Annotated in this window: 57 protein-coding genes and 1 pseudogene (1 of these 58 cut by a window edge); 36 read left to right on the top strand and 22 right to left on the bottom strand. The window is 61.2% G+C overall.

From position 1 onward, the window contains the following. Nucleotides 1–867 carry the 5' portion of an SIS domain-containing protein gene (locus tag AB4048_RS14610; RefSeq protein ID WP_442202687.1) on the bottom strand. Its footprint begins 147 nt before the window's first position, so only the first 867 of its 1014 coding nucleotides appear in the window; it begins with the start codon at nt 865–867; its stop codon lies off the left edge, out of view. Between the two features lie 225 nt (nt 868–1092). Between AB4048_RS14610 and AB4048_RS14605 the strand changes: the two genes are divergently transcribed. The 6 genes from AB4048_RS14605 to AB4048_RS14580 all read left to right on the top strand — a co-directional run bounded on the left by AB4048_RS14605 (nt 1093) and on the right by AB4048_RS14580 (nt 7435). Further along, nucleotides 1093–1854 carry a GntR family transcriptional regulator gene (locus AB4048_RS14605; protein ID WP_442202686.1) on the top strand — a complete coding sequence of 254 codons (762 nt, stop codon included), beginning with the start codon at nt 1093–1095 and terminating at the stop codon, nt 1852–1854. Nucleotides 1855–2005: 151 nt separating this feature from the next. After that, nucleotides 2006–3163, top strand: a complete 1158-nt coding sequence (locus AB4048_RS14600) for a Gfo/Idh/MocA family protein (RefSeq protein ID WP_442202685.1) — start codon at nt 2006–2008, stop codon at nt 3161–3163. A 14-nt stretch (nt 3164–3177) separates the two neighbouring features. Next, nucleotides 3178–4062 carry a carbohydrate ABC transporter permease gene (locus AB4048_RS14595; protein WP_442202684.1) on the top strand — a complete coding sequence of 295 codons (885 nt, stop codon included), beginning with the start codon at nt 3178–3180 and terminating at the stop codon, nt 4060–4062. After that, complete coding sequence (locus AB4048_RS14590) at nt 4059–4916, top strand: carbohydrate ABC transporter permease (RefSeq protein ID WP_442202683.1); 858 nt, start codon at nt 4059–4061, stop codon at nt 4914–4916. The genes AB4048_RS14595 and AB4048_RS14590 overlap by 4 nt, the downstream gene beginning before the upstream one ends. A 28-nt stretch (nt 4917–4944) precedes the next feature. Further along, entirely contained in the window at nt 4945–6177 is a 1233-nt protein-coding gene (locus tag AB4048_RS14585) for an ABC transporter substrate-binding protein (RefSeq protein WP_442202682.1), read from the top strand. Between the two features lie 121 nt (nt 6178–6298). Then, nucleotides 6299–7435: an ABC transporter ATP-binding protein gene (locus AB4048_RS14580; protein ID WP_442202681.1), complete on the top strand. Its 1137-nt coding sequence runs from the start codon at nt 6299–6301 to the stop codon at nt 7433–7435. A gap of 37 nt (nt 7436–7472) precedes the next feature. Here the strand turns inward: AB4048_RS14580 and AB4048_RS14575 are convergent, their stop codons facing one another. From AB4048_RS14575 to AB4048_RS14565, 3 genes are read right to left on the bottom strand one after another with little or no spacing between them, the layout of a single operon-like run. Next, the gene (locus AB4048_RS14575) at nt 7473–8576 is read right to left on the bottom strand and encodes a D-TA family PLP-dependent enzyme (RefSeq protein WP_442202680.1); all 1104 of its coding nucleotides are present in this window, start codon (nt 8574–8576) and stop codon (nt 7473–7475) included. A 5-nt stretch (nt 8577–8581) separates the two neighbouring features. Beyond that, entirely contained in the window at nt 8582–10054 is a 1473-nt protein-coding gene (locus AB4048_RS14570) for a M81 family metallopeptidase (protein WP_442202679.1), read from the bottom strand. A gap of 23 nt (nt 10055–10077) precedes the next feature. After that, nucleotides 10078–10563: a hypothetical protein gene (locus AB4048_RS14565; RefSeq protein WP_442202678.1), complete on the bottom strand. Its 486-nt coding sequence runs from the start codon at nt 10561–10563 to the stop codon at nt 10078–10080. 110 nt (nt 10564–10673) lie between these two features. Here AB4048_RS14565 and AB4048_RS14560 point away from each other — a divergent pair, with 110 nt between their 5' ends. From AB4048_RS14560 to AB4048_RS14535, 6 genes are all read left to right on the top strand, one after another. Then, a complete protein-coding gene (locus tag AB4048_RS14560; RefSeq protein WP_442202677.1) occupies nt 10674–11063 on the top strand; it encodes a RidA family protein in 390 nt (129 codons plus the stop codon). Between the two features lie 59 nt (nt 11064–11122). Next, entirely contained in the window at nt 11123–11986 is an 864-nt protein-coding gene (locus AB4048_RS14555) for a MurR/RpiR family transcriptional regulator (protein ID WP_442202676.1), read from the top strand. 27 nt (nt 11987–12013) lie between these two features. Beyond that, nucleotides 12014–12790, top strand: a complete 777-nt coding sequence (locus tag AB4048_RS14550) for an SDR family oxidoreductase (protein ID WP_442202675.1) — start codon at nt 12014–12016, stop codon at nt 12788–12790. A gap of 22 nt (nt 12791–12812) precedes the next feature. Further along, a complete protein-coding gene (locus AB4048_RS14545) occupies nt 12813–14732 on the top strand; it encodes a beta-N-acetylhexosaminidase (protein ID WP_442202674.1) in 1920 nt (639 codons plus the stop codon). A 9-nt stretch (nt 14733–14741) separates the two neighbouring features. After that, a complete protein-coding gene (locus tag AB4048_RS14540) occupies nt 14742–16178 on the top strand; it encodes a M81 family metallopeptidase (protein WP_442202673.1) in 1437 nt (478 codons plus the stop codon). Nucleotides 16179–16258: 80 nt separating this feature from the next. Further along, on the top strand, nt 16259–17473 hold the full coding sequence (locus AB4048_RS14535) for an MFS transporter (protein WP_442202672.1): 1215 nt from the start codon (nt 16259–16261) through the stop codon (nt 17471–17473). A 214-nt stretch (nt 17474–17687) separates the two neighbouring features. Here the strand turns inward: AB4048_RS14535 and AB4048_RS14530 are convergent, their stop codons facing one another. The 3 genes from AB4048_RS14530 to AB4048_RS14520 form a co-directional block, all read right to left on the bottom strand. Next, nucleotides 17688–18095, bottom strand: coding sequence for an ArsR/SmtB family transcription factor (locus tag AB4048_RS14530; RefSeq protein WP_442202671.1), 408 nt, complete (start codon nt 18093–18095; stop codon nt 17688–17690). Between the two features lie 146 nt (nt 18096–18241). Next, the gene (locus tag AB4048_RS14525; RefSeq protein ID WP_442202670.1) at nt 18242–18472 is read right to left on the bottom strand and encodes a hypothetical protein; all 231 of its coding nucleotides are present in this window, start codon (nt 18470–18472) and stop codon (nt 18242–18244) included. Between the two features lie 134 nt (nt 18473–18606). After that, nucleotides 18607–19068, bottom strand: coding sequence for an Lrp/AsnC family transcriptional regulator (locus tag AB4048_RS14520; protein ID WP_442202764.1), 462 nt, complete (start codon nt 19066–19068; stop codon nt 18607–18609). A gap of 130 nt (nt 19069–19198) precedes the next feature. On the opposite strand from AB4048_RS14520, the gene alr reads away from it, so the two are divergent. The 5 genes from alr to AB4048_RS14495 all read left to right on the top strand — a co-directional run bounded on the left by alr (nt 19199) and on the right by AB4048_RS14495 (nt 23986). Then, on the top strand, nt 19199–20317 hold the full coding sequence (gene alr, locus AB4048_RS14515) for an alanine racemase (RefSeq protein ID WP_442202669.1): 1119 nt from the start codon (nt 19199–19201) through the stop codon (nt 20315–20317). 31 nt (nt 20318–20348) lie between these two features. Next, the gene (locus AB4048_RS14510; RefSeq protein WP_442202668.1) at nt 20349–21602 is read left to right on the top strand and encodes a D-amino acid dehydrogenase; all 1254 of its coding nucleotides are present in this window, start codon (nt 20349–20351) and stop codon (nt 21600–21602) included. A gap of 283 nt (nt 21603–21885) precedes the next feature. Then, nucleotides 21886–22995, top strand: coding sequence for a branched-chain amino acid ABC transporter substrate-binding protein (locus AB4048_RS14505; RefSeq protein WP_442202667.1), 1110 nt, complete (start codon nt 21886–21888; stop codon nt 22993–22995). 179 nt (nt 22996–23174) lie between these two features. After that, entirely contained in the window at nt 23175–23465 is a 291-nt protein-coding gene (locus AB4048_RS14500) for a type II toxin-antitoxin system TacA family antitoxin (RefSeq protein ID WP_442202666.1), read from the top strand. Beyond that, nucleotides 23462–23986 (top strand): GNAT family N-acetyltransferase, encoded by a 525-nt coding sequence (locus AB4048_RS14495; RefSeq protein ID WP_442202665.1) that lies wholly within the window; start codon nt 23462–23464, stop codon nt 23984–23986. The genes AB4048_RS14500 and AB4048_RS14495 overlap by 4 nt, the downstream gene beginning before the upstream one ends. Here the strand turns inward: AB4048_RS14495 and AB4048_RS14490 are convergent, their stop codons facing one another. Together AB4048_RS14490 and AB4048_RS14485 are read right to left on the bottom strand one after the other, a co-directional pair. Next, nucleotides 23987–25159, bottom strand: coding sequence for an aminotransferase (locus tag AB4048_RS14490; RefSeq protein ID WP_442202664.1), 1173 nt, complete (start codon nt 25157–25159; stop codon nt 23987–23989). 26 nt (nt 25160–25185) lie between these two features. Beyond that, nucleotides 25186–26205 carry a LysR substrate-binding domain-containing protein gene (locus AB4048_RS14485; RefSeq protein WP_442202663.1) on the bottom strand — a complete coding sequence of 340 codons (1020 nt, stop codon included), beginning with the start codon at nt 26203–26205 and terminating at the stop codon, nt 25186–25188. 170 nt (nt 26206–26375) lie between these two features. Between AB4048_RS14485 and speB the strand changes: the two genes are divergently transcribed. From speB to AB4048_RS14440, 9 genes are all read left to right on the top strand, one after another. Beyond that, nucleotides 26376–27437: an agmatinase gene (gene speB / locus AB4048_RS14480; RefSeq protein ID WP_442202763.1), complete on the top strand. Its 1062-nt coding sequence runs from the start codon at nt 26376–26378 to the stop codon at nt 27435–27437. Nucleotides 27438–27480: 43 nt separating this feature from the next. Then, nucleotides 27481–28290, top strand: a complete 810-nt coding sequence (locus AB4048_RS14475; protein WP_442202662.1) for a transporter substrate-binding domain-containing protein — start codon at nt 27481–27483, stop codon at nt 28288–28290. Nucleotides 28291–28293: 3 nt separating this feature from the next. Continuing rightward, complete coding sequence (locus tag AB4048_RS14470) at nt 28294–28962, top strand: amino acid ABC transporter permease (RefSeq protein WP_442202661.1); 669 nt, start codon at nt 28294–28296, stop codon at nt 28960–28962. Continuing rightward, complete coding sequence (locus AB4048_RS14465; protein ID WP_442202660.1) at nt 28959–29606, top strand: amino acid ABC transporter permease; 648 nt, start codon at nt 28959–28961, stop codon at nt 29604–29606. The genes AB4048_RS14470 and AB4048_RS14465 overlap by 4 nt, the downstream gene beginning before the upstream one ends. Nucleotides 29607–29683: 77 nt before the next feature. Then, nucleotides 29684–30772 carry an ABC transporter substrate-binding protein gene (locus AB4048_RS14460; RefSeq protein ID WP_442202659.1) on the top strand — a complete coding sequence of 363 codons (1089 nt, stop codon included), beginning with the start codon at nt 29684–29686 and terminating at the stop codon, nt 30770–30772. A 137-nt stretch (nt 30773–30909) separates the two neighbouring features. Continuing rightward, entirely contained in the window at nt 30910–31947 is a 1038-nt protein-coding gene (locus tag AB4048_RS14455) for an ABC transporter ATP-binding protein (protein WP_442202658.1), read from the top strand. After that, nucleotides 31944–32798 carry an ABC transporter permease gene (locus tag AB4048_RS14450; protein ID WP_442202657.1) on the top strand — a complete coding sequence of 285 codons (855 nt, stop codon included), beginning with the start codon at nt 31944–31946 and terminating at the stop codon, nt 32796–32798. Before AB4048_RS14455 ends, AB4048_RS14450 begins: the two co-directional genes overlap by 4 nt. Continuing rightward, a complete protein-coding gene (locus tag AB4048_RS14445; RefSeq protein WP_442202656.1) occupies nt 32795–33595 on the top strand; it encodes an ABC transporter permease in 801 nt (266 codons plus the stop codon). The genes AB4048_RS14450 and AB4048_RS14445 overlap by 4 nt, the downstream gene beginning before the upstream one ends. A gap of 8 nt (nt 33596–33603) precedes the next feature. Further along, complete coding sequence (locus AB4048_RS14440; protein ID WP_442202655.1) at nt 33604–34389, top strand: carbon-nitrogen hydrolase family protein; 786 nt, start codon at nt 33604–33606, stop codon at nt 34387–34389. 69 nt (nt 34390–34458) lie between these two features. Here AB4048_RS14440 and AB4048_RS14435 read toward each other — a convergent pair whose 3' ends face one another. The 3 genes from AB4048_RS14435 to AB4048_RS14425 form a co-directional block, all read right to left on the bottom strand. Then, nucleotides 34459–36084, bottom strand: coding sequence for an ABC transporter substrate-binding protein (locus AB4048_RS14435; RefSeq protein ID WP_442202654.1), 1626 nt, complete (start codon nt 36082–36084; stop codon nt 34459–34461). Between the two features lie 77 nt (nt 36085–36161). Then, nucleotides 36162–36986 (bottom strand): creatininase family protein, encoded by an 825-nt coding sequence (locus AB4048_RS14430; RefSeq protein ID WP_442202653.1) that lies wholly within the window; start codon nt 36984–36986, stop codon nt 36162–36164. Between the two features lie 15 nt (nt 36987–37001). Further along, nucleotides 37002–38183 carry an alanine racemase gene (locus tag AB4048_RS14425; RefSeq protein WP_442202652.1) on the bottom strand — a complete coding sequence of 394 codons (1182 nt, stop codon included), beginning with the start codon at nt 38181–38183 and terminating at the stop codon, nt 37002–37004. A gap of 194 nt (nt 38184–38377) precedes the next feature. On the opposite strand from AB4048_RS14425, the gene AB4048_RS14420 reads away from it, so the two are divergent. After that, complete coding sequence (locus AB4048_RS14420; protein WP_442202651.1) at nt 38378–39031, top strand: helix-turn-helix domain-containing protein; 654 nt, start codon at nt 38378–38380, stop codon at nt 39029–39031. A 37-nt stretch (nt 39032–39068) separates the two neighbouring features. On the opposite strand, the gene AB4048_RS14415 is transcribed toward AB4048_RS14420, so the two are convergent. From AB4048_RS14415 to AB4048_RS14405, 3 genes are all read right to left on the bottom strand, one after another. After that, on the bottom strand, nt 39069–39767 hold the full coding sequence (locus AB4048_RS14415; RefSeq protein WP_442202650.1) for a GNAT family N-acetyltransferase: 699 nt from the start codon (nt 39765–39767) through the stop codon (nt 39069–39071). Then, nucleotides 39764–40894: an o-succinylbenzoate synthase gene (menC, locus tag AB4048_RS14410; RefSeq protein ID WP_442202649.1), complete on the bottom strand. Its 1131-nt coding sequence runs from the start codon at nt 40892–40894 to the stop codon at nt 39764–39766. Before menC ends, AB4048_RS14415 begins: the two co-directional genes overlap by 4 nt. Nucleotides 40895–41152: 258 nt before the next feature. Next, complete coding sequence (locus AB4048_RS14405; protein WP_442202648.1) at nt 41153–42142, bottom strand: potassium channel beta subunit family protein; 990 nt, start codon at nt 42140–42142, stop codon at nt 41153–41155. A 145-nt stretch (nt 42143–42287) separates the two neighbouring features. Here AB4048_RS14405 and AB4048_RS14400 point away from each other — a divergent pair. Then, nucleotides 42288–42410, top strand: a pseudogene (locus AB4048_RS14400) (IS30 family transposase); the annotation flags it as partial. Nucleotides 42411–42446: 36 nt separating this feature from the next. Here the strand turns inward: AB4048_RS14400 and AB4048_RS14395 are convergent. After that, nucleotides 42447–42650, bottom strand: coding sequence for a hypothetical protein (locus tag AB4048_RS14395; RefSeq protein WP_442202769.1), 204 nt, complete (start codon nt 42648–42650; stop codon nt 42447–42449). Nucleotides 42651–42801: 151 nt separating this feature from the next. Further along, nucleotides 42802–43998 (bottom strand): MFS transporter, encoded by a 1197-nt coding sequence (locus AB4048_RS14390; protein ID WP_442202647.1) that lies wholly within the window; start codon nt 43996–43998, stop codon nt 42802–42804. Nucleotides 43999–44120: 122 nt separating this feature from the next. Here AB4048_RS14390 and AB4048_RS14385 point away from each other — a divergent pair, with 122 nt between their 5' ends. Then, nucleotides 44121–44951, top strand: coding sequence for an AraC family transcriptional regulator (locus tag AB4048_RS14385; protein ID WP_442202646.1), 831 nt, complete (start codon nt 44121–44123; stop codon nt 44949–44951). 14 nt (nt 44952–44965) lie between these two features. Here AB4048_RS14385 and repC read toward each other — a convergent pair whose 3' ends face one another. The 3 genes from repC to repA all read right to left on the bottom strand — a co-directional run bounded on the left by repC (nt 44966) and on the right by repA (nt 48529). Then, entirely contained in the window at nt 44966–46180 is a 1215-nt protein-coding gene (gene repC / locus AB4048_RS14380; protein ID WP_442202645.1) for a plasmid replication protein RepC, read from the bottom strand. 154 nt (nt 46181–46334) lie between these two features. Continuing rightward, entirely contained in the window at nt 46335–47333 is a 999-nt protein-coding gene (repB, locus tag AB4048_RS14375) for a plasmid partitioning protein RepB (RefSeq protein WP_442202644.1), read from the bottom strand. After that, nucleotides 47330–48529 (bottom strand): plasmid partitioning protein RepA, encoded by a 1200-nt coding sequence (gene repA, locus AB4048_RS14370; RefSeq protein ID WP_442202643.1) that lies wholly within the window; start codon nt 48527–48529, stop codon nt 47330–47332. Before repA ends, repB begins: the two co-directional genes overlap by 4 nt. Nucleotides 48530–48728: 199 nt before the next feature. Between repA and cobF the strand changes: the two genes are divergently transcribed. The 5 genes from cobF (at nt 48729) to AB4048_RS14345 (ending at nt 53088) form a co-directional block, all read left to right on the top strand. Next, entirely contained in the window at nt 48729–49499 is a 771-nt protein-coding gene (gene cobF / locus AB4048_RS14365; protein WP_442202642.1) for a precorrin-6A synthase (deacetylating), read from the top strand. Between the two features lie 82 nt (nt 49500–49581). Beyond that, nucleotides 49582–50958 carry a precorrin-3B synthase gene (gene cobG, locus AB4048_RS14360; RefSeq protein WP_442202641.1) on the top strand — a complete coding sequence of 459 codons (1377 nt, stop codon included), beginning with the start codon at nt 49582–49584 and terminating at the stop codon, nt 50956–50958. 2 nt (nt 50959–50960) lie between these two features. Continuing rightward, a complete protein-coding gene (locus AB4048_RS14355) occupies nt 50961–51593 on the top strand; it encodes a precorrin-8X methylmutase (RefSeq protein WP_442202640.1) in 633 nt (210 codons plus the stop codon). After that, nucleotides 51590–52327: a precorrin-2 C(20)-methyltransferase gene (locus AB4048_RS14350; protein WP_442202639.1), complete on the top strand. Its 738-nt coding sequence runs from the start codon at nt 51590–51592 to the stop codon at nt 52325–52327. Before AB4048_RS14355 ends, AB4048_RS14350 begins: the two co-directional genes overlap by 4 nt. Next, nucleotides 52324–53088 (top strand): precorrin-3B C(17)-methyltransferase, encoded by a 765-nt coding sequence (locus AB4048_RS14345; protein WP_442202638.1) that lies wholly within the window; start codon nt 52324–52326, stop codon nt 53086–53088. The genes AB4048_RS14350 and AB4048_RS14345 overlap by 4 nt, the downstream gene beginning before the upstream one ends. Here the strand turns inward: AB4048_RS14345 and AB4048_RS14340 are convergent. Continuing rightward, the gene (locus tag AB4048_RS14340) at nt 53052–53822 is read right to left on the bottom strand and encodes a cobalt-precorrin-6A reductase (RefSeq protein WP_442202637.1); all 771 of its coding nucleotides are present in this window, start codon (nt 53820–53822) and stop codon (nt 53052–53054) included. The two genes, AB4048_RS14345 and AB4048_RS14340, sit on opposite strands and share 37 nt — an antisense overlap. Between AB4048_RS14340 and cbiE the strand changes: the two genes are divergently transcribed. After that, complete coding sequence (gene cbiE / locus AB4048_RS14335; RefSeq protein WP_442202636.1) at nt 53806–55074, top strand: precorrin-6y C5,15-methyltransferase (decarboxylating) subunit CbiE; 1269 nt, start codon at nt 53806–53808, stop codon at nt 55072–55074. The two genes, AB4048_RS14340 and cbiE, sit on opposite strands and share 17 nt — an antisense overlap. Next, nucleotides 55071–55829 carry a precorrin-4 C(11)-methyltransferase gene (gene cobM / locus AB4048_RS14330; protein WP_442202635.1) on the top strand — a complete coding sequence of 253 codons (759 nt, stop codon included), beginning with the start codon at nt 55071–55073 and terminating at the stop codon, nt 55827–55829. Before cbiE ends, cobM begins: the two co-directional genes overlap by 4 nt. 33 nt (nt 55830–55862) lie before the next feature. Here the strand turns inward: cobM and AB4048_RS14325 are convergent, their stop codons facing one another. Further along, nucleotides 55863–56504 carry a glycosyltransferase gene (locus AB4048_RS14325; protein ID WP_442202634.1) on the bottom strand — a complete coding sequence of 214 codons (642 nt, stop codon included), beginning with the start codon at nt 56502–56504 and terminating at the stop codon, nt 55863–55865. Nucleotides 56505–56878: the final 374 nt, after the last annotated feature.

The following is a 56878-nucleotide window of genomic DNA, read 5'->3' as shown; positions in this document are numbered from 1 at the left end:
GAATTCCGCCGTATCCAACACCGTCAGCTTGCTCGTGTAGTTCGGGACGAAATTCTGAACGCGTTCGGCGAGCGGACGGCAATCGTCCTCTCCCTTGAAGAGGATGACGCTGACATCCTTTTCGACAAGCTCCAGCGTGCCATGGAAGAAGTCGGACGCATGCACCGGACGGGTGCGGATCCACTGCATCTCTTCCAGAATGCACATGCCGTAGTAGAAGGCTTCGGGCCAGACGTTTCCGGCGCCGGTGATGATGTGATAGCCGGAGCCGGCGAATGCCTTCGCATAGGTTTCGGCTTTGCCTTCGAAATTCCGCTTCACGTCGAGAAGCAGCGCCGGCAGTTTCGAAAGTTCCGCCGCGAGTTGATCATAGTTCGCGATCTCGCCCCGATGCTTCATGATCGAAAGCGCGATGAGGAGCGATTGCAGATAGAAGGACTCACAGGACGTATCGTCCTCGGCGAAATTGACGAAGACATGGTCGCCGCCCTTGCCGAGCGGCGTTTCCTCGTGACCGACAAGCGTCAGGACCGTCGCCCCGATCTCCGTCAGCTTTGCGAGCAGCGCGACGCTTTCCTTCGTGGTGCCCGACAGCGACGGCATGACCACGATCGATTTCGCCGTGAGATTGGCCGAGCCGGAAATGACGAGTTCGGCCGTCAGATCGAGGAAAGCCGGAAAGCGCGACTTGCGCTGCAACAGCTGTGTCGCCGGCTGCATGAGGATCCCCGCGCCGCCCGTACCCAGGAAGAAGATGTTTTCCGCGCCTGCCTTAAGGCAGGTGCCGATCACTTCGTCGAGACGCTTGGCCAGCGCCAAGGCGCCGGACTGGATACGCAGGAATCGTTGCTCATCAAAATTCAGCATGGAACTCTCTCGGTTGGCGACGCCACGCGGACGTCTATTCTGAATTCGAATTGCCCTCAAAGCAATGTTGTAAGACAACTGACATCTCACGTGGCTGCTGTCAAGTGATCTTGCGTGGGTGAAATTGGAGGCCCGCGTCCATTAGAACATAGTTGCGGTAGGAAACTGGCAAGTGCTGCTGGCCGACTCTTGACCGGACAAAATTTGTCAGACAAGACAGAAGTGATGACAACACGATCGAGAGAGACAGGCGACTTGGACGACTCTATTCGCGACACGCGCACGATAGTCATCCAGCTCCGCGACCGCATCGCCGACCTCATCCAGAGTGAGGGCCTGAAGCCCGGCGAAAAGCTCCCGACGGAAGCCCAGCTGACGGAGCGCTTCAACGTCTCTCGGCCGGCGCTCCGCGAGGCGCTGAAACTCCTTGAGCAGGAGAGCGCCATCTATGTGGAGCATGGGCGCGGGCGTTTCGTGTCCGCAATCTCCGCCGTCCAGGTCGACCGCCCGATCACGGTGTTCGAAAGCGTCACCGACATGACGCGCGCCTACGGCTACAAGACCGTCAACAAGGTGCTTTCAATCTCGGAAGAGGCGCCGGACGCGGCCACCGCCAAGCACCTGCAGCTTGCGGAATCGGATCGCGTCATCCGCATTGAACGGCTCCGGCTCGAAAACGACGAGCCAATCATGTATTGCGTGGACTACGTGCCGCGCAGCATTATCCCGACACGCCTCTACGATATCGATTGGAGCGGCTCGCTGCTGTCACTGCTCGACCAACATAAACAGCGTCCCAGAATGTCTTCCGCATCGGTGAGCGCCGTCATGCTTCCCGAGCAGGTCCTCGAGCGGAACGATCTGAGGGATTTCGGCCCCGCGCTCCTTATCACCGAAACTTGCTTCAACGTATCCGGCGTGCCAGTTATCTATGCGATCGACTACCATCGCGGCAGCCATTTTTCCTTCAGCCTCGTACGCAAATAGTAGGGTTTCATTACCCTTTGCTTACATGGTATGGCCACCCCATCCATGAAAATGAATTTCACATTCTCAATTTTTCCGGCGAATCCTGTTGACGATCCTGAAATTATGCCCCAACCTGCGAAAATAAATTACGCAGCGGGAACAGTTCAGCATGAAAGTCGGGATAATCGGGCTCGGATTCCGCCTCGGATATCTGGCCTATGTTTTCAAGGCGATAGACGAGAATTTCGAGGTCGTTGGTTACGTCGACCCGGCCCCCGCAGGTCTTCCCGGAATGCAGAAAGACGGCATCTCCGCCGGCAAGGCCTATGCCACGCCCGAGGAGCTGATCGCCAACGAAAAGTTCGACCTGTTGATGATCGGTTCGCCGAACCACATGCATCTCGACCACATCCGGTTGGGCCTTGAGGCTGGCCTGAAGGTTTTCTGTGAAAAACCCATCGTCTCGACCATCGAGCAAAGCCTCGAGCTTGCGCGCCTGATGGCGAAGTTCGGCCACGAACGGCTGATGGTCGGGCTGGTGCTGCGCTATTCGCCGCTCTACCGCGATCTGAGCGCTACTGTTGCATCCGGCAAGCTCGGCAACGTCGTCTCGATCGAAGCGTCCGAACACATCGAGCCCTATCACGGCGCCTTCTTCATGCGCGACTGGCGCCGCTACGAGCGCTATTCAGGCAGTTTCATGTTGGAGAAATGCTGCCACGACCTCGATCTCTACAACGGCCTCGTCGGCGCCCGTCCGGAGCGCGTGGCAAGCTTCGGCGGACGCAAGACCTTCATTCCGGCTAACGATCCCGCACGCGAAGGCATCAACGACCTGGAACTCTTCCACCGCAAGCCGAGCGGCTGGATGGGGTCGGACAAGGTTTTCGACAGCGACGGCGACATAATMGACTATCAGGTGGCCATCGTCGAATATGCCAACGGCGTCGGCATGAATTTCCACACCAATCTCAACGTGCCCGATCAGTTCCGGCGCTTCTGCGTCATGGGGTCGCGCGGCATGGCAGAGGGTGATTTCATCCGCGGCTATCTCGATGTCCATGAGGTGCTGACCGGCAAGAAGGTGATCGAAAACAAGTACGCGGCGACCGCCCTTTCCCAGCATTACGGCGCCGACGAGCAAATGGCCGCCGATCTTATCGCGCATGTGCGAACGGGGGAGACACTGCCGGTATCGACCGTAGACGCGCTGGAAGCCGGCATCCTTGCGCTTTCCATGGACGAGGCGCGCATGAAGCGAAGTGTTGTCGATCTCCGGCCTGTTTGGGACGCATTCGACCAAGCTTTGTACGCCAAGGCATCTTGAAGGGAGCGGCAAGGATGAGTGTTCAACGCAGCACTGTCATCTTCGCCTGGATCCTGCTTCTTCCAGCCGTTCTCTATGTGCTCGTGATCGTCGCATACCCGCTGGTCGACACCTTCATTCTCTCCTTTACCGACGCCTCCCTGAAGAAGACGACGAACTGGGTCGGCTGGATAAACTACGGCAAGATCTTCAATGAGCGGTTCGCCGAAGTGATCGTGCGGACCTTCGTGTGGACCTTCTTTTCGGTGTCCATCAAGATGATCATCGGCACGTTCGGCGCCACCATGCTGAATGCCGCAGTTCCCGGTCGCGCTCTTTTCCGCCTTTTCACCATGCCGCCATGGATCGTGCCGATGGCAATCGGCATCTTCATGTGGGGGTGGATGTACAACGGCCAGTTCGGCATGATCTCCGGCGTCTTGCAGAATTTCGGTTTGGTGAGCGGCCCGGTCGCCTTCCTTGCCTATGGTGGCACGGCATTCTGGGCGACTATATTCACCGACGTCTGGATCGGCGTGCCGCTCGTGACGCTCTACCTGCTCGCCGCCATGCAGGCGATCCCGCAGGATCTCTATGAGGCTGCCTGGACGGACGGGGCCGGCCGTCTTTACCGGTTCCGCCGCATCACCCTGCCGCTGATCGTGCCCGCCGTCATCACCATATCGATGCTGTCGCTGATCGCGACGTTCAACTCCTTCGACATCATCTGGATTCTCACCCAGGGCGGTCCCAACGGCCAGACGACCACGATGATCATCGATACTTACCAGGTCGCCATAGCTTCAAAGAAATACGGTGAGGGTGCGGCGCGAGCCGTGCTGATCTGCATTTTCCTGTCGATCTTCTCACTCTGCTATTTCCGGATCACCAGCCGCCTTGCCGCAGGAGACAAGCGATGAGCAAGCAGATGATGATCAACCGCTACAAGTGGTATGAGATTATCGGTATCTATCTTGGCATCTTCGTCTTTTTGAGCTTCGTGCTGTCTCCGTTCGTCGAAGGCTTCCTGGTGTCCTTGAAGCCGCTCAGCCAGCTGTTTTCCTCGCCCTATCGCTTTATTCCCGAAAACTGGTCCTTCGCTGCCTATCGCACGATGTGGGAAAGCGTGCCCGGCTTCGGCTGGTACATCTTCAACTCGTTCTTCATCTCGACGGTCATCACCGCAATCGTCGTCGTTCTGGTGGTGCCGGCTTCCTATGCCTTCGCGAGATTCGAGTTCAGGGGCGCGGGCCTGCTGCTTGGCGCCTTCCTTGCGGTGAACATGTTCTCGGGTGCCGTCCTTCTCATTCCGCTCTTCCGCCTGATGCGCACGATGGGCGTGCTCAATACCTATATGGCGATGATCATCCCGGGCGTCGCCTTTCTCATTCCTTCGGCGATCTGGCTGCTGCGCACCTATATGATGCGCATCCCGAAAGAATTGGACGAAGCCGCATTCGTCGACGGCGCCAGCCACTTCTATACCCTCCGGCGCGTGATCCTCCCGATCGCCATGCCCGGCATCATCGTCGTTGCGATCACCACCTTCATCGGCGCCTATTCGCAACAATTCATCTTCGCGCTCACCTTCAACTCAAAGACCGAATACATGCCGCTCCCGGTTGGGCTCTTTGCCTATTTCGGACGGCAGGAGGTCGTCTGGAACGAGCTCATGGCCGCAAGCTTCGTCGGCATTGCGCCGGCAATGGTCGTGATCTTCTTCCTGCAACGCTATCTCGTCAGCGGGCTGACTGCTGGCGCGGTGAAACAATAACAACCACCAGAGGAACGGGAGTACTTCAGTGAGCATCACGATCAAAACCGGGCTTGTCGCACTCGCCCTGCTCAGCTCTACGGGGCTGACCGCCATCACGGCCCACGCCGCCGACAAGGAAATCAGCTGGATCTACTGCGGCGACTCGATCGACCCGATCCATCAGAAATATATCAAGGTCTGGGAAGAAAAGAACGCCGGCTGGAAGGTCTCGCCGGAACTCGTTCCCTGGGCGCAGTGCCAGGATAAGGCGACGACGCTCGCCGCCGCCGGCACGCCCGTCAGCATGGCCTATGTCGGTTCGCGTACGCTGAAAGAATTCGCCGAGAACGATCTGATCGTGCCGGTCCCGATGAACGACGACGAGAAGAAGGCCTACTACCCCAATATCGTGGACACCGTCACCTCGGGTGGGACGCAGTGGGGCGTACCGATCGCGTTTTCGACCAAGGCGCTCTATTGGAACAAGGACCTCTTCAAGCAGGCTGGCCTTGACCCTGAAAAGCCGCCGCAGACCTGGGAAGAAGAGATCGCCGACGCCAAGATCATCAAGGAAAAGACCGGCGTTCCAGGCTTCGGCTTGTCGGCCAAGACCTTCGACAACACCATGCATCAGTTCATGCACTGGGTTTACACGAATAACGGCAAGGTCATCGATGCCGACGGCAAGATCACGCTCGACAGCCCCGAGGTGCTGGCAGCGCTGAAGGCCTACAAGGATATCGCCGCCTTCGCCGAAGAAGGCCCGACTGCCTATGAGCAGAACGAGGTTCGCGCGATCTTCCTCGACGGCAAGGTTGCGATGATCCAGGCCGGCTCCGGTGCTGCCGATCGCCTTAAGAAGACCAAGATCAACTGGGGCATCGCGCCGCTGCCGCTCGGTCCTTCCGCCAAGGGCCAAGGCACCCTGCTCATCACCGACAGCCTTGTGATCTTCAAGGGAACCGGCGTCGAAGACAAGGCGACCGAGTTCGCCAGGTACATCACCTCGCCGGAGATCCAGCCGGAATACGAACTACAGGGCGGCGCCGGCCTGACCCCGCTGCGTCCTTCGGCGAAGGTCGACGAGTTCGTGAAGAACGACCCTTCGTGGAAGCCGCTGATCGACGGTATCAATTATGGTGGGCCAGAACCGCTGTTCAAGGACTACAAGGGCTTCCAGAACGTGATGATCGACATGATCCAATCGGTCGTTACCGGCAAGGCCGAGGCTGAAGCCGCCCTCAAAAAGGCTGCTGCCGACCTCGAGCAGTACAAGTAAGCTGGAAGCACCGGCCGCCGTATTATTCGGCGGCCGGTCTTCGCACCGGTATGACAGCCGCTACACTGGTGCGTTCTTAAGATCAGGCCGGGGCCGCCGCGTCCAGTTGGGAGACGATGTTTTGGGACAGTTGACCCTTTCCGAGGTTCGGAAATCCTATGGCACCTTCGAGGTCATCAAGGGCGTGATCCTTGATGTGCGCGAAGGCGAGTTCGTGGTTTTCGTGGGCCCCTCCGGCTGCGGCAAGTCGACCCTTCTTCGCATGATTGCCGGCCTTGACGAGACGACGAGCGGCGACATCGTCATCGATGGCAAGCGGGTGAACGACCTGCCGCCCGTCAAGCGCGGCATTGCCATGGTCTTCCAGTCCTATGCGCTTTATCCGCATATGACGGTGTTCGAAAACATCGCCTTTCCGCTGCGGGTGGAGGGACTGGCTGAAGACAAGCTCAAGGCCAAGGTCGAAAACGCTGCCCGCATACTGCATCTCGATCAGCGGCTGCAGCAGAAACCCGGCATGCTCTCCGGCGGACAGCGGCAGCGCGTCGCGATCGGCCGCGCCATCGTGCGCGAGCCAAGGATCTTTCTTTTCGACGAGCCGCTTTCGAACCTCGACGCAGCACTTCGCGCCGACATGCGCATCGAACTCGCCAAGCTGCACCGCCAGCTGAAGGCGACGATGATCTATGTTACCCACGACCAGGTCGAGGCCATGACGATGGCCGACCGCATCGTCGTTCTCGATGTCGGCAGCATTTCCCAGACCGGCACGCCGCTCGAGCTCTATCACAAGCCGGCAAACATGTTCGTGGCTGGCTTCATCGGCAATCCGAAGATGAATTTTCTGCCTGTCACCTGCAAAGGCGCGAGCGACGGCGGCGTCGAGGTCGATTACAAGGGGAAGTCTTTGTTGCTGCCCGTCGCCCCGCATCGCGTCACGGCCGGGCAGCCGCTAACGCTCGGGATCCGGCCTGAGCATCTGCAGGTCGATGGCGGTGATATCGTTATTTCCGTCACGCCCACGGTGATCGAACGGCTCGGCGCCCAGACTGTCGCCTATGCGTCGCTAGATGGCGAAGGCGAGAACTTCTGCGCCACGTTGCCCGGCAGCGCTCTCGTCCGGACCGACAAGCCGCTCGCCGCTGGCATTCGCGCGGCAGACTGCCATCTGTTCGATGCGGATGGCGTTGCCTTCGAACGGCGCGTGGAACTGACCGAAATCGAGGTGAATGCCTTAAAGCCCAAAACCGCGGTCTAACGGCTGCGTGTTTCGCGGACGGATTAAATGCCGGCTTCTACCAAACGAGCCCGCGCGCCGATACCTCTTCGACGCGCGTCACGACGCCGTTTCGATGAAAGACCATGGTGTCGAACAGGTTGGACACGACGCAGGTGTGGTTCGGGATGATGCGGATCTTTTCGCCGATCTCGGGGCGGGCGCCCACACAGTTCGACAGATCGACGGCGCCGTGCTCCTCGGAAAGCTTGGTGATCACCGCGTCCGGGTATTCGACGATCTTGCCGTAGTCCGAAAAGCCGAGCAGATCGGCCGTCAACGCTTTCGAGCCGGCGTCTACGACGGCGCGATCGGGCGTCGGGAGGGAGACCACGGTCGCCAATATGTGCATGGCGCAATCGGCCTGCGTGCAATGCCCGTCACGCATCATCGAGCGGTCGTTGTAAATGTAGGTTCCGGCGCGGTGCTCGGTCGCCGATAACACGAGATGCGCTTCGTAAAGGCTCGGCGTACCGCCGTTGCTGACAGTCGCACAGCTAATCCCATCCTTTTCGAGAAGAGCGATGGTCTCCGCAAAATAGGCTTGCACAGCCGCAGCACTCCACGACTTCGGATAGGTCATCAGGCCACCGAAAACGAGGCCCTGCTTGGCGGCGATGTGCCTCGCCAGCGCTGCCGCCTCCTCGGGGCTCTGCACGCCGCAGCGGCCGCCGCCCGTATCGCATTCGACAAGCACCGTAAGCGGCTTTGCCAAGGCAAAGCGCACCGACAGGCCGTCGACAGTAGCGACACTGTCGGCAACGACCTTCAGCATCGAAATGCGCTCGTGGAGCGCGGCGAGCCGGTCCAGCTTCTCCGCGCCCAGAATGTTGAAGGTGATCAGGATGTCTTCGAACCCGGCAGCGGCGAAAACTTCCGCCTCGGTGATCTTCTGGCAGTTGATACCCTTGGCGCCGGCAGCGACCTGCGCGCTGGCGAGCGCCACGATCTTGTGGGTCTTGATGTGAGGGCGGAACGCAAGGCCATGCTCGTCGCAATAGGCCTGCCCACGCGCGATGTTGGCCGCCATCACGTCCTCGTCGATCAGCGGCCGCGGCGTGGATAGATCGACCACGCGGTCGCCGGGCTTCGCCACGACCGCAAAGGACGAATGTTCGCTCATGCGCTTTATGCTCCCGTTTCATTCCCGTGCGGATTTTCGACCATCGGCCAGATGTCGCGCCGCGCCCGCCGATACGACGTCTTGGCGGGATTGTTAGGATAGGGCGTGCCCGCCGAGCAATAGAGAATTTGCGACGCGATCTTCGAGAAGGAGGCGTAGAAATGATTGGTCGACTTGATCACCAGGATCTTTTTCGAGGTCGGGTCGATCCCCATCACCGAAAAGAGGCTCGGGTCGAAACTCTGTGCGCGCGTCGAATTGAGGATGATGTCGATGCCGGCCAACCGGATATGTGCGGCATCGCCGAACGGCGCCAGGCTCTCGCCGAAACGCATCTCCGCATCACGCACGATCCGCACGACCTCCACAATACCGTCGACCGGATTGCCGGTGTCAGGCGCGGATTTCGCGCCGAACCGCAGGGGGATTCTCGCCCCCTCGCCGGCGGCCATGCAGATCTGCACCGCCATCGGGTCCCAGATCGTGCCGATCGCCGTCTCCGTCGCGCCGTTTGCCAAAAGCTCCTCGAGAATGACCGTCGCGTCGCCGGCGGTCCCGCCACCGGGGTTGTCCCAGAGATCGGCGATCACCACCGGCCATGAGGCGGCGGCCAGCGCTTCCGAGACGGCCTGCTTTTCGTCAATCTGCGGCATGATGAAGGTGCCGCGTTTGGAAAAGAGCTCGAGGCCGAGCTCGCGGGCGAGCACGTCGCCCTTCTCCTTGCGGTCGTTGGTCACCACCAGCATCTTCGTGCCCATTTCCGGCACGTCTCCCGCCATGAAGCCGTGGACCACCGACAGAGAGAGGATATCGGCGTCTTCCGCCTCCATGCGCATAAGCTTGTCGACGAAGGAGCGCATCGGGTCCTTCGAGGTCGGATAGACATCGATCATTCGGCAGTCGAAGACGGACATCACCGGCTTGACCCTGCCTTCGAGCGTATCGACGACGATGCGCCACAGATCCTCGGCGCGATCGACGAAATCGGTGTGCGGGAATTCCTTGAAATAGACGAAGACGTCGGCAGCCGCGAGGCGCTTTGCGGTCAGATGGCTGTGCGGATCAAGCTCGGCGGCAACGAGTACGTTCGGTCCGACGATCTCGCGCACCCGCGACAGCAGATCGCCCTCGGTATCCTCATAGCCGTCCGCTACCATTGCGCCATGCAGGCCAAGCACGACGGCGTCGACCGGCAGTGCCGCCTTAAGCTGGCCGAGGACCTCGTCGCGCAAGGTTTCATAGGTGATGCGGTTTACGAGCCCGGCCGGATCCGCCCAGGTCGCCGTCCCTTCGATCAGTTCCCAGCCCTTTTCCACGGCAATCCCGCGACCGACCGTGATGGGGGCGGTGCAGAGCGTTGGCGTGGCGGGATGTTCGCCAGGCGGCGCGTAGAGCGAAGCCTCGAAGGCGCGCCGGTCTATGCAGATCGGTGAGAAGGTGTTCGTCTCTGTCGCGAGCGCCGCCGTGAAAATTCGCAATGCCGTTCCTTTTTAGCGCCCGCTTAGCCCATCGGATTCGGCAGATAGCCGGTGAAGCCGCAAATCTTCCACCACCCTTCATGGAGCCGGCAATAATAGAGCGTCTGCCAGCGCATCACGTCGGTACTTCCGTCGGCCTTTTTCAGCGAGCCGTCGAACTTCTTGCGCACCAGCGCCATCTCGCCTTCGATCTCGATATCCTCAAGCGTCGTCGTGGTGAAAATCGCGGTGCGTGGGTCCTCGGCAAAGGACAGCTTTGCGAATTCTCGCGCCTGGCGCAGCCACTCGTCGCGATAGGCGCCAAGGGTCGGGAAGGCGAGCCGCCATTTGTCCGGGCTTACGTCACGCCGGGCATCGATCCCGAGAAAGCCATCCTCGACAAAATCACCCGCCACCAGCGACCAGTCGGCGGCAAGAAATGCATCGATATCGCGCGGGACCAGCATCTCCCAGATGGCGTGGCGCGCCGCTTCCGACACCTTGAACGGATTCTTGAAAGGATCGCGCATCTTCCCCGCCTATTGAAATTCTTTTCATAATAGTCGTTTTTCGCTGGTCAAATTCCGCTTTCTATGGTCATTTGTCAACTTGCCAAGAAAATAATTTGCAAGGATCGACGATGCCTATCAAGCGTTACGGTACGGCGCAAACCGGTGCGGGGGGCAAGCGGTTGCCTTTCGCGCGTGCCGTCGAGGCCGACGGCTGGCTCCATGTATCCGGCCAGGTCGCCATGGAAAACGGCGAAATCATCGATGGCAATATCGTTGCGCAGACCCACAAGGCGATCGACAATCTTGTCGCTATCCTGAAGGAGGCGAACTACGGCGTCGAGCACGTGGTGCGCGTCGGCGTTTGGCTCGACGACCCCCGTGACTTCTGGACCTTCAACAAGATCTATGAAGAGTATTTCGGCGAGCATCCGCCGGCCCGCGCCTGCGTCCAGTCCTCGATGATGGTGGATTGCAAGGTTGAGATCGACTGCATCGCCTACAAACCGAAAGACGTCTGACGCAGCCGTCACGACGCCGGGACAGCGATGACTGTCCGGCTTAAGCCGAAGGAGGGGCGATGGACGTTTTTTCGAGCCTGCAGCAGGAGACCGGGCGACTTTCGCAATCGGAAAGACGCATTGCCGAGATCGTGCTCAATGATTTCGAGTTCGCCGTCAACGCTTCGATCATCGAACTCGCCGGCCGCGCCGACGTTTCGCCGCCGACCGTCACCCGCTTTTGCCGGCGCCTCGGCTGCGAAAGCTTTTCCGACTTCAAGGTCCAGCTGGCGCGCACCGCCTATGTCGGCGTCCGCTATCTGAAACCAGAGCCGAAAAGCAGCGAGCCGACCGAGGTCGCCCAGGACATCATCGCCAAGGCGCAAAACGCTCTTTTCCTCCTGCACCGCTCGCTCGATGTCGATATCATCGGCAAGGCGGCGCAGCAGCTTGCGAATGCCGAGATGATCTATGCCTTCGGCTCGGGCGGAAATTCCTCGATGATCGCCAACGAACTGCAGAACCGGCTCTTCCGCCTCGGCCTGAGGGTGACGGCGAGCTCCGACCACGGCATGCAGCTGATGATGGCGGCGGCGGCAAAACCTTCCGACGTGCTGATCGGCTCCTCTTTCTCCGGCCGCAACACCGAACTCGTGCGCGCCTTTTCGCTTGCGCGCGAAGCAAAGGTGCCGACCATCGCGTTGACGCAGGGCGACAGCCCGGTCGCGAGGGCGGCCGATATCACCATTCCGGTCGACCTGCAGGAGGGCAGCAACATCTATCGCCCGACCTCGACCCGCATTGCCTACCTGGCGCTGGTCGACATCATAGCGAGCCTCGTCGCCTATCGGATCCAGCCGCAGGCAACCGTCACGCTCCGCCGCATCAAGCAACAGCTTGTCGCCCATCGCGACGGCGACGATCGCCAACTTCTCGGGGATTGACCCGATGCCAGCCAACGAGGAATGCGCATGACTCCATCCATCGCGATCGTCACCGGCGCGGCCGGCGACATCGGCCGGGCCATCGCCCGAAGGCTTGGCGGTGACCACGACGTCATTCTGCTCGCCGACATCGATGGCGCCGGCGCCGAAAGGGCCGCTCGCGATCTCGGTCCGGGCGACCGTTTCGTCACCTTTGCCTGCGACGTGACGAACGAGCAGAGCGTGGCGGCAATGGCCGAAACCGCCGCGGCGCGCGGCGCGGTGCGCACGCTCGTCAACAATGCAGGTGCAGCACTTGCCGTCAGCCTCCACGACACCACGCCGGAGATCTGGCGCAAGGACAACGCGCTCAATCTGGAAGCGGCCTTCCTCTGCTTCCGCGCCGTCGAGGACATGCTGAAGACAACGAAGGGCTCGGTCGTCAACATCGCCTCGGTCAACGCGATGAACGTCTTCGGCCACCCCGCCTACAGCGCCGCCAAAGCCGGGCTGTTGCATCTTACCAAGCTGGTCGCTGTCGAGTATGGCAAGTACGGCATCCGATCCAATGCGGTTGCCCCCGGCACGGTGCGCACGCAAGCCTGGGAGGCACGCGCGGCTGCAAATCCCAACGTCTTCGAAGAGGCGCGCCGCTGGTATCCGCTGCAACGGGTCGTCGATCCTGATGATGTCGCCAATGCGGTACAGTTTCTCTCAAGCCCGCTTGCCGCGGCGATCACCGGCATCTGCCTGCCGGTCGATTGCGGCCTGACGGCGGGCCAAGCGGAACTCGCCCGCACCTTTTCCCAATCGCCTCACTACTGAACGCCTTCGACGAGGAACAAGCATGCAGCCGACGCCCTATCGCCTGGAAAGCACATGGAACCCCAACGGCGGGCCGAACGGCCGGTTCACCTTCACGCTCGTCAATCTCAACGACGCGCCGCTTTCCGGTTTCAGTCTCGTCTATACGTCCCTCACCCGGGTCATCGACCCGAAAGCGTGCGAGAACGCAGTCTTCCTGCGACGCAACGCCAACTTTCACGAATTCGCCCCGCCGAATGGGCTATCGCTGGCGCCGGGGGCAAGTTGGACGTTCACCGTCAGCGGTCTCCATAGAACGGCACAACATCGCACGGACGGCGCCAAATCCGCTTATCTGACGCTGGCCGACGGAAGGCAAGTTCCCGTCGCCGTATCCGACCTGTTATTGGACGGCCGCGCGAGCGAGCCGCCGCCCGTTCTTCTGCCGGAAGGCAAGCTCGAGCTGCCGTTTGCGCTGCAGCCTTGGCCGGCAGAAATCGAAGCGGTGCCCGGCGATGATTTTCCAGTCGTGCTCTACCCTGTCGCAGGAACCGATCGCGACTGCCTGCGGTCGGTCTCGGAGGTCCTGGCGCTCCATTACCGCCTCTTTGAAGCCGGCCACGCTCCCTTCAATCTTGCGCCGTCGCCGCAGGGTCGAGCGCTGCGTTTCGTCGTGGAGCAGACCCTTGCACCGGAAGCCTATGGCTTGCGGTTTTCCGATCGCACGGTTGAGTTATCCTATTCCGGTGCTGCGGGACGGCAATATGGCCTGACCACGCTCGCCCAGCTGCTACACGGCGCGCGCAGCGAACCTAAAAAATTCCGCTTTCCAGTGTCCGGAAGCATCGAGGACCAGCCGCGCTATGGTTGGCGCGGATGCCACCTCGACGTTTCGCGGCAGTTCTATCCAGTCGCTGACGTCAAGCGGCTGATCGACATTCTCGCCTGGTACAAGCTGAACATCTTCCACTGGCACCTAAGCGACGACGAGGCCTGGCGCTTGGAAATCAAGGCCTATCCGGCGTTGACGACGACGGGCGTGCTGCGCGGACCCGACGAGCCGATGCTGCCGCAACTCGGAAACGGCGCCGATCCCGTCGGCGGGTTCTATTCGCAGGAAGACGTGCACGACATCGTCGCCCACGCGCTCGCTTTGAACGTCGAGGTCGTACCCGAGATCGACATTCCGGGCCATAGCACCGCAGCACTGACGGCACTTCCGGACTTGAGCGACGGTCAGGAAGCGCCTGAGAGCTATCACTCCGTGCAGGGCTATCCGAACAACGCGCTCAATCCCGCGATCCCTGCGACTTACACTTTCCTCGAGACCGTCTTCGACGAGATGGTGACGCTGTTTCCCTCGCAATATATTCACGTCGGCGGCGACGAGGTGGCGAACGGGTCGTGGCTCGCCTCGCCGCTCGCCCGCAAGCTCATGGAGAAGGAAGGCATTTCCGGCACGTTCGCGCTGCAGTCCTATTTCCTGAAGCGCGTGAAGGACATGCTGACGGCGCGCGGGCGCAAGCTCGCCGGCTGGAACGAGGTCGCCCATGGTGGCGGCGTTTCGGCCGAAGGCACTTTGCTGATGGCCTGGGAAAATCCGAAGGTCGGCATCGAGCTTGCCCGCGAAGGCTACGAGGTGGTGATGACGCCCGGCCAGGCCTACTACCTCGATATGGTACAGGCGGAGGCGTGGCAGGAGCCGGGTGCGAGCTGGGCTGGCACGGTGCCACCGGCGCACACCTACGGCTACGAGGCGGAAGGCGACTTTCCCGAAGAGCTGCGTGGCCGGATGAAGGGCGTGCAGGCCTGCATCTGGTCGGAGCATTTTCTGTCGCGCGGCTATTTCAACCGCCTGGTCTTCCCGCGCCTGCCCGCGATCGCGGAAGCCGCGTGGACACCGAAGGCTGCGAAGGACTGGCACCGCTTCGCCGCGATCGTTCCCTTGAGCCCAAGATTGTAGGGGAAGCCCATGCGTATCGCCGTCGGTGGCCTTCACACCGAGTGCAGCACCTACTCGCCGGTGCTGATGAACCGCGAGGATTTTCGTGTCCTAGAGGGCGCGGACCTTCTCGCGGCCGAATACTTCAGCTTTATCGGCGACAGCGGGATTGACCACATCCCTCTCCTCCACGCCCGCGCCGTCCCGGGCGGCCCAGTTTCGCTGGCGGCCTACGAGGCGTTCAAGGCCGAATTTCTGGCACTGCTGAAAGCCGCTTTGCCGATCGACGGGCTCTATCTCGCCATGCACGGGGCCGTGAAAGTCGAAGGCATGGACGACGCCGAGGGCGACTGGATCGCGGCGGCCCGCGAGATCGTTGGTCCGGACTGCCCGATTGCCGCAAGCTACGATCTGCACGGCAACGTCAGCCAGAAAATCATCGACCAACTCGACATATTCGCCGCCTACAGAACCGCGCCGCACATCGATGTGCGGGAAACCATGGTGCGCGCCTGGTCCATGCTCGTCGATTGCTTGAGGAGTGGAAAGCGCCCTGGCATCGCCTGGGCGCGCATTCCCGTGCTGTTGCCCGGCGAATGCACCTCTACGGAGGACGAGCCGGCAAAGGGCCTCTACGGCCAGCTCTTAGACTTCGACAAGCGATCAGGTATTCTCGACGCCAACCTTATGGTTGGCTACGTTTGGGCGGACGAGCCGCGCGCAACCGCCTGCGCCGTCGTTACCGGCAGCGACAGGGCAGCAGCGGCAATGGCCGCCGAAGAGATCGCGGCTGGCTATTGGGCGGCCCGCCGGCAGTTTACCTTTGGCTCCGTCACCGGCCCGCTCGCCGACATGCTTGATATCGCGGAGAGGTCGAATACCGCGCCCGTCATCCTCGCCGATTCCGCAGACAACCCGACGGGCGGTGGGGTCGGCGACCGCGCCGATGTTCTGAACGCGCTCCTGGGGCGAAATATTGAGGGCGCGCTGGTCGCTGGAATTACCGACCGCCCTGCGGTCGAGGCCTGTTTTGCTTCAGGGGTGGGCAGCCGCCTCAAGGTTCGGATAGGCGCCAGTCTCGATCCCGCAAGCGTGCCGGCCGTACTGGAGGCGGAAGTCCTTCGCCTCGACGATCCGGGCGCGGCGGCCGATCGGCAAGCCGTCGTGCGCGGCGCCGGGATCACCATCGTGCTTGCTGCCCGGCGTCGCCCCTATCACAACATCGCGGATTTTGCGCAGCTCGGCCTCGATCCTAAGACGGTACGGCTGCTCGTCGTGAAATCCGGTTATCTCTCGCCCGAACTCGCGCCGATCGCCAACCCGAACTTGATGGCGCTGACTGAGGGCGTGGTCAATCAAGATATCGAGCACCTTGCGAGCAACCACCGGAGCCGCCCGGTCTTTCCCTTCGATCGTGACTTCGACTTCCGACCACAAGCTCGCTTTTCCAAGCGCTGGAGCGGCTAAAATCGTCCGGTCGTTTTGCGCTTGCGATCGCCGGCTCTGGCGGCTAGTTGCGGCTGTTCTCCCTCTGATTTTGCAATCTCATGTCCCTTTCTCTGCCAGCCGTCTTTCGCCATCCGACGATCCGCGTCAGCACGCTCGCGATTTTCCTCTACGGATTCGCGGGAGCGGCGACGTCGCCCTATCAGTCGGTGATCGGCATCCGGGAGCTGGGGCTCAGCAACTCGACCTATTCGGCACTCATGCTTGCCGCAGCCGCCGTGAATGTCATTGTCAGCCTATCCGTCGGCAATCTCGCCGATCGCCTTGGCAACTATCGCAGCATGCTGCTCGGTGTCTCGGCGTTCGGGCTCGCGGGCTACGGTCTCGTCTATGCTATCCCGGCGCCAGCTATCTTCGTCACAAGCGCGCTGCTGTTGCTGCCGGTCTTCAATGCGATCAACCCGCTCCTCTTTGCCAACGTTCGCGCGACAACCAACCGCATGGGTGGACAGGATGTCCCCGCGATCAACTCAGGCGTGAGAGCCGCCATTTCCCTTGCCTGGGTACTGGTGCCCGGCATCGTCGCCTTTATCCTGTCGCAGGCTGACAGCATGCTGCCGGCATATCTGATTGCCGCGATCGCCTGCGGCATCTGCCTTGCTATCCTCGTATTCTTCCTTCCCCGCCAGGCTGGCGCCGGGCATACTGCGCCAGAACGGCTGACGCACTTGGCAGCCTTCGCCGAAGTCCTTTCGCCACGGATCTTTATCCGCGTGCTGGCGGTGTCGCTCATCACCTCGACGCTGCACGTCAACGGCGCCGTGCTGCCGCTGATCATGACTGGCGCGGCCAAGGGAAAAGTTACTGACATCGGCGTTATCGTCGGCATCGTCGCCTTTTTGGAGATCGTTTTCATCTTCGGCTGGGGTGCAGCACAGAGGCGGCTCGACCACGTGACCGCGCTTGTCGTTGGCACCGCGATTTACGTGGTCTATCTCGCTCTCCTCGGCTTTTCCTCCCTGCCATGGCATGTCTATGCGCTGACCATTCCTAGCGGAATCGGCGCGGCAGCCCTGATCAGCATCCCGATTACCTACCTGCAGGATCTGATCGCTAAGAGGCCGGGCCTTGGGAGCGCGCTGATTTCGGTGAACATGTTCCTGGGTGGCGGTATCAGCGCACTGCTCTTTGCCATCGGCACCTGGGCGAGCGGATATTCCGGCACGGCGATCCTGGGCGCCGGCGCGGGGACGGTCGGTCTCTTGTTGCTGCTGATCCTGGAAAGGCGCGCGACCAACCTTCGGGGTCGTCTATAGACCCCGCCCGCATCTCCATCGGATTCAAGGTGGAGACGGAGCGGTCGAGGGAATCGCAAAACGCGAAAGTGAGGAGGACGGCCGCATACGCAATACCTTTTGCGACCGAAGGCAATGTGCCCGAGGAGGGTGAATATTCGGTAAAGGAAATATTCAAGCTCGCGACCGCTTCTCCTTTTCCTCAAGGCCGGTATGCCCATCCACGTCGCGAAGATCAGGAGCGTACGCGCGCGTTGCTCTGCCAGGGCATCGCGAAGGAAGGTGCCACGGCACCCGGCCGAGCAGTCGAGACACGTGATTGCAGTGCCGATGCATCCTCGGCCAAGTTGGTATCCGCGAAAGCCGTGCCTACTGCGTTGAGCACTGCCCGGACGCAGGGTTTGTTTCCGGAATAGTAGATGGTTTGCGCCTCGCGCCGTGTGTTCACCAACTCATGCAGGCGCAGTTTTGCGAGATGCTGGGATAGCGCCGATTGATTGAGGCCAAGTCGGCTGGCCAAGGCTCCGACCGTCCATTCCTGCTGAAAAAGATGCCGCAAGATTTCCAGTCGGGTGGGATTGCCCATGACCGACAACAGGTCCGCCTTGCGCTTCAAGAGCGGATCATTCAACGTGATACTCACGACCTTACCTCAGATTTTCTCAAAGTGATAAATTACAATCTATCCGCACATTTAGGCGATGTGGGATATTTTTCAAAAATACGCATCGTTGTGCCGATGGGCAGCCCTTTGCTGCCGCAACTGCTCAGTCTTGCTGGAAGTTCCGGCTATAGGGCCGGCACATATTTCCAGAAGACACCTTCCAATCGTTCGGGATAATACTTGAATTCGCAGTCGAAGCGCCGGCCGTAGGCCACGGCGCGATCGAGCGCTGCTTTGCTGACCGGGCTCATACCGGTCATCGGCGCGAACCAGTCTTCCAGCAGATCTTCGGGCACATAGGCCCCGATCCGCAACGGCAGATTGATCAGTACGTCGTCCATTTCCTTTGGAGGCATTGCGGGTCGCCCCTTTTCTCGTCCGGACGTTGCAACGTGGCACCGCCCGTGTCTGGTGACGTTCAATGCGAGCATTCAGCCACCATCTTCCCGCCGCTTCAAGATAAATTTCTGAATCGGGCCGCACACGCCATCTAGCGGCGCTTGGGTCGGGTCGCGAGAACGTTGCGGATCGAAAAGCTCGAATGAATTCTGAGTACGCCCGGCAATGTCGAAAGAATGTCCTTGTGAATACGCTCGAAATCGCCTGCCGTCTCGACCTCGACCCTGAGCAGATAGTCCGAACCGCCCGTCATCAGATAGCACTCGCGAATTTCGGGATACTTGCGGACCGCTGCCTCGAAGCGATCGAGGTGCTCTTCGGTCTGCCGCTCCAGGGTGATGTTGATGATGACGGCGATGCCGCCCTCGCCTGACGCACCCCCGATCACGGCCGTATAGCCCTGGATGGTCCCCGCCTCCTCCAACAGATGAATGCGCCGCAGGCAGGCCGAAGGCGACAGACCGACGTCCGCTGCCAATTTGGTATTGCTCATGCGGGCATTGATACGCAGGAGACGGATGATATTGCGGTCTATGGCATCCACTATCAAAATCTCGATTATTTCAAAATCTGCACAATAATTCGAAAAGTAACGCTTTCTTCGAATAATCGGAAGCGAATTGATCGGATTTTCACGTATTATTTCACTAGATTGCGCGCGTCGTCGTGAGGAGAACGGGACCATGGACTACGGCGTAATCGATCAAATTGCGCGCGACAGCGCGCCGGGCTGCCTGTCGATCGATCTTGAGGCTTTGCGCGACAATTATCTGTCGCTTCAGCAACTGATGGCGCCGGCGAAAACAGCGGCGGTCGTGAAGGCGGACGCCTACGGCCTCGGCGCGGCGCGGATTGCTCCGATCCTCTATGATGCCGGCTGTCGCGACTTCTTCGTCGCGCAGTTCGGCGAGGCCTTGAAGCTCAGGCCCATCCTTCAAAAGGACGCCCGTATTTTCGTGCTGAACGGGCTGCAGCCAGGCAGCAAAGCTACCTGCGCCGCAAGCGGGATCGTTCCGGTCCTCAACTCGCTGGAGCAGGTGGCGAACTGGCGCAGAGTGGCGGAGCTTAAAAGCACGAACCTGCCGGCCGTGTTGCAATTCGACACCGGCATGTCGCGTCTCGGTCTGTCGCCACAAGAACGCGGCGAGCTTGCTGCCGATCCCACGCTTCTTGACCGGATCGAGCCTCTCTTCGTGATGAGCCACCTCGCTTCCGCCGACGAACCGCAGAGCGTTCAGAATACCGATCAGCAGGCGGCAATGCGGGACGTTGCCGCGCAATTTCCAGGCCTCGACATCTGCTTTGCCAATTCCGGCGGCATTTTTCTCGGGCCCGACTATCGCGGTGCGCTGGCGCGCCCGGGTATCGCGCTCTACGGCGGAGCGCCGATCGCAGGTGAGACGAACCCGATGCGGCCCGTTGTCGGCCTGCAAGTCCGCGTCGTGCAGACGCGCACCGTTTCCGCCGGCGCCAAGGTCGGCTACAGTGCGACCCACGTCACCGCCCATGAAACGCGGCTGGCGACGATCGCATGCGGCTATGCCGACGGCCTGCCACGGCAGTTGAGTAGCCGCGGTGCGGTCTTTTTTCAGGGCGTACGTCTGCCGATCGTCGGGCGCGTATCGATGGACAGCATCACCGTCGATATCTCGGCGCTTCCACCAGGCGCGATCAGGCTGGGCAGCCTCGTCGAGATCATCGGCCCGCACCAGAGCCTGGAGCAGCTGGCGGCCGACGCCCAAACGATCGCCTACGAAATTCTGACCAGCCTTGGTCACCGCTACCACCGCGAATACCGCTGACGGCCTCACCCCACTTAACAGGAATATCGGCATGAAAGTCACAATCCTCGGCGCCGGCGTCATCGGCGTGACCTCCGCCTACTATCTCGCCAAAGCTGGGCACGAGGTGACCGTGATCGATCGGCAGAAGGGGCCGGCCCTCGAAACCAGTTTTGCCAACGCCGGCGAAATTTCGCCCGGCTACGCCTCACCTTGGGCGGCGCCGGGTATTCCGCAGAAGGCGATCAAGTGGCTGTTCATGAAACACGCGCCGCTGATCATCCGGCCAATGCTCGACGCCGCCACCTGGCGTTGGGTCGCGGCGATGCTTTCCAATTGCACCTCGGCGCGCTACGCGATCAACAAAGGCCGCATGGTGCGACTTGCCGAATATAGCCGCGACTGTCTGATCGAGCTCCGCCAAGAGACGGGAATCGAATATGATCATCGCACCCAGGGCACGCTGCAGCTCTTCCGCACCCAGAAGCAGCTGGACGGTATCGGCAAGGATATCGAAGTTCTTGCCGCCGACGGCGTTCCGTTTGAAGTGCTCGATCCGGCCGGCTGCATAGGAGCCGAACCCGGCCTTGCGGCCGTCCGAGAAAAGATCGTCGGCGGTCTGCGTCTGCCGAACGACGAGACGGGCGATTGCTTCAAATTCACCAACGAGCTTCACCAGCGCGCTGCAGCGCTTGGCGTGCAATTCCGCTTCGGCGTCGATATCCGTGCGCTGCGTCGCCAAGGCGACCGCGTCGTCGCCGTCGAAACGGGCGAAGGTGATGTCGAAGGCGACGTATTCATCGCAGCTCTCGGCAGCTACACCCCCGCGCTTCTGCGGCCGCTCGGCTTGCGGCTGCCGGTCTATCCCGTCAAGGGCTATTCGATCACCGTCCCGATCGTCGATGAAAGCCGTGCACCCGTTTCCACGATCATGGACGAGAGTTACAAGGTTGCCATCACCCGCCTCGGCGACAGAATCCGCGTCGGCGGCATGGCGGAAATCGCCGGCTTCAGCAAGGACCTGCCGCCCACCCGTCGCGCCACGCTCGAACATTCCGTGGAGGATCTATTTGGTGGTGCTGGCGATCAGAAACGCGCGACCTTCTGGAGCGGGCTCAGGCCAATGACGCCAGACGGCACGCCGGTGATCGGAACAACCCGATATGGCAACCTCTACCTCAATTGCGGGCACGGCACGCTCGGTTGGACAATGGCCTGCGGGTCGGCCCGGGTGCTTGCGGATCGCATCAGCGGCCGCAAACCGGAGATCGTCGACGAGGATCTTTCCATCCGCCGCTACGGCTGAGGCTCGTCGTTTTTCTGCGTACTCCGACGCGTGCCGTCGGGCGAAAAATCCCTCAATATTTGCCGCTCTGGCAGTGCGCGTGTTATTTTCTTGCGAAACCGACGCGGTTTTTCTAGAGAAACCGCCGGCAAGAGGGGTTTTCTGAGTCAAAAATGATTCAGCTCTCAGCCGGCCCCATCGCCCGCGCTGCCCTGGATGACGCCCCTGCGGGCGGCTTGGTATGTCCCAATGCGGCGTTTGAGGCCTAAGACAAGGGCTCATCGAGCTCCCAAGGAGAGAAAAAATGCGTTTTAAGACATTGATGGGCGCGAGCCTTTTGGCGTCGCTTGCGTTTGCGCCGCTCGCGCAGGCCGAGGATCTGGTGATCGGGTTGATTGCCCCGCTGACCGGGCCCGTCGCCGCCTATGGCGATCAGGTAAAGAACGGCGCCCAGACTGCGGTCGACGAAATCAACAAGAAGGGCGGGATTGCCGGCAAGAATGTCGTCCTCAAGCTCGCTGACGACGCCGGCGAACCCAAGCAGGGTGTTTCGGCCGCGAACCAACTGGTCGGCGCCGGCGTGCGTTTCGTCGTCGGCCCCGTGACGTCAGGCGTCGCCATTCCGGTTTCGGACGTGCTCGCTGAAAACGGCGTGCTGATGGTAACGCCGACGGCAACCGCACCGGATCTGACCAAGCGCGGCCTGACGAACGTGCTGCGCACCTGCGGCCGCGACGACCAGCAGGCCGAAGTCGCCGGCAATTTCGTCTTGAAGCATTTCAAGGATAAGCGCATTGCCGTTATCCATGACAAGGGCGCGTACGGTAAGGGCCTGGCGGACGCCTTCAAGGCAACGCTGAACGCTGGCGGCATCACGGAGGTGCTCTACGAGGCGCTGACGCCCGGCGAAAAAGACTTCAGTGCGCTTACTTCGCGCCTGAAGGCCGAGAAGGCCGACATCATCTACTTCGGCGGCTACCACCCGGAAGGCGGCCTGCTGGCCCGTCAGCTGCATGACATTTCGCTCAACGCCACCATCATCGGCGGCGATGGCCTCTCCAACAGCGAGTTCTGGACGATCGGCACCGAAGCGGCCGCCGGCACCATGTTCACGAACGCCTCCGATGCGCTGAAGAGCTCCTACTCCAAGGCCGCGGTCGCAGCCCTCCAGGCGCGCAACATCCCGCCTGAAGCATTCACGCTGAACGCCTTCGCCGCCGTCGAAGTTCTCAAGGCCGGTATCGAAAAGGTGGGCAGCGCCGAAGACTCCGCCGCCGTCGCCGCCGCCCTGAAGAGCGGCGGGCCGATCCAGACCAGCATCGGCAAGCTGACCTACGGCGAAACCGGCGACCTCACCTCGCCGAGCTTCTCCATGTTCAAGTGGGAAAACGGCAAGATCGTCCCGGTCGAATAAACAGCGTCCGAAGCAATCGATCCTGCCGCCGGCGCGCAACCGCTCGCCGGCGGCAGTCGTTTTGGATGATCCGTAGGGCCGGGTTGAAAATGGCTAGCTCGCCGGTAATCCTCTATACGCTTTGAAAACACACGCATGGACGGCAACCGGAAATTCGTGTACGGTTTTAAAGAGTACAGATGGAGGCAACCGTGCCCAGAGTGGCAGTCGAAGATAACGAACGCCTGAACCTGCGCATCGCGGCGGCGGCAAAAGCCAAGCTGGTGCGTGCGGCCGCGCTTCGCAATACCGACCTCACCAATTTCGTGACGCAGTCCTCGTTGCGCGAAGCGGAAGCCGTGATCAAAGAGGCCGAGGCTATCAAGGTATCGGAGCGCGACTACCTGCGCATCCTTGACCTGCTTGAAAACCCGCCCGCGCCAAACGAGAAATTGTTGGCTGCCGCACTCGCGTTGCCGAAGTCTAAATGATCTCGTGGCATGAGGAGGCGATTGGAAAACAGCATGATCGCAAATCCTTTGATTGCGGCGATCCTGAACTAAACGATTTTCTGCAGCGCTATGCCCGTCAAAGCCATGACCTCGGCGGCTCGAAAACCTTCCTCGCGATAGACGACGCCGATGGGCAATCGATCCTTGGTTTCTACAGCCTTGCTCCCACATCGATCGAGCCGGAGAAGGTGCCGGCAGCAATCCGGCAAGGACTGGGCCGCCATGAGGTGCCGGGCTTTCGACTGACTCGGTTGGCGGTGGTCCTCGCTCTGCAGGGGCAGGGATTAGGCGGCCAGTTCGTCCTCGCCGCCGGTAGGCGCTGTCTACGCGCTGCAATGGAAGTTGGCGGGGTAGTCATGGCGATCGACGCCAAGAACGACCGCGTGGCCGAATGGTACAAGACGCTAGGCGCGCATCAGTTAATCGACTCGCCACACTCCCTCGTGCTTCCGCTCGCGACGATCGCGGCGGCGCTCGAAGCAGTCGGGCAGACGCTTTAGTTACAGCAAGCTCAGTCGCGAAAGGCGATCGCTCAAGAGCCCGATGGTGGCCGCGTCGGCATTGGCGAAAGCGAAGCGAAGGTAGCGTTCCTGGCCTTCGCCGAAATAGATACCGGGAAGGCAGAGGACGCCCGCCTCGCGCACCAACGCCTCCGCTACCTCGCTGGAAGTCCGCGCTTCGAAGGGATGGCGGATGAAGGCGAAATAGGCGCCGACCGCGCCCACTTCCCAGGCGGGAATTCCAGCCATCGTGGCTTTCAGCGCCTCTGCTCGCCGCCCGATCTCCCTTCGGTTTTCCTCACGCCATTCGGCAAGGCGCGGCAACGCCTCGGCAACGGCTGCCTGCGCGGCGCGCGGCGCGCAGATCTGCAGATTGTCCATGATCTTCGCCACCTGTGTGACCGTCTCGGCACCGGCAGTGATCGCGCCCAGGCGGTGGCCCGGAATGCAGAAGGATTTCGAGAAGCTGTAGAGGCCGATCAGCGTTTCTTCCCAGCGGGGCTTTGTCAGCAGGTCATGCGGCCGACCGGCACCGGCGGGGAGAAAATCGCGATAGGTTTCGTCGAGGATCAACCAGATGCCGCGTGCCTGGCAGAGATCGAAGATGTCGGAGATCAGGGCTGGCGGATACACGGCGCCGGTCGGGTTGTTCGGCGAGACGATCGCGAGCGCGCGAACGTCGGGCGTGATTGCGGCCTCGAGAACACTGATCTTAGGCAAGAAGCCGTTTTTCGGGTCGCAGGGCGCGAAACGGCTGCGGATGCCGAGCATCGCCAGCGTCGTTTCCTGATTGAAATAGAAGGGGTTGGTCATCAGCTCGGCGTCGCCTGATCCGGCCACCGCCATGGCCGCGCAGACGAAGGCCTGGTTGCAGCCGGCTGTGATATGGACGTTATCCAATCCGACCGTTGCGCCATAAACGTCCGAGACATGGTCGGCGTAGACCTGTCGAAGTACCGTTTCCCCCTCGATCGGCCCGTAGCCCGTGTAAGCGGTCGAGCTCGCATATTTGCCGAGCAAACCCATCATGTCGGGGTGTGGCGGATAGCCGGGCACGGCCTGGGAAAGATCGATCAACGGCCCGTGCTGGTCGCGGTAGTCCTTCGCCCAGGCGAGGACAGCCGGAATGGGCGGAGGCACGAGCTTTTCGACGAGAGGGTTGAAGACGGGCATCTTTCAGTTCCTGTTTGCGTTCACGTTCAAATCTTGGATTTGCGCCTCGGCGCCGGCAATGCTCGCTTCGCACCAGTCGAAACGGGCTGATAACCGCCCTGTGCGGTCCGGCCCGGCCGCGCCCTCAGCAGTGTGTGAGCGGAGGTTCGCGGTTCCGGCAGGCTTTCCGCTTCGAGCGAAGCGAATAGCCAATCGATAAAGACCTTGGCAATGGGGGCGGCACGCACTTCGTGGCGGCAGGCGACATAAAATGCGTCGTTGGCAGGCACCGCCAAATCGAAGGGAACGACAAGCTCCCCCTTGGCGATGAGATTGCCGGCTGTGATCGTGTCTCCAAGAGCGACGCCCTGCCCGTGAAGTGCCGCTTCGATCGAAAGGCGCGCATCGCTCATGAAATGTTGACGGCTGCATCCGAGATCGAGCGCGTCGGCAGCGGCAAACCACGTGTTCCACTCGCGCCCGTCGTCACCGTGATATAGAACGTGGTCGGCAAGATCGCGCACCGAACGCAGCGGGCGGCTGTTCAACAGGGTCGGACTTGCGACCGGGAAGAGGCGCAGCGTGCTCCAGCGCCTTCCCCAGACGTCGGGCCAATCGCCATTGCCGTAGAGGAAGCAAATATCGACGTCCTGCGACTGCAGGTTCGCCGGATCGTTGGAGGCGATCAGGGTCAGACGGATGTCGGGATATTGCTGCGTGAAACGGTCAAGGCGCGGGATCAGCCAAAAGGACAGGAGCGCCGGAACACAGGCCACTGCAAGCTCGCCGCTTGTCGCCGGGCGCTTCATCAAGGCGGTTGCAGCCGCGATCTCGCCGAAGGCTCGAGTGACTGCCGGCAAAAAGAGCGCGCCCTGCGCTGTCAACTTCAGCCGTTTTCCGCCGCGCTCGAAGAGCGCCGTATTAAGCGATTCCTCCAGCGCCTTGATCTGATGGCTGATGGCGCCATGTGTGACGTTGAGTTCGCGCGCGGCCGCCGAAACCGAACCGCGCCGCGCTGTCGCCTCGAAAGCGCGCAATGGATTGAGGGGCGGCAGCCGGTTTGACATGGGTTCCCTGCGATAGGTGAGTTTTTCTCACGTCGTTTGCTACAACAACGTCAATTGCTTTTCCAGTCCACTTGTAACGATAATACGCCAACAAGGGCGAAGACCCAGGGAACAGCATGAGATCGGCCTATGGCGTAGAAGTGCCTCCGGCCGGCTATTGGCGAGGCACTATGGCAATCGATCCAGCAAAACTGCAGGAACTGCGCAGCAAATACGGCGCGAGCCACGGCGGCGAGTTGTTCGACCCCGAATTCCGCAAGGTGGCGGACAAGATTTTCTCGAAGGAGGGCACGCGCCTGGCCCCCTATGCCGGCGTCCCGACCTTTCTCAGTGCGCCGTATCGACCGGTCGATGCTGCCGATCCGGATCTCAGCAATCTTGATGTCGCCATCATCGGCGTGCCGATGGATCTCGGCGTCACCAATCGCCCCGGCTCGCGCTTCGGGCCGCGCGCCCTGCGTGCGATCGAACGCATCGGCCCCTACAATCACGCACTCGGCTGCGCTCCGGTTTTCGATCTGAGAGTCGCCGATATCGGTGACGTGCCTTTCCAGAGCCGTTACCGGCTGGAACTCAGCCATGAGGACATCGAAAAACGCGCCCGCCAGATCGTTGATGCCGGCGTCATCCCGTTGTCGGTCGGCGGCGACCACTCGATCACTCACCCGATCCTGAAGGCTGTCGGCGGTAAAGCGCCAGTCGGCATGATCCATATCGATGCGCATTGCGACACCGGCGGCGCCTTCGATCATACCAAATTCCATCACGGCGGACCGTTCCGAAACGCCGTCCTCGACGGCGTGCTCGATCCGACGCGGACCGTGCAGATCGGCATACGCGGCTCGGCGGAATATCTCTGGGAATTCTCCTACGAGTCCGGCATGACTGTGATCCATGCCGAGGAAGTGACCGGTCTGGGTATGCCGGCGATCATCGAGAAGGCCAGGACGATCGTCGGCGACGGCCCGACCTACCTGTCCTTCGACATCGACAGCGTGGATCCGAGCTTCGCCCCCGGCACCGGCACACCCGAGATCGGCGGGCTGACGACCCGCGAGGTCCTGGAATTGCTCCGCGGACTGAAGGGCATCAACCTCGTCGGCGGCGACGTCGTCGAAGTCGCCCCGCAATATGACGCAACGACCAATACGGCTCATGCCGGCGCCCAGGTTCTGTTCGAGATATTGAGCCTCATGGTGTTCAGCCCATTTGCAAACCGCAAGAAAAGCTAAGACATTTCAGTAACCACCGCAGATAACAACAAGAGGAAATAAGATGAAAGCCTACTCGAAACTGAAACAGTCGCTTGCGGCTTCGCTGATAGTCGGCGGCACCATCTTCGGACTGGCGGCCAATATTGCCCATGCCGACGCGCTCGACGACATCGCCAAGGCCGGCGTTTTGAACGTCGGCGTGTTTGCCGACTTCCCGCCGTTTTCCTCGGCCAGCAGCGATATGAGCCTCAAAGGCTATGACATCGACGTGGCGCAATACATCGCCGACGCGCTGAAGGTGAAGCTGGTTCCAGTCCCGGTAACCGGGCAGAACCGCATCGCAAACCTGACAGAGCACCGCGTCGACATGCTCGTAAGCGTCGGCTACAGCAAAGAACGCGCGGAAGTGATCGATTTCGCCGCCGCCTACGCGCCGTACTACATCGCCGTGATCGGGCCGGCCGCGTTGGAGATCAAGAACAGCGACGACCTGGCCGGCAAGAGCATCGCCGTCAATCGCGGTACGCTCGAGGACACATCGCTGACCAAGGCGGCGCCGGCGTCGGCCGACATCAAGCGCTTCGACAACTACAATTCCGTGATCCAGGCTTTCATCTCCGGTCAGACGCAGCTGATGGTCGTCGGAAACGATGTCGGCGCCCAGGTGCTTGCGCGGCAGGAAGCCCTGAAGCCGGAGCAGAAATTCGAGCTGATGACGTCGCCGTCGCATATCGGTCTCAACAAGAACGAACCGCGACTGAAGCAGGCGATCAATGATGCCGTCGCCAAGATGCTGGGGGACGGCAAGCTGGACGAAAGCTCGAAGACCTGGCTGAAGACACCGCTCGATCCCAAGAACCTCAAGGATTGATCGGTGGGCTACACGCTCGACTTCGGGTGGCTGCGCGATGCCATGGGCGCGCTCGCCAGCGGAGCGGCCTTGACCCTGCTGCTGATTGCGGCGTCGGCGACAGCCGGCGTCGTGCTCAGTATCCTCGGCGCCGCCGGACGCCGCAGCCGACATGCGCTCGTCCGTCGGTCGATCGAAGCCTACGTCGAGCTCATCCGCAACACGCCGTTCCTGGTGCAGCTGTTCTTCATCTTCTTCGGGCTGCCCAGTCTCGGCATCCGATTGGATCCGGTGCTCGCGGCCATTCTCGCCATGACCCTGAATATGACAGCCTACACCACGGAGATTATCGGCGCGGGCCTCGACGCCGTGCCTAAGGGACAGAGCGAAGCGGCGCTGGCGCTTGGTCTTCATACGCGACAGGTCTTTATCAAGATCGTGCTGCCGCAGGCGCTGAAGGTAATCTTTCCGGCACTGACCGGCCAGTTCGTCATCATGATGCTGGAATCCGCCGTCGTGTCGCAGATTGCCGTTCGGGAACTGACCTACCAAGCCGATATGCTGCAAGCACGGACATTTCGCGCGTTTGAAACCTATTTTGTCGTAACAATGATCTATCTCGGCCTCAGCATCGGCCTGCGAAAGCTGCTCGTGGCGACCGGAAACCGTGTCCTTCCGGGAGGGGTCTCATGATCGAGTTCACCTTCTGGGATATCGTGCGCAATCTGCTGCTGGCCGCGCGATGGACCGTGCTTCTGTCAATCGTCGCCTTCACCGGGGGTACCATCGCGGGCTTGGGAATTCTTTTCTTAAGGATCTCGAAGCGACGCGTCCTTCGCAGAGCCGCGGAATATTACATCGCTCTCTTTCAGGGGACGCCGCTGCTGATGCAGCTGTTCCTGCTGTTCTACGGGCTGCCGCTGGTCGGCTTCCGCATCGACGGTTGGCTCGCGGCAACCATTGGCCTGACCCTATATGCGAGCGCCTATCTCTCCGATATCTGGCGCGGCGGTGTCGAGGCCCTGCCGCTTGGGCAATGGGATGCCGCCCGCAGCCTCGGGCTGCATTATCTGGCGCAGCTGCGGCTGATCATTCTGCCGCAGACATTTGCTATCACCCGCGCCCCGACCGTTGGATTTCTTGTCCAATTGATCAAAAGCACGGCGCTGACATCCATCATCGGCTTTGAAGAGCTCGTCAGAACCTCGAACGCGATCAACAATGCGACGTTCGAGCCTTTCAAGGTCTATGGCATGGTTGCGCTGATCTATTTTGCCTTATGCTTTCCGCTGACGCGGTACGCAAAGGCGCTGGAATTGAAGGCCGCCAAGCACTAAGCAAGGTCTGAAGTCTTTGGAAATCAAGGGAACGAGCCGACGCAGAGACCGCGCCGGCAAATAGAGGGAGAAATGCAATGAGTAAGTTACTGAACCATCCCGTCAGCCGTCGCGCAGCACTCGGCGCCGGCCTTGCCGGCGTGTCCATGCTGGCCATGCCGTCCATCCTGCGTGCCGAAGACAAGTCGCTGAAAGTCGGCGTCTATGGCGGCTACTTCAAGAAGTCATTCGACCAGCATATCTTCCCTGAATTCACCAAGGCGACCGGCATTGCCATCGAATCCGTCGCAGAACCGACGGGCGAAGCCTGGCTGGTGCAGCTCGAGCAGGCCGCGAAGGCCGGCCAGGCACCGGCCGACCTTTCGATGATGTCGCAGGTCGCCATGCTCAAGGGTCAGGCGACCGAACTCTGGACACCGATCGACGTTTCGAAGATGAAGAACGCTTCCGGCTTGATCGATCGTTTCGTCAACAAGTATCCGGACGGCCGCATCGCCGGCATCGGGGCGGTTGCGTGGTACATCACGCTGGTGACCAACACCGACGTCTTCAAGGAAGCACCCACCTCCTGGGCGGCACTCTGGGATCCGGCGAACGCCGACAAGCTCGGCCTCCTGGCGCTCGTCTCCAACTCATTCCTCCTGGAAGTGACGGCCAAGACTCATTTCGGCGGCACGAATGCCCTCGACACCGAGGAAGGCATCCTGAAGGCCTTCGCTAAGCTCGCCGAAGTCAAGCCGAACGTGCGGCTCTGGTATCGTGACGAGGCCCAGTTCGAGCAGGCGCTGAAGTCGGGCGAAATCCCGATGGGTCAGTACTACCACGACGTGACCGGGCTTGCGATCGCCGACGGCTTCCACGTCCGCTCGACCTTCCCGAAGGAAGGCGGCATCCAGGATTCCGGCTGCTGGGCGCTCTCGCGCGCCTCGAAGAATACGGAAGAGGCCCATATCTTCATCGACTACATGTGCCAGCCCGCGATCCAGGCGACGCTGTCACGCAAGGTCGGCACCGCGCCGACCGTCAAGCGCGAGCTGCTCGATCTCACGGACAAGGAATTCGCAGCCGTATCCTCGGATATCGAGCCGATCATTCCGCGCTACGACCTCTACCAGTCCAAATCTGACTGGCTGAACCAGAAGTGGACGGAACTGATCGTCGGCTGATCGTTCGGCACTCAAGCCGAGCCGGGACGCGTGGCCCGACCCGGCATCGTCAAGAAAGCGAGATCCGCCGGTGGCGGCCTCGCCGCCCATCGCAATGCATCCACGCCCACCTTCTTTTAGAGAACGAGACATCGATCATGTCCGGGCTAGCCCTCAACACCGTCACCAAGCAATTCGGCAGCTTCACCGCGGTCGACAACGTCCAGCTCAATGTGCCGCATGGAACCTTCGTGTGCATGCTCGGGCCGTCGGGCTGCGGTAAGACGACGTTGCTGCGCATGATCGCCGGTCTCGACACGCCGACGAGCGGCGCGATCGTGCTTGATGGCGCGGACATCACCGCGACGCCGACGCACAAGCGTGACCTCGGCATGGTCTTCCAGTCGCTGGCGCTCTTTCCGCATCTGACCGTCGGGGAGAATATCGCCTACCCCTTGCGCATCCGCGGCGTGGCCAAGGAGACGCAGAAGAAGCGCGTCGACGAACTCCTGTCGATGATCCACTTGACCGGCTATGCCGACCGTCCCGTCAACAAGCTTTCGGGCGGACAGCGCCAGCGTGTCGCGATCGCCCGCGCGCTTGCCATCTCCCCCAAACTCTTCCTTCTCGACGAACCGCTCTCGGCGCTCGACGCGAAACTGCGCGAAGCGATGCAGGTGGAGCTGCGCCAGCTGCAGCAGCAGCTCGGCATCACCACCATCGTTGTCACCCACGATCAGCGCGAGGCCATGACGATGGCCGACACCGTCGTCGTCATGAACGGCGGCCAGATCCGGCAGGCAGCGAGCCCGATCGAGATCTACCGGCGGCCGGCGGATCGTTTCGTCGCCGACTTCATCGGCTCGACCAACCTGCTCGACATCGAGGCCGACAGCGCCGGCCGCGCTGTCGTTCTTGGCCAGGCGGTCGAGGGTGTTGCGCTTCCGGAAGGGCTCACCAAGGCGACGATCTCCGTGCGGCCGGAGGACGTCCACCTGACGGCCCCTGGCGTCGGAGCGCTCAATGGCAAGGTCACCTTCATTCGCGACCTCGGCGGCACCATCGAAACCTTCGTCGACCTTTCGGGCACGCAGGTGATCGCGGTCTCGACGCCGCGCGAGCGGCCCGCGGTCAATGTCGGCCAGGCGGTCGGCGTCAAGCTTACCCCCGATGTCTGCGTGGTGCTGAAGCAATGAGACGCGAACCGCCGCAGACACTTGCCGACTACGGACCGCTCGCCTTCCCGGCGGCGATGCTCACCGTCTTCTTCGTCATTCCCTTCGGCACGATGATCGCCGTCAGCTTCTTCAAGCGCCAGCAGGGCGGCTTCTACACGCCGGATTTCGTCTTCGACAACTACGCACGCTTCATCAGCCTGTTCTTCGGCAAGGTGCTCGGCTTCTCGCTGATGCTGGCGATCTGCGTTGCGGTCTGCTGCGTCGTGCTCGGCATTCCCTTCACCTATCTTCTGACGAAGATGGGCCGCAAGGCGCAGGTTCTCTGGCTGGTGGCGCTGCTTTCGATCCTGTCGCTTTCGGAAGTCATCATCGGCTTTGCCTGGTCGACGCTGTTTTCCCGCACCGCCGGCATTACCAACCTTCTCGTGACGCTCGGGGTCATGCATGAGGCCGTTGCGCTCGCGCCGAGCTTCGGCGCGGTGCTGACGGGCATGGTCTATCAGGCTCTGCCCTATACGATCCTCATTCTCTACCCAGCTCTCGTCCGTCTTGACCCGACACTGACGGAAGCGGCGCGCACGCTTGGCGCATCTCCGGTCAAGGCGTTCTTTACGGTCGTCGTCCCGGCGCTGCGCAATACCATCATCGCCACGCTGATCATGGTCTTCATCTTCGCGCTCGGCTCATATCTGCTGCCGCAGATTCTCGGACGTCCGCAACACTGGACGCTCTCGGTGCTCATAACCGACCAGGCGGTCTACCAGTCGAACATGCCGTTTGCCGCCGCCATGGCGGTCTTCCTGGTGCTGGTGACGCTCGCGATGGTGGGCCTGACGGTACTCGTCGGCCGCAAGGGAGAGGCTGCATGACCAGCATCTTGAGAAGACTTTACTTCTTCCTCATCGGGCTCTTCCTGGCCTTGCCAATTATCGTCGTCGCCGGCGTATCGGTAAACGAGAAGCAGAGCCTCACCTTCCCCCCGCAGGGCTTTTCGATGAGCTGGTACGGCCAGATCTTCATCGACCAGGAATGGCGCGACGCGCTGATCGCATCTCTCACGTTGGCGATCCTGTCGGCGGCGCTCGCGGTGGTGATCGCCCTGCCGCTCGCCTGGTTCCTCTGGCGGCGCATCGCCCCTTGGGCAAATATCTTCCAGCTTCTCGGAATTGCGCCATTCACCCTGCCGCCCGTCATCACCGCGCTCGGCCTTTTGACCTTCTGGGCGACGACCGGCTTCTACGGCCAGCCGTGGACGGCGGTGATCAGCCATGCGATCTTCTTCGTGACCCTGCCGCTGGTGACGCTGTCGCTAGGCTTCACCGCGATAGACCGTTCACTAGTCGAGGCGGCGGCTACCATGGGCGCCGACGACAGCACCATCTTCCGCACCGTCGTGCTGCCGCTCATCCGCCCCTATCTTGTATCCGGGTACGCCTTCGCATTCGTCCTGTCGCTGAACGAATATATCGTCGCGTACATGACGGTCGGCTTCACGGTGCAGACGCTGCCCATCAAGATCTTCAATGCGCTGCGCTATGGCTACACCCCGACCATGGCGTCGGTGACGATCCTCTTTGTGGCGATCGCGGCCACCGTCTTCGGCCTCGTGGCGCGCTTCGGCGATTTGCCGAAACTGCTGGGCGCCATGCCGTCCAACGACAAATAGGAGACGACATGAAAATGGCAGCGCTGCAGATGCAGGCCGTCTCCGGCGAAACCGAGACTAATCTTGCCCGTATCGCGTCTGCTGCGCGGGAGGCAGCCGGCAAGGGCGCCGCATTGCTGATCGCACCCGAACTGGCCGTGACCGGCTACGGGGCCGGCGACCGCTTTCCCGGGCTTGCCTCCCCAGCGGATGGCGAGGTCGCCGCCAAACTCGGCGCGATCGCCCGCGACAACGGCATTGCCATCGTCGCTGGTTTTGCCGAGCAGGCGGGAAGTGACGTTTTCAATAGCGCACTCTTCACTGACGGCGCTGACACTAACGTGGTTTATCGCAAGTCACATCTCTATGGCGACTATGAGCGCCAATGGTTTCGGCCGCAGGTTCCCTCCTCCGTGATCGTCACGCTCGGCGGTATGAAACTCGGCATGCTGATTTGCTACGATGTGGAATTTCCGGAGAACGTGCGCCGTCTGGCGCAGGAGGGCGTCGATGTCGTTGTCGTGCCGACGGCGTTGCCGAAGGGCACCTCTGGCAGCTTCATCGCCGAGCACATGATCCAGGTGCGCGCCTTCGAAAACCAGGTTTTCGTTGCCTACATCAATCATTGCGGCGCGGATGGCGAATTCGTCTATGCCGGTCTCTCGCGCATTGCCGCGCCCGACGGCACGCTTCTCGCCGCAGCGCCGGCGGAGGGCGAGGCACTGCTCCTCGCGACGGTAGATACATCGGCATATGCCGACTCGCGGGCGTCGAACACCTACCTTGCGGATCTGACGCGGCCGGTTCAGCGTTGACGGAAACCTGAAAACTCAAGCGCAAATGATTGGGCCCGGCGCTTGTCCGGGCCTATCTTTTTGTGTCGACTATTCCGCGACGTCGACCTGACCGAAGCGATGGGCGCCGAGCGGATCCATCACGTAGTTCTCGACCTTCTTCGACATCGGCAGCACGACGCGCGAATGGGCGATGGAAACCCAGGCCGCATCGTCGTGGATGATCTGCTGCGCTTGCTCATAAAGCTTGGTGCGCTCGGCCTTGTCGGAAATGACTCGGGCCTTCTGGATGATCTCGTCCACCGGCTTCGAGCACCAGTTCGCCGTATTGCTGCCGCCAACGGCCGAGCAGGAGAAGTAGTAGCCGAGCGTGTTGTCCGGGTCGCCATTGTCGCTGGTGCCGCCGAGAATAACCGCGCCGTCGCGATCCTTGTCGCGCGCCCGCTTCAGATAGTCGGCCCATTCGTAGGAGACGATTTCGACGCCGACGCCGACTTTGGCGAGGTCGGCCTGCATCATTTCGGCGGCGCGCCGGGCGTTCGGCATATAGGGACGGCTAACGGGCATCGCCCAGATCTTTAGCTTCAGATCCTTGACGCCCGCCTTGTCCAGCATCTGCTTTGCAGCGGCCGGGTCGTAGGGGTAGTCGGTGACCTTGTCGTTATAGCCCCACATATTCGGCGGGATCGGGTTCTTCGCGACCTGGCCCATACCTTGGTAGACGCCATCGACGATCGCCTGCTTGTTGATCGCCATGTTCAGCGCCTTGCGGACTTCGATGTTGTCGAACGGCGCCTTCAGGTTGTTGAAGGCGAGGTAGGCGACGTTGAGGCCCGGCTGTTCCATGACCGTCAGATCGGGATCCGCCTTGAGTGCCGGAACGTCGGCGGGAACGGGATAGGCGGCCACTTGGCACTCGCCGGCCTTCAGGCGTTGGGCGCGGGCTGATGCGTCGACCGTGATGGCAAACACCAGATCGTCGATCTTCGGCTTGCCGCCCCAGTAGTTTGCGTTGGCGGCGTAGCGGATCGCGGCATCCTGCTGATAGTCGACGAATTGGAACGGGCCTGTGCCGATCGGTTTGTGGTCGAGCACGGTCTTGTCACCGGCGGCAGCGAGCTTATCGGCATATTCCTTCGACATGATCGAGCCGAAGTTGAGCGCGATCTTGGCAAGCAGCGACGCATCCGGCTGGCTCAGCACGAACTTGACCGTACGATCGTCGACCTTGACGACATCCTTGATGATGGCAGGCATTTCCATGGCCTCGAACATTTCCCAGTTCGCGCCGGTGATATATCCGTGCCAGGCATCATCCTTGTGGAGTTGCCGGTTGAAGGTGAACAGCACGTCGTCCGCATTGAAATCGCGGGTCGGGGTAAAATAGTCGGTGCTGTGGAATTTCACGCCCTGGCGCAGCTTGAACGTATATTCGAGATTGTCCGGCGAGATCGTCCAGCTTTCGGCGAGACCGGGCACGACGTCGGTCGTGCCGACCTTGAAGGTGGTCAGCCGTTCATAAATGGTTTCGGACGAGGCATCCCAGGTGCTGTTTGCAGCATACAATGCCGGATCGAAACCTTCAGGGGCGCTTTCCGAGCAGTAAACCAGCATCTTGGCGGAAGCGGGCGTTGCGGCAGCGCCACAAAGCAGCGCCGCTCCAACTGAGGCAAGAAGGCCTGCACGCGCACGCCCCGATATCATCTTCAAAAGCATATTTTCAGTACCCCTTCGTTTGTTTTGTCTTTGGTTTTTTCTACCGCGGCCAACACGGGATGCGGCCGCGGGATCTTTTACTTCAGTCGGCCTTCGGTCGTTCCCTGTCCGCGACCTGCCGCCCAGACCGGGTCTGGCCTGGTCCAAAGCACGTCGGATCGCATCAGCTTGACCAATTCGCGCGCCTGCAAATTCAGGAAGCGCTCGCCTTTCGCGGCGGTTGCGCTGCGTGGATCTCCCCAAGTGCCGGAGACGGGAGCCCGCTCGGAGAAGGAATAGAAGCGCGAGGCGCCGTCCGGCACATCCACCGGATGCTCCTGGTTGGCAAAGGCTTCCGCAAATTTATCGCTGCGCACCGTTTCGGGAGCTACTGCGAGCATCACCGAGGCCTCGCCCTCGCAGGCGTGATGCGCGCCGGAATCGGTTTCGAAGATCGCGGCCGTTTCCTGCGGCGCCAGTCCCCACGGCAGCGTGGCGACGATCGGCATGTCGAACTCTACCGCGAGCTCGCGGGCAGCGACCGCCAGCGGATCGATGTTGCCGCCGTGACCGTTAACGATGAAGAGCCGGGCAAAACCCAGTGCCTTCAGCGAGCGGGCGATGCAGCGCAGGACGCGGCTCAGCGTATCGTAGTCGAGCGTGATCGTTCCGCCGAACGGCAGATGGTGTTCGCTCATGCCGAGCCACAGTCCCGGAAGGACAGCGACGGGAATGTCGCCCGCGATCTCGCGCGCCGCACGGACTGCTGCAGCCGATGCGCTAGCCGTATCGGTGATCACAGGCAGGTGTGGTCCATGCTGCTCCAGCGACCCGATCGGCAGCACCGCCATGGCGCCCGGCCTACCGGCGATCTCTCGCAACTCCGGCGCCGTCAAACGCGCCCATTCGACTTCGATCGTCATCGTTCCATCCTTCGACTAAGTTTGGCATCCCCTCGCGTCGACGTTCAGCTTCACTGAGCGTCCGTCGGCTCGCCGCAACGTGACACTGTCGAACTGCGCCATGACCGGGCATGCATGATTGGGGAAAATACGAACTCGGCTGCCGATCGCGGGCATGGCGCCGTCGCCGCGCACAAAACCGTGCTCTTCCGACAGCCGCTCTACCATCCACGTCCGATCGCAAGTCTCGTCGGCGGCCGTGACGATGCCGAAACCGGAGCCACCGGTGCCATGCGCCCCGAGATCCGAGGTCAGCGTCTTCGAACCGGCATCGACAATGAAGCGATCACCGTTTGTGGCAACCACGCGAGCGACGACCGATAGCGCCAACTGGTCTGGCGTGCAGATGCCAAGGCGAAGTGCCGTTGCATCGAGTAGAGCATAGTTGCCGGGGCGGATCTCCATCACCCCTTCAGGCAGCGGCGCGCCGAGGCATGTGGGGGTGGCGCCGACCGAGATGCATGGAACGGCGATGCCCTCCCCTCTCAGGGTATCGGCCAGCGTCAAGTGCACTTCCGCTTCGCGCCGCGCGATGGCATCCAGCGCCTCGGCGCCCTTCGCGCCATAGGAATGGCCCGCGTGAGATAGGAGGCCGGCAAAGCTCAGACCGGATGCACCGGCAATCCGCCGCGCAACATCGAGCGCTTCCGCGTCGTCAGGTTTCACCCCGACCCGCCCAAGGCCGACATCCACCTTGAGGAAAACGCCGAGCGTCATTCCGTGGGAGACGGCAGCTTCCGACAGCGCATCGACGCCGGGCAAGCTCGCCGCGATCAGGCGCAACTTTGTCGAGCGCGTCTTCACGGCAGAAAGCAGCCGACCGAGGGCGTCGGCTCGAACGATCGGATAGGCGAGGACGAGCGATGGCACGCCGCGTTCGACGAAGACAAGGGCCTCCGACGGCTTGGATGCGGTGACGCCCGCAGCACCGAAAGCGAGCTGCTTTTCAGCAAGCGCCACGCTCTTGTGGGTCTTTATGTGAGGAAACAGGCGGACGCCCGCAGCGGACGCTCGCGCTTGCATGTCCTTCATATTGCGGTCGAGCCGCGCCTCGTCGATTTCCACGAACGGCGTCGGCAGATCCGCCGGCGCGGGGCGCTCCAGACCCAGGGCCAGCGCGCCGTCGTCGGCTAGATTTGGAAAGCTTGGCGTGGTCACGGGGCTGCTCGGCGGGTTTATTCAGGGATCTGACTTTGCTTGCGCTAAGCCTGCAGCTTGATGGCATAGATGAGATCATATGCCAACAGATTTTCGTATAAGAAAAATTCAGGTACACATTCGCGAAACTTATGCGTCGGGTTATAGATAGAAGCCGACGGCCAAGGCGCCTGGCTATGGAAGGGTGGGAATGAATGCGCAACGATATCGGGTCGCCAGCGGATACCGAGCAGGAGAGGTCGTCACTCCTTGGAGACTGCTTGCGCGGCCTGCGCAACCGTCGCGGCCTGACGCTGGTGGCCGTGAGCAAGCTGACGGGCATTTCCATCTCGACGCTCTCAAAGGTGGAAAACCATCAGCTTTCCCTAACCTATGACAAGCTCCTGCAGCTGGCGAACGGCCTCGGCGCCGATATCTCCGAGCTTTTCACGCAGGAGACCCACCAGCGCGGCAAGGGATGGCGCTCCTTCAATCCGCCTCGGGTCGGTGCAAGCATTCCGACGCCCAACTACGACTACCGCTATCTTTGCGCCGATCTCTCGTCGAAGAAGATGATCCCTATCACCGCAACCGTGCGCGCACGCTCGATGGATGAGTTCGGCGATTTCGTCAGCCACTCGGGTGAAGAATTCGTCTACATCATCAAAGGCGACGTGCTCTTCTGCAGCGAATTCTACAAACCGCTTCCGATGCCCGCCGGTTCTTCCATTTATTTCGACGCCCGCATGGGACACGCTTACTTAAACAGCGGCGAGGCGGAAGCGGAGATCCTTTGCATCTGTTCCTCGCCGGAATCGGAACTGGATTCGGTGATGGCAAAGATGCTCGCCGAGGATGGTCAGCCGTAAGCTGCAATGAAATTGATCGATGCGGACGCTGGCTGGCTCAACCGATCAAGTAGGCTGCTTCCTTGCGATCGAAGCCAATGATCCGCTGACCATCGTTGAATGCCTGGAGCAGAGCCTCTCGAAGCTCCAATCTGGCCGAGAGCGCTGCTTGCGGGTCCGTGGACAAGAGCTGCTCGATGTCGCGCGGGATATGGAGCCGTTGTCCCGGCGGCAGAGCCGGCGGTTCACCTTGCGCGCGCGCGGCAACAAGGGGGTCGTCGAGCCGCCAGTCGGCGACGATGCGGTCTGAAGGCAGGCCGGCGTTAATGCCGACCATGGGGCCGTAGTAGTCGACATGGTAGACAGACGATGTCGCGCCCAAGTTGGCGATATTCAAGCCGGCGTTGATGGCGCGGATCGGATCATAGGTCCAACGCACCAAAGTGATGTCCCTGGCGAGGCACCAGTCCCGCTGAAACCATTTGAGTTGCTCCCCCAGCTTCAGGCCCCTCGCCTCGGACAGCACGGCCAGCCGGTGCGAATGCTGAACGCCTCTGGTGGCGCTCGGAAACCCAAAGAGAAAGCCGATCATTTTCTCTTCGGCAAAGGCGCCCGCCACCAGGCCGCCCTCATGCTGTATCGCAAGCATCAGGTCCGAGTTGTCGGGAGGATCGTCCTCGCCCCAGACCAGCCTTTGCAAGCTCTCGGCCCGCTTTAGCTCATCGACCGTTTCGACTTCACGGATCACGATGTTCATGCAGCGAACTCCTCGCGGAGGTCGGTAAGGGTATCGAGGAATGCGAGATCGAGAGTTACCCCAATCCCCGGGCCATTGCTGGGCACGGCCATGCGACCGTCCACGGCCTCAAGAGCCTCATTGACGATGTCGCGCGCGAAATAACGGCTGGCGGAAGACGTGTCACCCGGCTTGGTAAAGTTCGGCAAGGTCGATAGGTGAATATTGTGTGCACGACCGATGCCCGCTTCCAGCATTCCACCACACCAAACGGGCACGTCAAACGCCGCACAAACGTCGTGAATTGCACGCGACGCGGTATGCCCGCCGACTCGGCCGACCTTGATGTTGATGACACGCCCGGCGCCAGCGACCAAGGCTTTGCGGGCATCGACCGCCGAACGGATGCTTTCGTCCAGGCAAATCGCGGTGACGAGCTTTTCCTGCACCTTCACGTGGTCGACGATATCGTCAAAAGCCAGGGGTTGCTCGATATAATCAAGCGAGAAATCGTCCATCGCCTTGAGAAGCGGAAGGTCCGAGAGCCTATAGTCGGTGTTTGCATCGACCGTCAGTTTGGCGTCGGGAAAACGATCCCGCACGGCTTTCAGCATGGCCAGATCGTGGCCACGTTTGATCTTCAGCTTGATGCGCCGATATCCCGACTGAAGCGCGGCTTCGACGCGATCGATCGTTGTCGGAATATCCGCTATGCCAAGGCTCACGCCAACATCCACGGCATCGCGCACCCCGCCGAGCGCGGCGCGCAGCGGTATGTTCAACGCCTTGGCCCAAAGGTCCCATAGCGCCATCTCGACCATTGCCTTGCTCATTTTATGGCCCCGCCACGGATCGAGAACCGCACCAAGCTCGGCTGGATTGCTGAACCGCTTGCCGATGAGTTGCGGAAGAACCGCTTCGCGCAGGAAGGCCAGCGAGCCGGAGATAGTCTCCTCCAGATAGTCCGGCAGCGGATCCATCACGCCTTCCGCATAACCCTCGAGCCCTTCAGCGCGAAGGGTCAATATGGGGATAACCTTTTCGGTCATCGTGCCGGTCGAGATCACGAAGGGCGTGAGCAGAGGCAACCGGATCAGGCGCAGCTCAGCATGCTCAATCAACAGGCCAGGAAAAATCGGGGCGGTCATAACGGTTACTCCAAGGGCGAATTTGACTGTATGTGACAGCGGCGAATGCGCTTGGCGAGATCAAATGCGTTTTTTGCGGGAAGCGCCCAGCGTTTTTTTCGATTTACGCGCCGAGGTTCGTCGATGACGACCTTGCGCCCACGAAATGCCGCAACATCCGAAAGCCGGTGCGCCGTTTCCTTCGTCAAAGGAAGGACCGCACCGGCCTCAGAATCCATAGTCTCAAAAAACGAGATGCGCTTTGGCTAAAACCCGCCGTCAGAACCGTTGCGGAGCAGCCGGCTTGTTTCCAACAATGGCGTCGATACGGGTGAGCACTTTGGGCGTCAGCCTGTCCTTGTAAGCCAAGGCCGCAAGGTTGTCTTCCAATTGGCTCTTGCGCGACGCGCCGAGAATTACCGTCGACACGTGGCGGTTGGAGAGGCACCAGAGCAGAGCGAGGTGGGTGATCGAAATGCCGATTTCGTCGGCAAGTCCAGCCAATTCCGCCACCTTGGCAAGCTGGGCACGGCCCGCGTCGCTCGTCCATTTCTCCTTCAGCCATTCGTAACCCGGCAAGTTCATGCGGCTGTCATCAGGCACGCCCTTGTTGTACTTGCCAGTCAGCACGCCCGACGCCAGCGGCGACCAGATCGTGGTGCCCAGGCCCAGCAGACTGTAGAGCGGCAGATAATCGCCCTCAACCTTCTGGCGTTCAAAGAGGTTGTATTGCGGCTGCTCCATCGTCGGAGGCGTAATACGCATATCGCGGGCCACGGCGTAGGCTTCGGTCAGTTGCTGCGCGGACCATTCCGACGTGCCCCAATAGAGGATTTTGCCTTGGGCGACGAGGTCGTGCATGGCGCGGACCGTTTCCTCGATCGGCGTATCGATGTCGGGCCGGTGGCAGAAATAGAGATCGAGATAATCCACCTGCAGGCGCTTCAGCGCCGCGTGAGCTGCATCGGTAACATGCTTGCGCGACAGGCCTCTTTGTGTCGGTTTCTGGCCACCCCAAAACACCTTGCTGGAAACGATGAAGCTGTCTCGGCTCCACCCAAGGGTCTTCAGGGCCTCACCCATGACGACTTCCGATTTCCCGCTTTCATAGCCCTCGGCATTGTCGAAGAAATTTATGCCGTTGTCATAGGCATGCGCCATGAGACTGACAGCATCACTGCCTTCGACCTGCCTGCCGAAGGTAACCCACGATCCGAACGAGAACTCACTGACCTGCAGGCCGGATTTTCCAAGACGACGATATTCCATGGCACATTTCCTAACGGACAAGGGAGGGGGCAACATAGGCCCGTAGCCCATGCAAAGACAATCGCTCAGTCGTTTCGGAGAGGCTTTCGAGGTTTGCACTTCTGCCAACTAGCTTTTTAGATTGGTCAATCCATTGTCGGTCAGTGACCGTGATCTGGTCGAGATATGCGACAGATTGAACGCCACATCGCGCAAATGCCTCGGCTACAAAACAACGGCCGAAGTCTTCCGCCAGAAACTCCTCGCGCAGATCAGGCGCACCGGTTAGCCTCTCGAAGCCCGCAAGTCGCGGTTCGCCATGAACTCACGGGGCAGCACAGTGATCGTTTCCGACGACGCCGGCCGGTTCCGCGTCGGCGATCATGCGCTGTGCTAGGTGCATGCCGAGCGCCTTCTGCAGAAGCTGATTCCGGCCTCCGCGAAGGAGGAGCGGCTGCTCACTACGGTCGGCGGAGCCGCTCGGCTCGGCTGCGTCCAGCGACGTTGCCCAACCAATCGACAGTTCCACCAAATCTGCCCCACTTACCCTCACCGACCACTTTCGCCTGCACAGTCCCAGCGATTCAGCTCAGTGTTTTCGTAAGGCAAAATCGCCATATGGAAATCATATGGCGATTTGTTTCCGTTACTGGTTCGTTAACCATACTTGCCTCCCGGCTTCACCGGCGATGTAACTGCGGCAGGAAGATGGTAAAGAGGCCAAGCAGCGGCAGGTACGAGCAAACCTGGTAGACGAAAGCGATGCCATGCGTGTCGGCAAAGTTGCCGAGGAGGGCAGCACCCAGGCCACCTGCACCGAAGGCGAAGCCGAAGAACACGCCGGCGACGAGGCCTACCCGGCCCGGCAGAAGCTCCTGCGCAAACACGACGATCGCGGGAAAGGCCGAGGCCAGGATCAGACCGATGATAACCGTGAGGATCGCCGTCCAGAACAGGGTCGCATACGGCAGGAGCAGCGCAAACGGGATACACCCGAGGATGGAGAACCAGATCACGAAGCGGGCGCCGAAGCGGTCACCGATCGGTCCCCCGGCCACCGTGCCGACCGCGACGGATCCAAGGAAGAGAAACAGCATGAGCTGCGCGTCGCGAACGCCCAGGTGAAACTTCTCGATGACGTAAAAGGTGAAATAGCTGGATATACTCGACATGTAGACGTTCTTCGTCGCCGTCAGCAGCACGAGGATGAGGAGGGCCCAGATCACCCGGTTCCGCGACAGCGGCAGTTCGCGGCTCACCGGCGGTCGGCTGGCATTTTTCCGGCGATGGCCGATATACCAGTTGCCAACCCAGCTCAGAACCACGATGCCGAGCATGGCGACGCCAGAAAACCAGGCAACGCTATGCTGCCCGAGCGGCAGGACGATGAAGGCGGCGAGAAGCGGTCCGAGCGCGCTGCCTGCATTGCCGCCGAGCTGAAACAGCGACTGCGCCAGGCCATGACGGCCGCCGGAGGCAAGCCGCGCCACGCGTGAGGACTCCGGATGAAAGACCGCGGACCCGAAGCCGATCATGCTTGCCGCCAAAAGCAGCAGCGGGAAGCTTCCGGCATTGCCGAGCAGGATGAGCCCGCAAAACGTACTCGTCATGCCGACCGGCAGCGAATAGGGCATCGCCCAGCGGTCCGTCACCAGCCCGACCACCGGCTGCAGCAGCGAGGCTGTGACCTGGAAAGTCATCGTCAAGAGGCCGATCTGCACGAAGTCGAGATTGTAATTTGCCTTGAAGAGCGGATAGAGCGAGGCAAGGAGCGACTGCATGATGTCGTTCAGCATGTGGCAGAAGCTTACAGCGAGAACGATCGATATCGTCGTCTTTTCAAACCGGGCGGAAGTGCCCGAAAATACCTGGGTCATGAAGTCTTTTCCTCCTGCGCCGCCGGCTTTTCGGCGCTCGCGTCATTCGGTGCCCTTTTTACATGGCTTGTCGCTGACCTTCTTTTGTGTTGTGGTCCAATTCTTTCGCGATTGGGCCAAAAATGGAAAAGCTCACCCGGCAATTGCTCGCGCGGCTTCACGATGATCACGAGCGCACCATCCGCTGGATGGAAGGCTCGAATGCCGACGTGGTGGTTCATAGTGCGGCGCAACCCCAGGGCTACACCGTTCCCCGCCACAGTCACCGCCGTGCGCAATTCCTCTGCGTATTTTCCGGGGTGGTGCTCGTCGCCACTGATCGCGGCCGATGGATGATCCCGCCGGGTCACGCGCTACACATTCCCCGTGGCATTCCGCATAGCGTCGAAATGCTAAGCGATGTCAGCATGAAATCCGTTTATGTCACGCCGCCGGACGATGGTGTCGAGCCTGACGGCCCGCGCGTGCTCCAAGTCAGCGAGCTCGCCCGCAGCCTTCTTTTGGAGGCCATTCGCTTGCAGGAGCTCTCGGACGAGAGGCGCAAGGCAGATCTGGTCTTCGCGCTCCTTGTCGAGGAAGTCTCCGCGCTTGAGGAGCGGCCGCTGGGCCTCCCCTTCCCCGCCGATCGCCGGCTTGCAGCACTTTGCCGCGACTACATGGCGCGGCCTGCCCCCAATCTTCGGCTCGACGATTGCGCAGACAAACTCTCCATGAGCCGGCGGACCTTCACCCGCCTGTTCCGCAAGGAGACCGGCATCAGTTTCAGCACTTGGCGGCAACAGGCGAGTGTCTTTGCCTGCCTGCCGCAATTGGCCGATGGTCTGCCGGTCACCGAGGTTGCCCTGGAAGCAGGCTATGAAAGCGTGGCAGCCTTCACCACCATGTTTCGACGCATGCTCGGCGCCTCGCCCCGCAGCTACATGGTCAACCGATGGTCCTTCGATCGCGGTTAGCTTCGCCAACTCCCCTACCCCGCCCGCTTCGACGGCGCCGCATTTGTGCGCATCAACGCCATCAGCATCGGCCCGAGCGAGAAATCCCCTTGCTCCGCTTTTCGTGTCAGATCGCGCAGATATCCGCCGGCCGAATTGATGTGCCCCGCCCTTTCGAGGATGCACGCCATTACCGTCGCGGCATTTTCCGGCCCCATGACCTCACTCGCCCGCTCATAGGCGCTCGGACTGACCCCCAACATCGATCTGATCACCACCGCCGCGGCCATTAGATCGCGCCAACTCGAGATCGCGCCCCCCGGACCGTACATCGCGACTTCCGGACACGCATGCAGCACCATGGATAGCGGGAAAGACTTTGGCGGCCCGACGGAGGTTTGCGGTTTTTCCTCCAACTTTTCGCCCTGCTTCTTTTCAGAAGCCGGTTCAAGTTCATATGAAGGGTGTGGGTTTGAATTCTGTATGTGACGCCCATTTTGGTCGTCATTGGCGCTCTTTTTTTCTGCTTTTATCTTGGATTCCAGAATCTTGGTGACCTGTTGGCGGAATGCTTCAAGCCCTGTCAGCGTTTCGCGCAGATCGTCAGCTTGTGGCGTACGCGGCAGGCTCATCGAAATCGCACGCAGCTGCAACTGCATGTCTACCCAGTCCCCGGCCAAACCTTCCTCCATAGCCGTTTCGATCAGTTTGACAATGTCGCGCCGGCAGATGGAAAGGCGCTCCTTGAGGCTCTTCAGCAGCAGTCGTTCAGCGGCCACCTCACCTGCCAGCCGCTCGATCTCCAGCGATCTTGCGAGCAACGGTGCCAGGCTGAAGCCGTAGGCCTCGTTGATCTCCCCTCCCCCGCCCTTGCGGGCGTAACGCTTGCCGTTCGGACTGTCCTTGCGGATGATCAGTCCGGCATCGACAAGTGCTGCCAGATGGCGCCTGAGTGTCGTTCCGGCCATGCCATGCGTGCGAATGGAGAGCTGCACGTTCGACGGAAAAACCACCGTGCCGTTCTCTTCGGAGATCTCGTTCTTGGGATAGAAGCTGAGCAGCGCGTTCAGAACCGCAAGCGCGCGGTCGGATACGCCGATCGGCCCTCGCGCTTCGCAGAGCGCGCGAAACAGCTTCCATTTATCAACGGTCTTGTTCGGCTCGATTTCGCTGGCATCGAGCTGGATTGCCAGCATGCCAAGCGTCATCGACCGCCGCCCAAAGGGCGTCGTTATACTTCCAGGCTGCATGTCTTTCACCTTTTCAAAGGCAAAAGAAATCCATCCACCCAAAACGGTGCCAATGATGCTTGACAGTGATTCCCGGAAATGCGAATCTCAGATTGTCCAGATATGAGAAAGGCTTCCGCGACGGCAACGTTCGGAGGCTTTTTTCTTTTGCGGTCTATTCTCCTGCTTGGTTCTGTTTTTCGGATCGATAGGCTTCATAAAGCTCATCGAGACGACGCGAGATAAAATCGCCGAAGGCTGGCGCATCCGCAGTCTTCAGGGCGAGCGTAAAGGATTGACCGGCCGACTTTATCTTGCCGCGAATGCGGTCCCCCGATTTCGGAGCCCATTCATATTCGCTGGATGCGGATTTTTCCGGCTTGCGGGCAAGCTCGGAGACAATCATTTCAAAGCGTGTGTCGGACTCCGCCTCCCGGAAATTCGCAGCCGAAAGCAGGCTCTTGAGCCTTGCGAGCGCGTTCCCGGTCATTGCTTCCGCAAGTGCCATCCATTTGCGCCGACCGATCCCCGGCGCGGCACCCACACCGTTCACGACATCGGCCGGCACGGTTTTGGCCACCGATATCAGCTTGGAGAGCTCCGTCTTGTCCGTCGAGAGCGCCCTCATGATCACCGGGCGCTCGAAACCACCAGCCTCCAGATTGAAGGCAAAGAGTGCGCGCTCGATGTAGGAAAGATTGCGCCGCGCCGAATTCTCGACGCCCTGGGCAATGACGACATCCGCATCATCGAGACGGCGGACAATCGCCAGAACCTTGCGCTGGAGCAGCTTGGCTGCCTGCAGCCGGCGATGGCCATAGGCAACCTGATAACGATCCTTGAGCGTTGGATGGGCGCGCACGAGGATCGGCACTTCTTGGCCGTTTTCCGCAATCGACCGCACGAGTTCGTCGTCCAGATCGGCCGGCATGCCGGCTAGGCGGTCGCGAATGAAGGAAACGTCCACCAGATCGGGATCGAGTTCCACGACGCGCTCTCCGGATAGCAGCGCTTCCTGCATAGCGCGGCTTTCTTCCTCCATGCGGCCGAGGGTCAGCGCCATAGAACGCACCGGGCCTGCCGGTCCTCGTGTGGCCGCTTCCTCGAAGTTGGCCGCGGCCAACTCTTGTGCGGTGTCGTCGAATAGTCCCTTTAGCCGGTCGCGTCTGCTCATAGGCGTCCCCACGCTTTGTGAACTCCGGCCAACACCTCGCCGTTGGCCGCGTTGACCGATTCCAATGCCCGATCGTAGGTCGAGCGGCGCACCTGCCCGCGCTCGATTTCATAAAGCGTCTGCTTCGTCAGACCTGCATCGGCAATAGCGGTGGATTTGAGGATTGTCGCCGTCAGCACGTCGTCCCCGAAAAGACTGCGCAGCAGCGCCACGATCTGCGACTGCGGGGCGTCGAACGGCTCATGCCTCGTGACGACATACTTGATGAAGTCGTGTTGCAGATCACCGCCAGCCTTGCGGACGACGGAGAGAAGATCGGCGGTCATCAGCAAAAACTGCGACATCGACGCCACGTCGACCATTTGCGGATGAATGGTGATCAGCAGCGCTGTCGCCGCGCAGACCGCGCCGAGCGTCAGGTAACCGAGCTGCGGCGGGCAGTCGATCACGACGATGTCGTAGTCGCTCTCCACCTCCGCGATCGCCATCCCAACCCGCTTGAAGAAAAGTCCGCCGTTGTCGCGTTGGCGATCGCCGAGGGCCCGCGGTGTTTCGTGTTCGAACTCCATAAGTTCGAGATTGCCGGGTACCAAATCGAGCCCGTCGAAATAGGTTTTGCGGATGATATCGCGCAGCGACCGGCGACTGTCGTCATAGCGGATGGCGCCATAGAGCGTATCGCCCTCACCGAGATCGAACTCCGGCTGGACGCCGAGCATCGAGGACAGCGACGCTTGCGGATCGAGGTCGATGGCAAGAACACGGTACCCGCTGAGTGCCAGATATTGCGCGAGATAGAGGCTCGTCGTGGTCTTGGCCGATCCACCCTTGAAATTGGTGACGGCGATCGTCTGCAGCTTCTCTCCCGGACGGCGCCAGGGAAGATAGCTCAATGCGTCCTTCGGCTTGATCTTGGCCATGTGCTGGCGCAATTCGTTGATCTGGCCAAGCGTGTAGGAACGGCGCCCGTTGGCGGCGACGTCCGGAGCCGGCCCCTTGCCGTCCAGCGACAGCTGCCGGAGGTAGCCATCCGAGACGCCAATCATCTGCGCGGCCTCGCCGGAGGTAAAGGTCCTGAGCATTTTCTGCGACAACGGCGAAAACAGCTTGTCGCGCAGAAGCTTCAACTGACGCGACAGCTGATTGGCATGCCGCTCAATTCGGACATCCGTGGTAAATACGCTTAAGCTGTCCAAGACACTCATTCCTCTTCGATGCGCTTTTTTGCTGATGAATCACTAAAAAGCGTATTGAAGATGCCACGATTCGGGATTCGCAGCAATAATGGTGATTTAGCCGCCTAAGTGTCGCAGTTGGCCGCGGCCAACTCAGTCGAATCACCTTGCCAAAACGTCGCCCTTTCGGCAAACAGCCACTAGAACCGGGGATCAGGACGTGACGCATCTCTACCTTATCGGCATCGGCAGCGGGAACCCGGAGCACCTTACCATCCAGGCGATCAACGCCATGAACAAGGCCGAGGTGATCTTTATCCCCACAAAAGGCGACGCCAAAAGCGACCTTGCCGAAGTCCGCCGCGAAATCTGCGCCCGCTACGTCACCCGCTCGGACATGCGCTACGTCGAGTATGCCGTGCCCGCCCGCAGAGTTATCGACCGAAGCTATGGCCAAAGCGTCGACGACTGGCACGCGGAGCTATGCGAAGCGTATGAGCTCCTGTTTGGAACGAACCTTTCTGCAGACGGGACCGGGGCCTTTCTGGTCTGGGGCGATCCCGGCCTCTACGACAGCACGATGCGAATAATAGAGCGCGTCAAATCCCGCGGTCGCACGGCGCTGGACTATACGGTCATACCCGGCATCACCAGTGTCCAGGCGCTGACAGCCAGCCACCGCATTCCACTCAACCTGATCGGAAAGCCGGTTCAGATCACCACAGGACGCCGGCTCAAGGAGTGCTTCCCGGATGCGATCGAGACCGCTGTCGTCATGCTCGACGGCGAGCAGGCCTTCAGCAAGATCGACGATCCCGACGCCTATATCTATTGGGGCGCCTACGTCGGGACGGCCAGCGAAATCCTCATTTCCGGCCGCCTTGTCGACATCAAGGACAACATCCTACAAGCTCGCGAACAGGCGCGAGCCCGCCACGGCTGGATCATGGACATCTATCTGCTGCGCAAGGGCGAGGATTTCGACGAATAGACCGGTCGCCGCGCCCCAGCCCATCGAAGCGGTTGCTCCATGCTCGCGATCATGTCAGGACAGTCCCTCATGGAGGACGCAGATGAGTGCCAGCGAGGCGCAGGCGAGGGAACCGACGGAAGCACAGCGCGACGCCGCTGACGCAAGCTTTTTGGTGCGCGGCGCCTGCCCGTCTCTTGCCGCTCCGATGGCGACCGGCGACGGGCTGCTCGTCCGCTTGCGGCCGGCGACACCCGGCCTCACCGTTGCCCAATGTCGCGAGTTGGCCGCGGCTGCGGCACGCCACGGCAATGGCCTGATCGAAATCACCGCGCGCGGGAATATTCAGATACGCGGCCTTCGCCAGGAAACGCTCACTCCCTTCGCGGCTGATATCGGTGATGCCGGGATTGAGGTCGAGACCGGCGTCACGATCGAGACGTCGGCGCTTGCCGGTATCGATCCGAAGGAACACGCGGACGCTCTCGAAATCGCGGCGACTTTGCGCGAGGCCATCAGCGCCATGTGTCCGCAGTTAGCGCTTGCGCCGAAACTCGCCATTATCGTTGACGGGCTCGGCTCGCTGCGACTTGACGACCTGTCAGCAGATATCCGGCTAACGGCCGAAGACGCCGGAAACGGGCGCTGGAGCCTAGCAATTGCCGGCACTGCGAAGACCGCCCGCCCGCTTCACGCCTCTCTCTCAACTTCCGAAGCCGTCGCCGCTATACACGACGTCTTGCGGGCGCTTGCTCGCGTTGGCCCGCGCGCCCGCGGTCGTGACCTCATATCCGGTCTCCCGCATTTGCCGCGAGAGGTCGCGCCAGCCCCTGTTGCACCGCGTCAGCGAACAACGCCAATCGGCGTCCATCGTCTGGGTGCTACCTCCGCCCTTGGGCTGCGCCTTGCCTACGGTCAAATCCAAGCCGCCGATCTGAGCGCCTTTCTTCTTGCCGCCGAAAGACTCGGTGCGAGCGAGATGCGCGCGGCCCACGACCATGCCCTGATCATTCTGGGCCTCAATGGCGCGTCCGTTGCATCGCTTCAGGCACTTGCCGCGCGCTACGGTCTCAGCGCCGATGCCGGCGACCCGGCCAATCGCATTGCAGTGTGCGCCGGGGCAGGGGGGTGCGCTTCTGCATTTTACAGAACCCGCGACGTCGCAGCTCTGCTCATCGCAGAAACGCCCGCCGTGCTGGACGGCTCCTACGCCGTGCATCTTTCCGGCTGCGCCAAGGGTTGCGCCCACCCCGCGCCGTCGACGATTGCGCTTGTCGGTACGCCAATAGGCTACGGCCTTGTCGTAAATGGTTCTGCCTCAGCCGAACCGATCGCTTACATCCGGGAAGACGATTTGAAATCCGCGCTACAGGGCCTCGCACGCCTCGTGCGCGACGAGAAAGAAGCTGGCGAATCGGTAAGCGCCTGCCTTACACGGCTGGACACGCATAGGATCCGCGCAGCGCTAGGACAGAGGTAGGAATGCCCGACTACGATTATATCCGCGAAGGCAACGCCATCTACGAGCGCTCTTTTGCGATCATCCGCAGTGAAGCCGATCTTTCGCGCTTTACCGACGAAGAAGCGGATGTCGCCGTTCGCATGGTGCATGCCTGTGGCTTGGTCGAAGCCGCGGCGCATTTCGTCTTCTCGCCCAACTTCGTATCGTCCGCCCGCGCAGCGCTCGCAGGCGGCGCACCGATCTTGTGCGACGCCGAGATGGTCGCCCATGGTGTTACGCGTGCGCGACTTCCTGCTCAGAACGAGGTGATTTGCACTTTGCACGACCGGCGCACAACGGAGATCGCTGCTGCGATCGGCAACACTCGTTCAGCTGCTGCCATGCACCTTTGGAAGGAACGTATGGGTGGCGCGGTGGTCGCGATCGGCAATGCGCCGACAGCGCTCTTTCATCTGCTCGAAATGCTGCGTGACGGGGCGCCGAAGCCGGCGGCGATCATCGGCATGCCCGTTGGCTTCGTAGGCGCTGCCGAGTCGAAGGACGCGCTCATGGAAAATTCCTACGGTGTGCCTCATGCGATCGTTCGTGGACGGCTCGGCGGCAGCGCAATCACGGCAGCTGCGATCAATGGGCTCGCGAGGCCAGGCCTATGAGCGTCACCTTTAAAGGCCGGCTGATCGGTGTAGGTACCGGTCCCGGCGATCCAGAACTTCTCACCCTGAAAGCGGTGAAGGCGATCGAGAGCGCCGATATCGTCGCCTTTTTTGCCAAGCAGGGCAGGGGAGGCAACGGCCGCGCGGTTGTCGAGCACCTGTTGAAGCCCGAGACTGAGCTTCTGCCGCTCTACTATCCCGTCACCACCGAAATCGGCAAGGACGAGGACGGTTACAAGCAAGAGATCACAGCGTTCTATGATGCCTCCGCCGCAGCCGTTGCGGCACACCTCAATGCCGGCCGGACCGTTGCCGTGCTCAGCGAAGGCGATCCGCTGTTCTACGGATCCTACATGCACCTGCATGTGCGGCTGGCCAACCGCTATGGCGCGGAGGTCATTCCCGGAATTACGGCCATGTCCGGCTGCTGGTCGCTCGCCGGTCTGCCGATCGTTCAGGGAGACGATGTACTCAGCGTGCTACCGGGCACGATGGCGGAGGGTGAACTCACCCGCCGCCTCGGCGACACGCAGGCGGCCGTGATCATGAAAGTCGGCCGCAACTTGCCAAAAATCCGGCGCGCACTCGAGGCAGCAGGACGTCTTAATGAGGCGGTCTATGTCGAGCGAGGCACGATGCCGAACGGCGCGATGATGCGGCTTTCGGAACGGCCGGAAGGAGAGGCGCCTTACTTCTCGCTGGTGCTCGTGCCCGGCTGGGAGAGTAAGCCATGACCGGACGTCTCTTCGTGATCGGCACGGGTCCCGGCAATCCGGAACAAATGACGCCCGAGGCCCGCACCGCCGTTGTCGAAGCGTCCGAATTTTTCGGCTATGGTCCTTATCTCGACCGGCTAGCGCTGCGCCCCGACCAGACCCGTCTCGCCTCCGACAATCGCGAGGAGTTGGACAGGGCGAAGGCTGCACTGGACCGTGCCGCGTCAGGCGTCTCGGTTTGCGTTGTCTCCGGCGGCGACCCCGGTGTCTTTGCCATGGCTGCCGCGGTCTGCGAAGCGATCGATCACGGTCCAGCGGCGTGGCGCGCCGTCGATCTCGTTATTCTACCCGGCATCACCGCCATGCTCGCCGTTGCCGCAAGGATCGGCGCGCCGCTTGGCCATGATTTTTGCGCGCTTTCCCTTTCAGACAACCTAAAACCTTGGAATATAATAGAAAAAAGGCTTTCACTCGTCGCAGAGGCCGGTTTTGTCATTGCGATCTACAATCCGATCAGCATGGCGCGGCCCTGGCAACTCGGCAAGGCCCTAGACATATTGCGGGAGCACCTGCCGGGCGAAACCCCCGTCATCTTCGGCCGTGCCGCCGGTCGGCCCGACGAAAGGATCACGGTCGCCCCTCTGGCCAGTGCCGAGGCCTCCAGCGCCGACATGGCCACCTGCGTGATCATCGGCTCGGCCGAGACGCGGATAGTCGCGCGCGATGGCAAGAGCGATCTCGTCTACACGCCGCGCTTCATCGCGGGAGAGAGCAGATGATCGAGATGGTTGAGCGCGCCCTCTACCGTCGTCGTGACCGGCAGGCCGGCGCCGGGCGCGCGTTCGACCATGATCACCTCGACGCCAAGCTGCCGCGCCGCCTCGATTTTCGCATAGGTGGCGCTGCCACCGCTGTTTTTGGTGACGAGCGCATCGATCTGATGGTGGCGCATCAGCCTTATCTCGTCGTCCAGCCGAAATGGTCCGAGGTCGCGGATATAGGTAACGTGCGGTACCGTGAGAGCGGGCTCGACCGGATCGACGCTGCGTACCAGGTAGTGGTGCATTGGCGCTCTGTTGACATGATGCGCTTCCTGCCTGCCAATCGCCAGGAAGACGTGGCGAGGGGCGGGGCCGAGGGCGGAGACGACTTCCGGCACGTCGCTGACCGGCACCCAGCGATCGCCTTCGACCGGCTGCCAGGGCGCTCGGCGGAGCGTGAAAGCGGGCAGGCCGGAAGCCGCTGCCGCTTCGACGGCGTTGCGGGACATTTGCGCTGCGAAGGGATGCGTCGCGTCGATCAGTATCGAAATCTCTTTTTCCCGGAGATAACGGGCGAGCCCCTCGGCGCCACCGAAGCCGCCTATGCGGACGGGAACCGGCTGCGGCAGCGGATCCACGGTACGCCCGGCAAGGGAAATCGTCGCGTCGAGATCGGGCCGCGCGGCAAGCGCCGCACCCAACAGTCGCGCTTCGGTCGTCCCGCCCAAGATCAAAATGCGGGTCTTGCCCATGCCTGATTTAACCTCCGCGCCCGAACGCTGGCTTACTATTATCGGTCTAGGTGAGGACGGTCCAGCCGGACTTGGCGATCGTGCCAAGCAACTGATCACCGAGGCGCCGATCGTCTTCGGCGGCGCGCGGCATCTGGCGCTGGCGGCACCCCTGATTTCCGGCGAGGCGATCGCATGGCAAAGCCCGTTCGAGCGCTCGGTGGAGAGGGTGCTTGCGCTTCGTGGCAGCCCGGTCGTCGTGCTTGCCTCGGGGGATCCGTTCTTCTTCGGCGTCGGAGCAACGCTTTCAAGGCATATACCCGTGGAGGAAATGCTGGTGTTGCCGGCGCCGTCCTCCTTCAGCCTCGCTTCCTCTCGCCTTGGTTGGCCGCTGCAGGATGTCGCCACCATTTCGCTGCATGGAAGGCCGCTAGATCTCATCCGTCCGTATCTGCACGACGGCCGAAGAGTCCTTGCGCTTACCTCCGACGGCGAAAGTCCTTTAGCGCTCGCCCGACTGCTGACGGCAAACGGCTTCGGTCAGTCGCGACTAACCGTTCTCGAGGCGCTCGGCGGACCGGAGGAACGCGTCACACACCGCATTGCAAATACATTTTCATTGTCGAACCTCAATGCGCTGAACATCTGCGCTATCGACGTCGTGGCAGGGGAGGGGGCTCTCGTCCTGCCCTGCGCCACGGGTCTCGACGACAGTCTATTCGAACATGACGGGCAGATTACCAAGCGTGAGATCCGCGCCGTCACGCTCTCCGCGCTCGCCCCCCGCCGCGGCGAACTGCTCTGGGATATCGGCGCCGGCTCGGGCTCCATCGCCATCGAATGGATGCTCTCCGATCCGTCGATGCGTGCCATCGCGATCGAAGCGGTTGGCGAACGCGCTGCCCGCATCCGCCGCAATGCGGAGAATTTCGGTGTGCCGGGATTGATCGTCGTCGAGGGGACCGCGCCCGCCGCGCTCGCTGGTCTCCCAACGCCCGACGCAATCTTCATCGGCGGCGGCGGTAGCGAGGAGGGCGTGCTGACCGCGGCCATCGCCAGCCTCAAGAGGGGAGGGCGGCTCGCCGCCAACGCGGTGACGACAGAGATGGAGGCAATGCTCATCGCCGCCCATGCCAAGCACGGCGGATCACTGATCCGCATTGACATCGCCCGGGCGGCTCCAGTTGGCGCCATGACCGGCTGGCGCCCTGCCATGCCGGTCACCCAATGGTCTTGGGTGAAACCCTCAGAACGACGAGAGGAAAGAGAATGACGGTGCATTTCATCGGCGCGGGGCCGGGAGCCGCGGACCTGATCACGGTGCGCGGGCGGGACCTGATCGGCAGATGCCCTGTCTGCCTTTATGCCGGCTCGATCGTCTCGCCGGAGCTTCTCGACTACTGCCCTGAGGGAGCCCGCATCGTCGATACCGCGCCGATGTCGCTCGACGAGATCGAAGCCGAATATCTGAAGGCAGCGGCGGCCGGCGAGGATGTCGCCCGCCTTCATTCCGGTGACCTCTCGGTCTGGAGCGCCGTCGCCGAGCAAATCCGCAGGCTGGATAAGCATGGAATTAGTTATACGCTGACCCCCGGCGTTCCGGCCTTCGCGGCAGCGGCCGCCACCCTTGGGCGCGAGCTCACAATTCCCGCTGCCGCGCAAAGCCTTGTGCTCACGCGCGTCTCCGGCCGCGCTTCGCCCATGCCGAACGGTGAAACGCTCGCCAATTTCGGGGCGACGGGTGCAACGCTCGCAATCCACCTGGCAATCCACGCCCTTGATCAGGTCGTTACCGAGTTGACGCCGCTCTACGGCGCCGACTGCCCGGTGGCAATCGTCGTCAAGGCGTCCTGGCCCGACGAGCGCGTGCTGCGTGGAACGCTTGCCGACATCCAAGCGAAGGTGGCGGCCGACCCGATCGAACGCACCGCGCTCATCTTCGTCGGCCGTTCGTTGGCGGCAAACGATTTTCGCGAAAGCTCGCTCTACGATCCCGCCTATCAACGCCGTTTCAGAGGGCGTGAATAGTGATTCTGTTCGCGGCGGGCACTGGTCGCAGGTCTACCGTGATTGCAGTTTCAAGAGCTCGCCGACATGTTGGGAAATCGCCGCGCTTCCCTCGTTGCAAAGGAGCTCTTCACTGATGGTTTTTGCTTTGCTCTGATATTGTTCCCCGTCAAGAATATCTCGGATACAGCTCGAAACGGATTGGACTGAGACATCCCTGCGCCAGAGTTTTTTGCCAACGCCTAAATGTTCAACGACGGAGGCGTTGTAGGCTTGGTCCGCAAAGAACGGAATGCACAACATCGGTGTCGCCCCAAAGAGCGCCTCTTGAACGCCATGGGGACCCGCTTGGGTTACGAAGCACCGCACTTTGGCAATACCGAGGATTTCGGGTTGCGGAACGAACGATTCAAACCGGATTTTTTCATCCACGGGCAGCTTGGACAAGAGCGGCTGCTGATTTGCAGGCAGGCTCCAGATCACACGTACATCGAGCGATCGCAATCCATCATAAACTGCTCTGGCAAAACCTCCATCAATCTCCACCGCCGAACCAAACGACACATACACAATTGGACGCTCGATGTCCGCGTCGAGCCACGCTCGAAGGCCATCAGATAGAGGCAGGGATGAATGAAATTTGAGCGCCGGAAACTCCCGTCGCGTCGCACCTTCGATTCGCAGCGCCGAACTCAACCGCAATCGTTCCAACGAGGCTGTCCCGAACACAAGCCATTCCGGCGACACCGCTTCACACCCACGTATCGGACGTGGGGGTCGAGTGTTCGAATCACTCCACTCCGACCAGCTTGAAACCCCGCTCCGGCGGGGTTTTTCGTTTCTGCTAACTTATCCTCAGATTTTGCACCGGGATTTTCACCGGGCGGAACGATTCACTGCCTTATGGATCGTCCGAGATCGCTTATACGCCGCCTCGCTGACCTCGACTCTTTGGCCTTCCCAAAACGCGGTGAATCTGAATCTCTGGCGCAAACCGGAGGTTTACGATGCGATCAGGGATTTCGTTACGTGAAGATTTTGACGGAGAACGTCTTCGGCGGCTGGCGCGG

Origin of the sequence: Rhizobium sp. RAF56 (assembly GCF_052113965.1) — a bacterium.
Lineage (GTDB): Bacteria > Pseudomonadota > Alphaproteobacteria > Rhizobiales > Rhizobiaceae > Rhizobium.
This window is presented reverse-complemented; position numbering and strand designations above follow the sequence as displayed.

Coding starts and splice junctions, on each gene's coding strand:
- AB4048_RS14605 (WP_442202686.1), top strand. CDS start 1,093: ATGACAACACGATCGAGAGAGACAGGCGACTTGGACGACTCTATTCGC.
- AB4048_RS14595 (WP_442202684.1), top strand. CDS start 3,178: ATGAGTGTTCAACGCAGCACTGTCATCTTCGCCTGGATCCTGCTTCTT.
- AB4048_RS14590 (WP_442202683.1), top strand. CDS start 4,059: ATGAGCAAGCAGATGATGATCAACCGCTACAAGTGGTATGAGATTATC.
- AB4048_RS14575 (WP_442202680.1), bottom strand. CDS start 8,576: ATGAGCGAACATTCGTCCTTTGCGGTCGTGGCGAAGCCCGGCGACCGC.
- AB4048_RS14565 (WP_442202678.1), bottom strand. CDS start 10,563: ATGCGCGATCCTTTCAAGAATCCGTTCAAGGTGTCGGAAGCGGCGCGC.
- AB4048_RS14560 (WP_442202677.1), top strand. CDS start 10,674: ATGCCTATCAAGCGTTACGGTACGGCGCAAACCGGTGCGGGGGGCAAG.
- AB4048_RS14555 (WP_442202676.1), top strand. CDS start 11,123: ATGGACGTTTTTTCGAGCCTGCAGCAGGAGACCGGGCGACTTTCGCAA.
- AB4048_RS14550 (WP_442202675.1), top strand. CDS start 12,014: ATGACTCCATCCATCGCGATCGTCACCGGCGCGGCCGGCGACATCGGC.
- AB4048_RS14545 (WP_442202674.1), top strand. CDS start 12,813: ATGCAGCCGACGCCCTATCGCCTGGAAAGCACATGGAACCCCAACGGC.
- AB4048_RS14540 (WP_442202673.1), top strand. CDS start 14,742: ATGCGTATCGCCGTCGGTGGCCTTCACACCGAGTGCAGCACCTACTCG.
- AB4048_RS14535 (WP_442202672.1), top strand. CDS start 16,259: ATGTCCCTTTCTCTGCCAGCCGTCTTTCGCCATCCGACGATCCGCGTC.
- AB4048_RS14525 (WP_442202670.1), bottom strand. CDS start 18,472: ATGCCTCCAAAGGAAATGGACGACGTACTGATCAATCTGCCGTTGCGG.
- alr (WP_442202669.1), top strand. CDS start 19,199: ATGGACTACGGCGTAATCGATCAAATTGCGCGCGACAGCGCGCCGGGC.
- AB4048_RS14510 (WP_442202668.1), top strand. CDS start 20,349: ATGAAAGTCACAATCCTCGGCGCCGGCGTCATCGGCGTGACCTCCGCC.
- AB4048_RS14505 (WP_442202667.1), top strand. CDS start 21,886: ATGCGTTTTAAGACATTGATGGGCGCGAGCCTTTTGGCGTCGCTTGCG.
- AB4048_RS14500 (WP_442202666.1), top strand. CDS start 23,175: ATGGAGGCAACCGTGCCCAGAGTGGCAGTCGAAGATAACGAACGCCTG.
- AB4048_RS14495 (WP_442202665.1), top strand. CDS start 23,462: ATGATCTCGTGGCATGAGGAGGCGATTGGAAAACAGCATGATCGCAAA.
- AB4048_RS14490 (WP_442202664.1), bottom strand. CDS start 25,159: ATGCCCGTCTTCAACCCTCTCGTCGAAAAGCTCGTGCCTCCGCCCATT.
- AB4048_RS14485 (WP_442202663.1), bottom strand. CDS start 26,205: ATGTCAAACCGGCTGCCGCCCCTCAATCCATTGCGCGCTTTCGAGGCG.
- speB (WP_442202763.1), top strand. CDS start 26,376: ATGGCAATCGATCCAGCAAAACTGCAGGAACTGCGCAGCAAATACGGC.
- AB4048_RS14475 (WP_442202662.1), top strand. CDS start 27,481: ATGAAAGCCTACTCGAAACTGAAACAGTCGCTTGCGGCTTCGCTGATA.
- AB4048_RS14465 (WP_442202660.1), top strand. CDS start 28,959: ATGATCGAGTTCACCTTCTGGGATATCGTGCGCAATCTGCTGCTGGCC.
- AB4048_RS14460 (WP_442202659.1), top strand. CDS start 29,684: ATGAGTAAGTTACTGAACCATCCCGTCAGCCGTCGCGCAGCACTCGGC.
- AB4048_RS14455 (WP_442202658.1), top strand. CDS start 30,910: ATGTCCGGGCTAGCCCTCAACACCGTCACCAAGCAATTCGGCAGCTTC.
- AB4048_RS14450 (WP_442202657.1), top strand. CDS start 31,944: ATGAGACGCGAACCGCCGCAGACACTTGCCGACTACGGACCGCTCGCC.
- AB4048_RS14445 (WP_442202656.1), top strand. CDS start 32,795: ATGACCAGCATCTTGAGAAGACTTTACTTCTTCCTCATCGGGCTCTTC.
- AB4048_RS14440 (WP_442202655.1), top strand. CDS start 33,604: ATGAAAATGGCAGCGCTGCAGATGCAGGCCGTCTCCGGCGAAACCGAG.
- AB4048_RS14435 (WP_442202654.1), bottom strand. CDS start 36,084: ATGCTTTTGAAGATGATATCGGGGCGTGCGCGTGCAGGCCTTCTTGCC.
- AB4048_RS14430 (WP_442202653.1), bottom strand. CDS start 36,986: ATGACGATCGAAGTCGAATGGGCGCGTTTGACGGCGCCGGAGTTGCGA.
- AB4048_RS14420 (WP_442202651.1), top strand. CDS start 38,378: ATGCGCAACGATATCGGGTCGCCAGCGGATACCGAGCAGGAGAGGTCG.
- AB4048_RS14415 (WP_442202650.1), bottom strand. CDS start 39,767: ATGAACATCGTGATCCGTGAAGTCGAAACGGTCGATGAGCTAAAGCGG.
- menC (WP_442202649.1), bottom strand. CDS start 40,894: ATGACCGCCCCGATTTTTCCTGGCCTGTTGATTGAGCATGCTGAGCTG.
- AB4048_RS14405 (WP_442202648.1), bottom strand. CDS start 42,142: ATGGAATATCGTCGTCTTGGAAAATCCGGCCTGCAGGTCAGTGAGTTC.
- AB4048_RS14390 (WP_442202647.1), bottom strand. CDS start 43,998: ATGACCCAGGTATTTTCGGGCACTTCCGCCCGGTTTGAAAAGACGACG.
- AB4048_RS14385 (WP_442202646.1), top strand. CDS start 44,121: ATGGAAAAGCTCACCCGGCAATTGCTCGCGCGGCTTCACGATGATCAC.
- repC (WP_442202645.1), bottom strand. CDS start 46,180: ATGCAGCCTGGAAGTATAACGACGCCCTTTGGGCGGCGGTCGATGACG.
- repB (WP_442202644.1), bottom strand. CDS start 47,333: ATGAGCAGACGCGACCGGCTAAAGGGACTATTCGACGACACCGCACAA.
- cobG (WP_442202641.1), top strand. CDS start 49,582: ATGAGTGCCAGCGAGGCGCAGGCGAGGGAACCGACGGAAGCACAGCGC.
- AB4048_RS14355 (WP_442202640.1), top strand. CDS start 50,961: ATGCCCGACTACGATTATATCCGCGAAGGCAACGCCATCTACGAGCGC.
- AB4048_RS14350 (WP_442202639.1), top strand. CDS start 51,590: ATGAGCGTCACCTTTAAAGGCCGGCTGATCGGTGTAGGTACCGGTCCC.
- AB4048_RS14345 (WP_442202638.1), top strand. CDS start 52,324: ATGACCGGACGTCTCTTCGTGATCGGCACGGGTCCCGGCAATCCGGAA.
- cbiE (WP_442202636.1), top strand. CDS start 53,806: ATGCGGGTCTTGCCCATGCCTGATTTAACCTCCGCGCCCGAACGCTGG.
- AB4048_RS14340 (WP_442202637.1), bottom strand. CDS start 53,822: ATGGGCAAGACCCGCATTTTGATCTTGGGCGGGACGACCGAAGCGCGA.
- cobM (WP_442202635.1), top strand. CDS start 55,071: ATGACGGTGCATTTCATCGGCGCGGGGCCGGGAGCCGCGGACCTGATC.